A 57346-nucleotide genomic window follows, 5' to 3' on the forward strand; every position below is an offset into this window, starting at 1 on the left:
GCCCGCCTCACGCCGCGCCCCGCTGCCGAGGCGCTCGAAGGCGATGGCGGCGGCGCCGAGCACACCGGCCAGGTCGCCCGCCTCCGCGGGCACGATCCTGGCGGCGCGGCCGGCCGGGCCCATGGCCAGCCGCGCGACCTTCTCCCGCACGGGGACGAGGAGCTGCTCCCCGCAGCGGAGCACACCGCCGCCGAGCACCACGACCTCCGGCTCCCACAGGTTGATCACGGAGGCGAGCCCCCCGGCCAGCGCGTCCATGGTCTCGTCCCACACCCGCACGGCCAGCGCGTCGCCGTCGCGCGCCGCCCGTGCCACGTCGGCGGCGGTGAGCCGCGGGACCGACGCGAGCACGGTGGACTCGCCGCGCGGCGCCGCCTCACGCACCGCCTCGGCGGCGCGTTCCGCGATCGCCGTGCCGGACGCGTACGCCTCGAGACAGCCGGAGCGGCCGCAGCCGCGGCAGCGCCGCCCCTCGGAGCGCACGGTGACATGGCCGGGCTCGCCGCCGTTTCCCGCGGCCCCCCGGTACGTGCGGCCCTCGATGACCGCGCCGCCGCCGATGCCCGTCGACACCGTCAGGTAGACGAGGTGGCGGGTGCCGCGCCCGGCGCCGAAACGCCACTCGCCGGCGGCTCCCGCCGTGCCGTCGTTGTCGAGCACGGCGGGCAGCCCGAAGGCCTCCTCGGCCAGCGCGGTGACCGGGATGTCGAGCCAGCCCGGCAGGTGCGGCGGGCAGATGAGCAGCCCGGCCGCCGAGTCGAGCGGGCCGCCGCAGCCGATGCCGCAGCCCAGCAGCCGGCCGGGAGCGTGCGCCGGGTCGATGCCGGCGCCGTGCAGGGCGCTCGCGCCCAGGGAGAACAGGCGTTTGAGAACGGTGTCGGGGCCGTCCGCCACCTCGGTGGGGCAGGACACGGAGGACAGGACCGCGCCGTCCTCCCGCACCACACCGGCGGCGAGCTTCGTGCCACCGATGTCGAGGGCAAGCACGGCCCGGCCGGTCGTGTCTCCGTGTTCGTACGAGGTCATGTGGTGCTCTCAGCCCTTGTTTCCAGTGGTGGCGATGCCCTCGGTGAAGTGCCGCTGGCAGACGAAGAAGGCGATGATCATGGGCACCGTGACGATCACACTGGCGGCGCAGACGATCTCCCACCGCATCTCACCGCCGTCCCCGAACTGGTCGAGCACGGCCTTGAGCCCGCGGGGCACGGTGTACAGCTTCGGGTCACGCAGGTAGATCAACGGCTTGACCAGGTCGGTCCACGACGCCTGTACCTCGAAGATGAACGTCACGATCAGTGCGGGACGGCACAGGGGAGCGGCGATGCGCCAGAACATCTTCCAGTAGTTGGCGCCGTCGACGCGCGCCGCCTCGAACAGCTCCCTGGGCAGGCCGAGGAAGAACTGCCGCAGCAGGAAGATGTAGAAGGCGCTGCCGAACAGGTTGGGCGCCCACAGCGGCACCTGGCTGCTGGCCAGGTGCATCCAGTTCCAGATCAGGTACTGCGGCACCATCGTGACCACGGACGGCAGCATCATCGTGCCGATGACCAGTGCGAAGAGCACGTTGCGGCCGGGGAAGCGGAAGTACGCGAACCCGAACGCCACGATGGCGCTGCTCACCGTCACGGTGACCGCGGCGGCCAGGGTGACCACCACACTGTTGCCGACCCATGTCAGCAGCGGTACGGCCTTCCAGACCTCGACGTAGTTGTGCAGCTGCCAGACGTGCGGGATCAGCGCGTTGTCGAAGACGTCCTGCGTCGGCTTGAAGGACGCGCTGATCAGCCAGAGGAACGGGTAGAGGAAGATGACGGAGACGGCGATGAGGCCGATGATCCGTACGGTGCGGCCGACCGGACCCGCCGTACCGCGCGGGTCGGTCCTGCGGCGCCTGGGCGGCTGCCCGGGATCGTCCGAAGCGGGCAGCAGGCCGCCGCCGTCGGCCTGGGCTCCTTGGGCGGGGGGCACGGAGAGCTGGGTCATCGCTCGTCTCCCTCGTAGTAGACGAACCGCTTGCTTACCTTGGCCTGGATGACGGTGATGACGAGCACCACCAGGAACAGCAGCCAGGCCAGCGCGGAGGCGTACCCCATGTGCGTGTACTGGAAGGCCTGCTGGAAGAGGTAGACCACGTAGAACAGCGCCGCGTCGTTGCTGTACGTCTGCGAGTTCGAGCTGCCGAAGAAGGCGGTGTACGCCTCGGTGAACGTCTGCAGGGACGCGATGGTGTTGACGATCAGTGTGAAGAAGAGGGTTCCCGAGATCTGCGGGAACGTGACGTGCCGGAACGAGTTCCACCGGCCGACGCCGTCGAGCTCGGCCGCCTCGTACAGGTCCTTGGGCACGTTCTTCAGCGCGGCGAGGTAGATGATCACCGTAGAGCCGACGGACCAGAGGCTGGTGAGGACCAGGCCGGGCTTGATCCACGCGCTGTCCGTTGTCCACGCGGGCCCATGCAGGCCGACGAGTCCCAGCACGTGGTTGATCAGGCCGACGTTGCCGTTGAACAGCAGCAGGAAGAGGATGCCGACCGCCACCGACGGCGTCATCACCGGCAGGTAGAAGATCGTGCGGAAGAAGCCGGACGCCCGCCCCACGCGCAGCAGCAGCATGGCGAGCAGCAGCGCCACCGCCATCGAAAGCGGCACTCGCATCACGGCGAAGATCAGTGTGTTCATCAGCGACTTCGCTACGGCCGGATCCTGGAAGAGGTGCCGGTAGTTGGCGAATCCCACCGAGTGGGAGGCGCCGATGCCGTCGTAGTTCGTGAAGGACAGCACGAAGCTGGCGATCATCGGGCCCGCCGTGAAGACGAGGAAGCCGATGATCCACGGCGAGATGAAGCCGTAGGCGGCCCACGTGTCACGCCGGCGCCATCGGCTCCGCCCCCGCTCGGGGTGCTGGGCGGACCGTACCCGGCGCTTGGCCCCTGTGGCTGTGATGGTCATCGCACTCACCGCCTTCCCTGGTTCGCGAGGTCGAGGGCGCTCTGCGCCTCTTTCTGCGCCTGGTCGAGCGCCTGCTGCGAGGTCTGCTCACCGGACAGCACCCGGTTGATGGCGTTCTGCCAGGCGTTCTTGAACTCCGTGCCCGCCGCGTTGGACGGGACGATGAAGCCCTTCCTGGAGATGGAGTAGAGCGTCCGGGTGGCCTTGTCGTAGGCGGCGTTGCCGGTCGGCTTCCACACGTCCTTCTCGATGATGCGGTCGGCGACCGCGTTGCCGGTGACGTCCCCGGTGTATGGTGTTCCGCCCTTGCGCACCTGGGCCGCCTTGGCCCGTGCGGCGTGCACCCACGTCTTCGTGGCCGTCATCGTCTTGATGAAGGTGCAGGCCTGTGCGGCGTGCGGGGACCCCTTGGGGATCGCCCAGCCGTAGCCGGACGTCCAGTTGAGCGGCTTTCCGTCACGTGCCTTGAACGTCTGCGTCCCGAGGTCGAGGTGCGGGGAGAGGCCGGCCAGGGCGTTCACGTACCAGTCCTCCATGGGGTACATGCCCACCTGGCCGCGGGCGAACTGGTTTTTCGCGCCGAAGGTGTCGAACGAGTCCCGCAGGGACTTGAACTTGCCCCAGCCGCCCTGCACGTTGATCAGGCTCACCGCGTAGCGCAGCGCCTGGACGACGCGCGGGTCGTTCAGGTGGGCGGTGCGGCCGTCCGCGCTGATCAGGTCGGCGCCGTTGGCCTTGGCCCACAGGGGGAAGAACTCCGGGATCTTCGGGTCGAAGCCGATGCGGGTCAGCTTGCCGCCCTGCTGGTGCTGGAGCTTCTTCGTGAGGCTCTTCAGCCGGGACCAGTCGGACGTGGAGACCGTGGCGGGATCGATCCCGTCGCTCTTGAGGACCTTGTCGTTGACGAGCAGCAGCCTGCTGTCGAACGAGTCCGGCAGTGCGTAGACCTGCCCGTCGAGCGAGCCCTCGTCGATGGCGGTCCTGTAGTAGTCGCCCGTGTCGATGTGTTCGCGCTTGATGCAGTCGGTCAGCGGTATGAGGGCGCCCTGCGCGGCGTAGCCGCCGATGAGGCTGCGGTCCATGTGCACCACGTCCGGCGGGTCGCCGGCGGCCACCGCCGAGAGGAACTGCTGCTGGTCGAAGGCGCCCTCGTTGACCTTGATGTGCAACGAGGGGAGTGCGGCCCTTGCGGTGTCGATGCGGTCCGTGGCGAGCGCGTCGCCCATGCCGTACCCCATCGTCGTGAAGGTGGCCGGGTCGCCGCCGGTCAGACTCACACCGCCGCACCCGGCGAGTACCGGGAGCAGGGCGAAGGCCGACAAGAGGGCCGTGGTGCGCCGGCGTGTTCGCCGGGGTGGTGCCGCCATGATCTCTCCTTCGAGCAGCTGGCTACACGGGTGACCGACGCTGCGGAACATCCGGACGGGGCGTGGGCAGTTGCTCGCTCCCGTGTGTGGCATCGATCCCACATGAGAACGTAACCACGTTGGGCGCGGCCGTCAACGGGTTCGACGGGCCGTTATGGAACCTGTGCTTCCGCGGGCATGGAGCAGCGCACCCACCACGGGGGTACCGACGTGGCGGGGCCGGTGAAGGGCGGGTGAGGGATCAGTGCTTGGGCGCCGCGGTCGAGCCGCGGACCACCAACTCGGGCCTGAGCACTTCCGTGCTCCTGCGACGGCCGCCGTTCCCGACACGCTCAAGGAGCAACTCGGCCCCGCGGCTGCCCATTTCGAACACCGGCTGGCGCACGGCGGTGATCCCCGGCTCGACCATCCGCATCCAGCCGAGGTCGTCGAACGACACCACGGAGCAGCGCTCGGGCACACCGCTGCCCCGCCGCTTGAGCTCCTGCCAGACCAGCTCGGCGACCACGTTGTTGGCCGCGAAGACCGCCGTCACACCCGTGGCCCGGTCGAGGAAGCGCGCCAGCTCCTCCTGGTGATCGGACGGTGTGAGGCCCAGGTCGAGGACGTGCCGGCGCGACGCGGGAAGGCCGGCCGCGCGCAGGGCGGCACGGTAGCCGCGCACGCGCCCCTTGCCCGTCTCCCACTTCGTCTCGTCGATGACGACCGCGATCTCCCGGTGGCCGAGGGCGATCAGGTGCTCGACCGCTGCCCTGGCCCCGTGCTCGCTGTCGATCGCCACCGCGTCACAGCCGCGGACGCCCGATCTGCGGTCCACCTCCACGACGGGCGTTTCGTGCTCCACGAGGAGTTCGGTGGCGGCCCGCCCCACCGGTGCGAGCAGCACGCCGTCCGCACGCATCGCGAGGAACGCGCGCGCGCCGTTCTGGGCCATGTGCTCGTCGCCGTGGTCGTCCGCCAGCACCACCTGGTACCCGGCGGCCGACAGGGTGTGCTCCACACCGGCCGCCAGCTCCGCGTAGAACTGGTTGCGCAGGTCGGAGACGAGCAGCCCGACGAGACCACTCGAACTGCCCTTCAGCGTCCGGGCGGACGCGTCCGGCACGTAGCCGAGGCGGTCCGCCGCCTCGCGCACCCGCTTCTTGATGTGCTCGGCGACGTAGCCGTGGCCCCCGAGGGCGCGGGAGGCGGTGGAACGTGAGGTCCCCGCCGCCTCCGCCACGTCGCGCAGCGTCGCCCGTGCGCGTCTGGTCCTGGGAGCCCCGACTCCGGCCTCTTCCTTGCCCATTCAGGTATTCCCATCCCTGTCCCCGGTGCCCCCGCGCGCACGCCAACGGGACCACAGCCGCCGCAGCGAAGCGTAGTCGAACTCCTCCAGCGGTTCACCCGTGCGGTCCAGGTGAGTCGCCAGGTAGAGGGCGGGAACACCGAGTTCGTCCTTCATCGCCGTGTAGGCGCGCCACTGCTCGCGGTCGGGCGCGCACCAGTCGTCGGTGTCCACCGGCAGCGCGGGGCACGCGGCCGCGGCGACGGCCGCACGCAGGCGCATCTGCGGGACGATCGGGGCGTACGGATCCGGGTCGTCGAGGCGGAGCATGTCGTTGAGCCGGATCATGTCGGTGACGTCCGCGAACGCCGGGTGCGGGGTGTGCGTGACGACCAGTGCGTCCCCCTTCGCCTCCTTGGCGGCCCGGTGGACGACGTCCAGGTACTGGTGCAGCAGGGCGATGCCCCAGGCGCCGCCGTGCGAGACCAGTCCCTCCCCGGTGGGTGTGTCCGCCGTGAAGTCGATCTTCAGCCCGTCGGCGTCCAGGCCGTCGGGCGAGAGCATCGTGCGGATGTTCTCGGCCAGCAGCTCACGCGCCCCGGGGTGTCCGGGGTCCAGGGCGACGGGCCGGCCGGCCGCGGTCCTCACGCACAGCTCGTCCGGCACGCCCTCGGTCGACCACGCCTTCCACCACAGCAGGACGCGCTGCCCGCGGGCGTGCCGGCCGGCGATCCAGCCGGCCAGGCCGGGCCAGCGCTCCTCGTCCGGTGCCCAGTGCCCGTACCGCACCTGCCAGTTGTCGTCCACCACCACCGTGCCCGGCACGAGACCGTGCGACTCCAGGTGCGCGAGGTGGGCGTCGTACTCGGTGCGGCTGGACAGCTGGGGCGCCGGGAGGCCGGTGTCACGGGCGCGCCCCATCTGCGCGCCCCAGCCGCAGAACATCGGCTCGCTCCACCAGGCGGGGCGGCCTGCGGCGGCCGTACGGGGCGAGGCCGCCCAGCCACGCTGTGCCAGCCACTGGCGGTGGGCGCGCAGACCCGCGTACGGGTCCCGGTGTCCGGGCGAGAGCAGGACCGCGGGGCTGCGGTGCGTGCCGTCGACGCGGGTGTGGCCCTCGTACGCGAAGCGCAGGTGGAAGCCGCCGTCCGACGGCACGTACGCCATCTCCGTGAAGGTCAGGTCGCCGACGGGGGCGCCGGCGGACAGCGTCCACCAGCCGTGCGGGGCCGGGGCTTCGGCAGGCCCGGTGGTGTCGGGCGCCACGTCCTCGGTGAGGGCGAGGCACAGCGGCGCGGGGGTGAAGAACCAGTGCCCGCGGCCCGGCCTCGCGTCACCGCACACACCCACGACGGCGCTCTCCCCGGCGCCCCGGGTCAGGCCCCTGGGCGGCCCCGGGTTGGGGCTGAAGAGACGGTGCCAGTCATGGCCGCTCGGGCGCAGCCCGCCGCCGCGTCCGCCGAACGCCGCACGCACGGCGAGCCCGAGCGTCTGGCTCAGTGCTCCCTCGCCCGACACCTCCCAGCTGAACTCGGGCCCCTGCGGCGTGCACGCGATGCGGGTGAGCGCGCCGGTCCAGGCGCTGCTGCGCCGGTGGACGGTGACGACGGGGTTCTCGCCCGCGGCGTCGAGCAGCGGCGGATCGGTCTCGAGCGTCTCGTCGGTCCTGTCGGTCCGGTCGAGCGCGCCGGCCAGCTGGACGGTGACGGGGTGGTGGCCCGCGTCCTCGTGGTGCACCGCGGCGGTCACCCCGTCGGCGGCCACGGTCATCCGCCAGCCCTCCGCCAGGACTTCGATCGCGCCGTCGTCGCGCGCCGTGGCCTTCGGCCGGGTCATCGGACGCTCACCAGCGCCTCCGCCTGCTGGCCGAAGGCCATGCGTCCCACCGTCATCTCCACGGCCACCCGCTCCCTCTCGACCGGCGCGGCGCCCGCGGGTATCCGCACCACGAAATCCGTCTCGGCGCTGCGCCGCGCGCCGATGTCCACCTTGCGCACCAGCGGCTCGGCGCTCCAGCCCGTGGGCACCACGAGGCTGAGAAGCGCCTGCTCCTGCTCGGGGAGCGGATTGCGCACCTCCACGCTCATCCGCACGACGTCACCGGGCCGGGCCACGGAGCGGTAGGGCGTGATGCGCGCGCCGAACCCCTCCGCGTCGAAGTCGACATCCCGCGGCAGGACCTCGCGGTGCAGCCGGGCCAGCCGGGTGCCCTCCGCCAGCAGCATGTCCAGGTAGGCGTCCGTGACGTCGAGCGGCGGCCAGTGCCCGCTGACCATCATCTCGGGCCGCAGCGAGCGGTACAGCTCGGCGCTGCGCACGTAGTCGTCGATCCTGAACCGGTTGCGGTACTGGTAGTTGAGTATCTCGGGCTCGCCCGTCGCCGGATCCCACTTGGTGTTCTGCTGGTCGCCGGTGGCCACGACGCGGCGGCCGTCCACGGTGAACGAGTACGCGGCCGCGTACAGCGTGTGCCCGGGCAGGTGGTGCACGCCGATCTCGTACTCGTGCCAGCGGACCATGCCCTCCTTCGGCAGGACGCGGTCGACGGGGATCGGGTCGTACCACAGGCACGGCAGGTCGTGGCGGGTCGGCGCGTTGATGACGTCCGCTATGTGGTCGGGCGACCAGACCTGCGTGCCGTGGACCTCGCGCAGCAGGTTGAACCCGGCGACATGGTCGTCGTGGTAGTGCGTGGGCAGCGCCACCTCGACCCGGTCGACGCCGTGGTCGCGGCGCAGCGCCTCGATCGAGGCGAGCAGCGGGCGGCGCGACGAGCGGTCGTGGCCGCCTGCGAGACCGGTCGTCAGGTCGAAGCCGAAGTCGAACAGCAGGGCGGTGCCGGAGTCGGACAGCAGGGCGTACGAGTTGGCCATGCTGGTGGTGTTGCGCAGCAGGTGTTCGGTGACAGGCGCCCACGGCTCGCCCAGCAGGCGTTCCGGGTTCCACGGCGTCCGGCGGCGCGAGTCGAGCAGCTCCTGGAGGTGGACGCGCAGCCGGGCGACCGCGGCCGGGGGATCGGTGACCGCGGCGCCGTGCGAGGGGTGCAGCACGTCGGGCGCCAGGTCGAGCAGTTGCGCGCACGACAGGACGGTGGCGGCCACACCCTCCATCCCGGCGTTCTCGTGGAAGCCGGTGTACGCCCACTGGGTCGCGGCCAGCGACCACACACGGCCCTCGCCGTGGATGAGGTCGCCGGTGAAGGCGAGGCGGCGCCCGCCGAGGTCGACGAGGTAGCCGACGGAGCCGACGGTGTGTCCCGGCAGCGGGACGGTGCGTATGTCGAACGCCCCGTAGCGCGCCGTGCGGTACTCGGCGACGGTACCCGTGACGGGCACCTGGTGCAGGAGCGAGTAGCGGTCCTGGCGCACGTCGTAGTCGTTGTCGAACGGCCGGGTGCGCCAGTGCTCGTCCACGGCGTCGATCAGGTCCCGCTCGACCGGCGGCACCCAGATCCGGATGCCGGCCGCGTGCGCGCGTGCCAGGCCCTGGACCTGGTCCCTGTGGTGGTGCGTCACGAGGACATCGGTGACCCGTTCGACGCCGACCTCCGAGAGGTGGTCGAGGACACCGCCCGAGCCGAAGTCGATGAGTACGGCCTCGCTGCCGTGCCGCAGGACGTAGACGTGGCAGGTGTCCTCGTAGCGGAACGCGTCGTCCGCTATCGGCTCGCAGTACACGGATGTTCCTCACTGCACCGAGCGGCGCGCCGACGTGGCATCGATCCCATGTGGGAACGATGCCACGTGGCGGACCGGCACGTCAACGCCCTTGGACTGGGGGCACGAAGGCGACGTCGAAGGAGCGTACGGCGAGCAGCGCGTCCTGGTCGGCGGTGGCACGGGCGCGTACGTAGCGCGCCCTGGTGCCCGCCGGCGGCAGGAACGTCACGTCGGCGGTGTGGCTGAAGCCGGTCAGCCGTTTCCAGTGCCTGCCGTCCGAGGAGTACTCGAGCACGCCGCTGTCGATGATGTCGTCGGGAGCGCCCGGCTCGCCCATGGCGAGCGTGATGCGGCCGAGCGGGCGCTCCGTCCTCAGGTCGAGGCCGACCCAGTCGCCCTCGGTCACCGCCGACTTGTTCCAGTACCAGGTCTTGTCGTCGCCGTCCGTCATGCGCAGCGGCGTGTGGTCCTGGTGGGTGCGCATGTCGGTGGACGCCTTCGCGGGCAGCGGCAGCCCGAGCGCCGCGTCGTCCGCGGCCACCGCGTCGGCCACGAACTCGTCCAGCACCCCCTCGCCGACAACCGCCGGCACCCGGGCACCCGTCACGTCGGTGTAGTGGTAAGAACCCGCCCGGTCGACGAGGCCGGGCAGACTCGCGCGCAGCGTACGCGCCTTGTCCTTCCGTCCGTGCCGCTCGGCGATCACCATGTCGAGCGCGGCGGTGTCCGCCTTGGCCCAGTCGCGCGCCGAGTCCAGCCACGGCAGCGTCTCCGGAACGAAGTCACGGTCAGGCAGCCGGGAGCGCAGCACGCCGGGCGCCGTGCTGAGCGCGTGCAGCCGGGAACGCAGCGTCTTCGCGTCCCCGGTACGCCAGAAGGAGCGGACGGCCGACGTCAGGTCGGGCCCCTGCCCCGGGGAGATCGACGAGTCGTACGTGATGTCGCCGAAGGCGCGCAGCGCATGTGCCGCCGCCCTGTCGCCGCCCGCCAGTTGGCCGATGGCGGTGAGCCAGGAGGACCGCGGGTCGAAGGCGCGGTCGTTCCACGCGAAGTCGGCGACCGTGGCGAGCGCGGGCTCGGACGCGGACGGCTCGATCATCGGGTTGGCGAGAATGCCCGCGACGTGCGCGGGCAGCCCCCGCTGACGCCCGGTGTACGGGCCGAGCTGCAGCCTGTCCGCCGCGTAGTCGTTGGCCGGGTAGTTGTCCCACAGCAGCATCCGGTGGCCGTACACGCGGCGGGCCGCCTTCGCCGTGGCGACGGTGACGGTCCGCGACACCACGTCCGTGCCGGTCCACTGCACGACGACGTCGGCGCCGAGGTACGCCGCTATCGCCTTCTTGTAGGGAGTGGACGTCACGCTGCCGTACTCCGTCGGCACCATCTGCAGGGGCGCTGCCCCCGGATGACCGGCGATGAACCCCTTGTCGACACGGTTGAGCAGGGACGCCTGGGCCTTGCCCGCGGCCGCGGGCCCGCTGCCGAACTTCCGCGCGTCGTCGTCGCAGTTCCACTTGGTGTAGCTGACGTCGTCGAGCGGCACGGCGAAGTCCCGCACACCGATGTTCCACAGGGCGGTGAACTTGTCCGTGAGCGCCTTCAGGTCGGCGTCCGAGCTGTAGCAGACGGACAACCCGGGCGAGAGCGCGTAGACGAAGTCGACGTGGCGCTCGCGCGCACGGTCCACCAGCGCCTTGATCGTGGCGAGTTCCTTGTCGGGGTAGGGCTGACGCCACTTGTCGCGCAGGTACGGGTCGCTCTTGGACGCGTACGTGTACGTGTTCATCTTGTGCTCGCCGTAGAAGTCGAGCTGGGCCAGCCGCTCGCTCTGCGACCACGGCGTGCCGTAGAACCCCTCGACGACCCCGCGCGTGCGCGTGGCGGGCCAGTCCTGGATCGACAGGCCGCCCACGCGCGCGCCTGCGTGACCGCCGCGCGGCAGTATCTGGCGCAGCGACTGGGCCGCGTAGTACGTTCCCGCGCCGTCCGCGCCCGCGAGGACGATCTCGCCGGGCCCACGGCCGAGACCACCGCCCACCGCCAGCGTGTAGCCCTCCGCGTGGCCGGCGCCCGACCGGCCCACACCGAGGCCGCGCAGAGCCGACGCCACTCCGGGGCCGGAGGCACGCCCGAGCCACACGGTCAGCCGGCCGTCCCGGCCGTGGTACACGCCGGACCGCGTACGCACCACGCTCCGGACACCGGCAGCCCGCAGCGCCGCCTCCGCCGCACGCACCGCCGGGGCGTCGGCCGCGGGCCCTGCCACCAGGTCGACGGTCGGCGTGAGCACCGCGAAGTCGTCCCGCTGCCGCTCGTGTTGCGGCACCGGGGAGATGGCGGGCAGCCGGTGGGTCTCCTGCGCGCTCGCCTCCGGTGGCGGGGCGAGAGCCACCATCGCCCCGGCGGCCAGCGTCAGGACGAGGCAGCCGCCCGCGAATCGTCGTCGGCCCGCCTTCGAGCCGGCCCGGTCGTCCCTGGCCACACGTGCTCCCCTCAGTCGACACCGTCGAGCGGGAGCACGGCCGCGCCCCGCATGGGATCGATCCCATGCGGGAACGTAACCACACCGGGCGCGGACGTCAATGGAGAGGACACGGCGGATGGCGACGAGCCCGCCCCCGGCACCCTCGCGGTGCTCGTGGCGGGCTCGTCAGTGCCCCCGGGGGAGGGCTAGCGCCCGGCGCGCGAGCCGGCCCCGTGACCGTGACCGCCCCTGTGGCCGTGACCGTGGCCGTGACCGTGTCCGTGGGGTGCAGGCCGCGGTGTGAGCGTCAGCGTCTGCTCAGCCGCCGTGCGCGCGCCGCCGACGCTGCTGCCGCTCGTGTCGGTCCAGGAGCGTACGGGCGTCGTCTCGGCGAGCCGGCCGGCGTGCGACGACAGGCCGATCACCAGGCCGCTGTACCGGTTGACCAGCCGGTACGTCCTCGTGGCCCCCTTGCCCGCGGGCGTGCTTGGGATGACGAACCACTGCTGCCCGACGCTCGGGCCCCCGGGCGGAGCGGCGGTGACGGTGGGCCTCGCACCCCAGGCGCGACCGGCCGTGGTGGTCGCGTCGACGCCGAGCAGCCCGCCGGTGGCGGCGTTCGCTATGCGGTACGAACCGTCGCCGTCCGGCGTGAACGTCCACGCGTCGAGGCCGGAACCGGTGGCCCTGGCCCGTGACGTGGTGGCCGAGCCGTGGGCCGCCTGGGCCAGGGACCGGCCGTCCCCCGACGCGATGCGGTAGGTCCTGCCCGCCTTCACCGGCGCGGCGGGCGAGGAGGAACCGATCGTCACGTCGACGTACTCGCTGGACGAGCCCTCCGAGCAGCCGAACGAGCAGTACGAGCGGAACGTCTTGCCGACGATCGCGGAGCTGGTCCTGTTCGCGCCGTCGAGGAACCAGCGGTACCAGGACGCGGTGGTGTAACCGCTGCCGGTGTCACCGATCGGGAACCACTTCTGCGTCGACAGGTCGCGGGTGGCGTAGTAGTGCTGCGGTTCCGAGCCGTCCTGGTTGACGGCCTGCGGCTCGCCGATGTAGAGGCCGAGGTAGGCGTCGTAGGTGATGTCCATGACGAACAGCGGTGAGGTGGGCGGCATGGTGCCAGCGGCGACCTGCCGGCTCACCGTGCCGCTGTTCTTCGGGTCGTACTCCTTGGCCGGGGGCGTGTAGCCGGTGGTGCTGCCGGCACCGACCGGCACCATGTTGCTCTCCTTGCCGCCCACCCCCGGCTGCGACCACGAGCCGTCGTACCACTTGTGCCACGATCCGGGCGCCATCTTGGAAGAGATGGGCGCGCGGGCGACGTGGGCCTGGAAGGCCTTCCACGTGCCGCCCTTCTCCACGACCCGCGAGCCGTAGTAGACGTAGAAGTAGCCGGAGGCGGTGTCGACGAACAGCCGCGGGTCGCCGTCGCCGTAGTAGTACGTCTGCTGCGGGAAGGCGTTCTCGTCGCCCCGCACGGTGCTGTACGGCGACGTGATGACATGGTTCTTGATGGTCCAGGTCCTGCCCTGGTTCGTGGAGACGGCGAAGTCGATCGCGTCGTAGTGGATGCCGTCGCCGAACGGCTGCGGTGTGAACTCGTTGTGCACCAGGCCGTACCAGTCGCCGGTGTCCGGATCGACCCACACTCCGGCCAGGTCGCAGAAGTTGCGCTGCGAGTAGCCCGATCCCGCGGGCGGGAAGGTGGCCTCCTTGCCCGTCGGGCTGTTGTTGCACCGCTTGGTGGTGTCGTTGTTGCTGTCCTGCGGATCGGCCGGGTCGGCGGCGTCGCTGATCGCGCTGGAGCGGGTGGCGGTGTCGAAGTCGCCGCCGGTGAAGAAGTTCCACTGGCGGCTCGCGGTCGCGCCATAGAGGGAGTGCGACTGCTGGTAGTAGAAGGTGCCGTCCTTGTCGATGTAGGAGGCGGCCGGTGTGTCGTCGGGGTTGTTCCAGGTGCCCTTCGCGCCCACGGTGACGGTGTACGTGGGGGAGGCGCCGGGCGGGGCGGCCGACGCGGCCGGCGTGACCGCCACGCCGCCCACCACGGTCAGGGCCGTGGCGACGACGGTGCCGAGCAGTGTCTTGCGGTGAACTGCCACAGGTACTCCTTCTCCTTCGCCGGGGGGCCGTGCCGGCCCCTCGCTGTGCGGTGCCGCGCCCGGCGTCGGCCGGGCACGGGCGGTCTCCCGGGCAGGGTTCTCGTGCGTCCCCGCCGTCATCCGAACGTCTCGACGTACTCCTCGGCCGGGCCGAGCTCCGGGCCGTCGAGGAGCGCGAGGTGGTCGCCACTGCGTTCGAGCTCCAGCACGGTGAGCGTGTTGTGCCCGGCCCGCAGGAGCGGCCCGGGCAGGTAGAGCGCGGTCTGCGGCCCGACGTCCCAGTAGCGCCCGAGCAGGCCGCCGTTCACCCAGACGAAACCCTTGGTGAAGCCGGGCAGGGCAAGGAAGGTGTCGGCGACCTCCGTGACGTGCAGATCGGCGGTCGCGAACCCGGCCGCGCCGCCGGGTGGCGCGGAGGACACGGCGCGTGCCGTGTCGGCAGGCGTCCACTCGTCCAGAGGCAGCCCGTACATGGTCCAGCCGTGCACCAGCCGGCGCTCCACCCGCACGCCCCCGAGTATGCCCTTGCCCTGGCCGAGCAGCGGTCCGTAGTTGATCCGCCCCTGGTTCTCCACCAGCAACTCGAGCCGCACGCGCGTCCCGCTGCCCTTCAAAGTGAACACCGAGGTCTCGCGGTCGAGGACGGCGACGGGGCGGCCGTCCGCGAAGGCCTGCGCGCGGTCGTGCAGGCCCGCCACCGTGATCTCGTGCTCGCCCGGCGGCAGCAGCGGCCGCGCCGCATACAGCACCAGGCCCGCGGACTGGCCGAGTTCCTCGAAGCTGAGGGGCCCCGGCGCGTGCACCGGCTCCGACATGGCCCGCAGCGCATCGAGCAGCGCCGCGCCGCGCGTCACCGGCAGGGTCCGCGGTCCCAGCACCCGCGGATCGGCGGGCGGCGGTGGCGCGGGGACACCGCTCAGGGCGGTCAGCCTCTCGCGCAGGGCGAAGAACTTCGCCGTGAGCGCGCCGTGTTCGGCGATGGGCGCGTCGGAGTCGTAGCTGGTGACGGTGGGCTGGATGTCCGCGCCGTCATGGTTGGCGCCGGCCCACAGGCCGAAGTTCGTGCCGCCGTGCGCCATGTACAGGCTCACCGACCCGTCGGCCGACACGACGCCCTCCACGGCACGCGCCGCGCTTCCGGCCGACCTGACATGGTGCTTCTCGCCCCAGTGGTCGAACCAGCCGCTCCACAACTCGGCGCAGAGGAAGGGCTCTCCGGGGCGCCGCGAGCGCAGCAGCGCCGCCGCGTCCCCGGGCCGCGAGCCGAACGTCACGGCCGCCAGCTCGTCCGGGAGGGTGCCGCCGTCGAGCATCAGGGGCGTCGGGCCGTCGGCGGTGTAGAGCATTTCCGTGATGCCCCGGCCGGCCAGGGCGTCGCGCACCCAGCGGACGTACGCCTCGTCGTCGCCGTAGCTGCCGTACTCGTTCTCGATCTGTACCGCCACGACCGGTCCGCCCCGCACCGCCTGCAACGCTGCCAGGCGCGGGATGAGCTCGTCGAACCAGCGTCCCACCGCGTCGAGGAAGGGCGGGTACGAGGTGCGCGGCCGCATGCCGGGCCGTCCCGTCAGCCACACCGGCAGCCCGCCGTTGTCCCATTCGGCGCAGATGTACGGGCCGGGCCGCACGATGACGTCGAGCCCCTCCTCCTGCGACAGCCGGACGAACCGCGTCACGTCGCGGCTGCCGTCGAAGCGCGTCCTGCCGGGCGACGGCTCGTGGAAGTTCCACGGGACGTACGTGTCCACGGTGTTGAGCCCGAGCGCCGCCACCCGCCGCAGGCGGTCCGCCCACTGATCGGGGTGGACACGGAAGTAGTGCAGGGAGCCGGCGAGGATGCGGTGGGGCCGGCCGTCACGCAGGAACACACCGCCCGCGCGGGTGAGCGTGGCCGCCGGGTGCTCGGTGGGTGCGGCGGGTGCGGGGAGTGGGGCGGTCACTTGACGGCTCCGGCGGTCAGGCCCGCGCGCCAGAAGCGCTGCAGGGCGAGGAAGGCGATCACGAGGGGGACGACGGACACCAGCGACCCGATGACGACGAGCGGCGGGGGCACCGCGACGTGGCTGGCGTTCCAGCCGACGAGTCCCACGGTCACCGGCTGCAGCCGGTCGTCGCCGAGGACCATCGCGGGCAGCAGGTAGTTGTTCCACACCTCCACGAACTGGAAGAGGAAGATCGTGACCAGGGCGGGCAGCATCATCCGGACGCCGATGGCGCGGAAGATGCGGAACTCACCCGCGCCATCGATCCTGCCGGCCTCCAGCACCTCGTCGGGGATCGTCTGAGCGGCGAAGACACGAGAGAGATACACCCCGAACGGGCTCACCACGCTGGGCAGAAGGACCGCCAGCGGGTTGTTGATCAGGTGCACACCGGAGAACATCAGGTACAGCGGCAGGGTGAACAGCACCTTGGGCACCAGCACCGCGGCGAGCACCACGCCGAAGACGGCGCCGCGGCCGGGGAAGTCGAACTTGGCGAGCGCGTACCCTGCCAGCGCGGAGAAGGCGGTGCCGAGCAGGGCGCCGACGCCGCAGTACAGCACGCTGTTGGCCATCCAGCGCCAGAAGATGCCGCCGTCCTGGCTGGTCAGCCGTGCGATGTTGCCGAACAGGCCGAAACCGCCGAACCACAGCCCGCTTCCGCTGAACTGCTCCCCGAACGGCTTGGTCGCCGACACCAGCAGCCACCACAGCGGGAAGAGGAAGTAGACGGCCGACAGGCCGAGCAGCGCCGTGGTCACGGTGCGGCTGACCGGGCCCGTCCCACGCGGCGACCGCGCCGGCGACGTTCTCCATGCCGGAGCACTCATGCCTTCCCACCTCGTCCCGTCAGCTTGAGGAACACGAACGACACCACGCCGACCAGCACCGCGAGTACGACCGACTGGGCCGCGGCGTAAGGGTAGTTGCCCGCCGCGACCGCGCTCTGCGCCGACATGAGCGGTGTGAACGAGGAGGAGATGGCGCCGCCGGACACCGGCCGCAGCACGGTCGGCTCGTTGAACAGCTGCGCGGAGCCGATGATCGAGAAGACCGCGGTGAGGACGAGGGCGCCCCGGATCGCCGGGACCTTGATGCTCCACGCGACGCGCAACGCGGAAGCGCCGTCCATCCGGGCCGCCTCCAGCACCTCCGCCGGGATCGCCTGTAGCGCGGAGTAGATAATGATCATGTTGTAGCCGACCCAGCTCCAGGTCACGATGTTGGCCACCGACCACAGCACCAGGTGGCCGTCGAAGAAGGGCACGGACACACCGAGCGGCGCGAGCAGCCTGTTGATCGGACTCGACTGCGACGAGTACATGAAGGACCACACGAGCGCGGCGCTCACACCCGGGATCGCGTACGGCAGGAAGCCGGCCAGCCGGAAGAAGCCCTTGCCGCGGGCCGACTTGGCGTCGATCAGCAGGGCAAGCGCCAGGGCGAGGCACAGCATGAGGGGGACCTGCACCACTCCGAACAGGGCCACACGGCCGAGCGCCCCGGTGAACGCGCCGTCGTGCAGGGCGCGCGCGTAGTTGCCGAGCGGGTCGAACACCTTGGACGGCGCGGTCAGCCCGAGGCCCGAGCGGTGGACCGTGAACAGGCTGCTGACGGCCGCATAGACGATCGGCGCGACGTACATGGCCGCGAACAGTGCGAGGAACGGTGCACAGAACCACAGCGGCCTCAGCCGGCGGGCGCGCGGGCGCGGGGCACCGGGACGGGTGGTGGCCGGCGGGCGGATGCCCGGTGGACGCTTGCCGGTGCGCGCGTCCGCCGGAGCGGCGACATTGATCACGGAGCGGGTCCCTCACTGTGACTCGTACGGTCGGTGGTGCGTTGCCGGCGGGAGGCCAGCGGCCGGTGGCCGGATGCCGGCGCCTCACGGCGCCACGCGCAGCCCCTGCTTCTTCATCTCGGCGAGCGTCTTGTCCTGGGCGGTGCGCAGGGCGGCGTTGATGGTGCCCTTGCCGGACCATGCCTTGCCGAGACCGTCGTCGAGGTCGGCGACGGTCTTCGTCATCAGCGGCCCCCACGTCCAGTCGGCGTTCACGTGCGGCGCGGCGGCGGCGAACACCTTGTAGATGTTCTGGCCGCCGAAGTACGGGTCGGGGCCCAGCTGCTTCAGGTCGAGCAGCGAGGTGGCGGCGGGGTAGAGGGACGCCTTCTCCACGAGGCCGCCGAACGCCGTGCGGTCCGTGCTCAGCCAGTGGGCGAAGGTCCAGGCGGCCTTGGGGTCGGCGCAGCCCTTGAGCACCGCGGTGGCGGACCCGCCCGCGTTGCCGACCTGCGTGCCGCCCTTCTTCCACTGCGGCAGCGGCGCGACGGCCCATTGTCCCGCGCCGCTCTTCGCGCCGCCCTTGATGACCCCGGCCTGCCACACCGCGCCGACGACCGTCGCGATGTCACCGTCGCCGAGGCCCGTGTACCACGCCTGGTCGTACATGGGCGCGCTGCTGATCAGCCCGTCGTCCGCGAGCCCCTGCCAGTAGTCCGCCACCTTCCTGTTGGCGGCGGAGTCCATGGTCACCCGCCAGGCGTCGCCCTTGGTGGTGAACCACCCGGCGCCCGCCTGCCACGCGAGTCCCGCGTAGTCGTAGTCCATGTACGGCGACGAGATGTACCTGTGCGGGTCCGACGCGTGGATGCGCCGCGCGTCACTGCGGTACTCGGCCCAGGTGGTGGGCGCCTTGAGGTGCAGCGAGTCGAAGACCTTCTTGTTGTAGAACAGCGCCATCGGGCCCGTGTCGACCGGCGCGCCGTAGACGTTGCCGCCCAGGGTCACCGACCGCCACGCCGCCTTCTGGTAGTCGCCCTCGTCCGCGGAGGCGTACTTCGCCACGTTCTCCAGCGCGCCCTGCGCCGCGAAGCTGGGCAGCGTCTCGTAGCCGAGCTGGGCCAGACACGGCGCGTTGCCGGCCTGCACGGCGTTGAGCATCTTCTGGTAGCCGCCCTTGGCACCCGGCTGCACCGCCTGGTACGTGACATGGATGTCCGGGTGGCTCTTGTCGAAGGCCTTGACCGCGTCCGCGTACCCGGGGGCCCAGCCCCAGAATGTGATCGATGCCTTTCCTGACGGCGACGCCGTGCCGGCCGGCGAACCGGAGCAGCCGGCGGCGGCGACACTCAGGGCGAGAGCGCCCGCTACTCCGGCAAAACGGGCAATGAACCGCTTCACGGCTCCTCCTGGATGCTCCGGCACGGCGAAGAAGGCGCCTTCGCGGACCGTACGTTCGGGCAATGCGCTGATCTCCCGGCCTCGGGCCGGGGCGCTGACGGCTGAACTATGGCAGAGAATGTTATCGATGCCAATAGTGCGCGTCGATGGAGCGCTCAGTGCCTGAACGACGCTGTGGGAGCCACATGAGGGCGATATCATCGGGGCCTTGCACGTATCCCAATGACCGACGTATCCGACGAGTAAGGGACCCATGGCGAAGCGCAGTGACGGCGGCGAGCGGCCACCCGGAATGGCGGACGTCGCCAGGGTCGCCGGGGTGTCGGCGCAGACCGTGTCCCGAGTCCTCTCTGACCACCCCAACGTCCAGGACAAGACCCGCGCGAAGGTCCTCGCGGCGGTCGACCAGCTCGGCTACCGAAGGAACAACGCCGCCCGCATGCTGTCCTCCGGCCGCAGCCGCACCATCGGCGTGGTGACCCTCCAGACCGACTTCTACTCGCGCGCGGCCGTCACCTCGGGCATCGAGAACGCGGCCCGGGCCGCCGGGTACGCCGTCAGCACGGCGACGACCGCCTCCCTTGACACGTTCGCCATCGGCAGCGCGCTGTCCCGTCTCGCCGACCAGGGCGTGGACGGCGTCATCCTGTCGGTGCCGCTCATCCACAGCAGCGAGCGGATCGAGCAGCTCACCCGCTCCACACCCACCGTCGCCATCGACGGGTCGCGCACCGACGCCACCGAGGTCGTCGCCATCGACCAGACACTCGCCGCCCGCCTCGCGACGCGGCACCTGCTGGACCTCGGGCACGACACCGTCTGGCACATCGCGGGCCCGGGCCAGTGGCTGGAGGCCGCCAGCCGCCGCGACGGCTGGCGCGCGAGCCTGGAGGCCGCTGGACGCGCCGTCCCGCCCCCGCTGGAAGGCGACTGGTCCCCGGCCTCCGGCTACCGGAGCGGCCTCGTACTCGCGCGCATCCCGGACGCCACCGCGGTCTTCGTGGCCAGCGACGAGATGGCCTTCGGGGTGATCAGGGCACTGCGCGAAACGGGCAGGCGGGTGCCCGAGGACATCTCCGTCGTCGGCACCGACGACATCGAACTCGCGGAGTACTGCTCGCCGCCGCTGACCACCGTGGCCCAGCCCTTCGCCCAGATGGGAGCGCTCGCCGTCGCGCACCTGCTGCGCCACCTGGCGGATCCGGGCGCCCTGCCGGAACCGGCCTCGGTGGAGCCGCGGTTGGTGGTACGCGCGAGCACCGCGCCGCCCTCCCGGTCGTCCTCCGTCCCGCGCCAGTAGCGGACACGAACTGACCGCTAAGCCTGAGAGAGTGTGCGCCCACCGCAGCGCGGCCCCGCCCAACCAAGGCAGGTACACGATGACCGTTCTCAGCACGCGAGCCCTCGGCCGCGCCACGCTCGCCCGCCAGTTGCTGCTGGACCGCGCCGACCTACCCGTCCTCGACGCCGTCGCGCACCTCGGCGGCCTGCAGGCGCAGGAGCCGCAGGAACCCTTCACCGGACTCTGGTCGCGGCTGCGCGCGTTCGACCCGTCCGCGCTCTCGGACCTGCTGACCGGCAGGCGCGTGGTGCGTACCCACCTCATGCGGCGCACCGTCCACCTCGTCACCGCCGACGACGCCCTGGCCTGGCGGGCACGCCACGACACGATGCTGCGCCAGCGGGTGCTCGGGGTCTACCGCCGCGAGCTCGACGGGGTGGACCTCGACGAACTCGCCGCCGCCGGCCGGGCGGTCATGGCCGACGGCCAGGCCCGCTCGATGACGTCACTCGCACGCGAACTCGCCGGCCGCTGGCCGTCGCCGGGGCCGCGCGCACTGGGCGAGATGCTGGTCGCCGCGCTCATCCCGATGGCCCAGCAGCCGCCCCGCGGCCTGTGGCGCACGAAGGGGGCTGTGCGCAACGTCCCGCTCTCCTCATGGCTGGGACGCGAGGTCGATCCGCCCGCTCCCAGCGGCACCGACCCGGTCGGCAGGCAGCTGGTGCGGCGATACCTGGCGGCGTTCGGACCCGCCGCGTCGGCCGACCTGCGCGCGTGGTGCGGCCTGGCGGGACTGCCGGCCGCGGTCGCCGCGAGCCGCGAGGAACTGGTCGCCTTCCGCGACGAGCGCGGCCGTGAGCTGCTCGACCTGCCCGGCGCACCGCGGCCCGACCCCGAAACGCCTGCCCCGGTGCGGTTCCTGCCGGCGTTCGACAACGCGCTCCTCGGCTACCAGGGCCGCGGGCGGATCGTCGACGACGCACACCGCGGCCTGTCGGTCGCCGGCGCCCGCGTCGTCCTGGTCGACGGCAGAGTCGCCGCCACCTGGAGCGTCGAGTCGGGCACCGTCGCCGTCACACCGCTCGGCCGCCTGTCGCCGGCCGACCGCGACGCCGTGGCCGAGGAGGGCCAGGCGCTCGCGTCCTTCCTCTCCGACCACGAGAGCGACCGCGTGCAGATCACCGCCGCTACCCGCTGAACGGGCCCCGCGCAGAACACACGCGTAACACCCCGGCACAGCAGGAGCGCCGGTTACGCTCGGATCCGGCAGAGGGAGACACGATGGGCAGATCCACGGAGACGGCCACCGGCACGGAGACGGACACGGCCACCGGCACGGCGACGCGGCCGACCGCGCCGCCCGACGCCGACAGCCACGAGCTGATCCGCGTGCACGGCGCGCGGGAGAACAACCTCAAGGACGTCAGCATCGAGCTGCCGAAGCGCCGCCTCACCGTGGTCACCGGCGTCTCGGGCTCCGGCAAAAGCTCCCTGGTGTTCGGCACGATCGCCGCCGAGTCGCAGCGGCTGATCAACGAGACCTACAGCGCCTTCGTGCAGGGCTTCATGCCGGCACTGGCGCGCCCCGAGGTCGACGTGCTCGAAGGGCTGACGACCGCGATCATCGTCGACCAGCGGCCGATGGGCGGGGACACGCGCTCCACGGTCGGCACGGCCACCGACGTGGGCGCCATGCTGCGGATCCTCTTCAGCCGGCTCGGCAGGCCGCACGTCGGCTCGCCCAACGCGTTCTCCTTCAACGTCGCCTCCATCAGCGGGGCCGGCGCGGTCACCATGGAGCGCGGCGGGCGGACGGTCAAGGAGCGCCGCAGCTTCAGCGTCACCGGGGGGATGTGCCCGCGCTGCGAGGGCCGTGGCTCGGTCTCGGACATCGACCTCACCCAGCTCTTCGACGCCTCCAAGTCGCTGGCCGACGGCGCGCTCACCGTCCCCGGCTACAAGGCGGGCGGCTGGAACTACCGCCTCTACAGCGCGTCAGGCCTCCTCGACCCGGACAAGCCGATCCGCGACTACACGGACAAGGAGATGCGCGACTTCCTTCACCACGAACCGGTGAGGATGAAGATCGAGGGCATCAACATGACCTACGAGGGCCTGCTCCCGCGAGTGCGTAAGTCGATCCTCGCCAAGGACCGCGAGTCGATGCAGCCGCACATCAGGGAGTTCGTGGACCGGGCCGTCACCTTCACCGCGTGCCCCGAGTGCGGCGGCACCCGGCTCAGCGAGGCGGCCAGGTCGTCGAAGATCGAGGGCATCAGCATCGCCGACGCCTGCGCGATGCAGATCAGCGACCTCGCCGCCTGGGTGCGCGCCCTCGGTGAACCCTCGTCGACCTCGCGCGACGGAGAATACGCCGGCGTGGCGCCACTGCTGACCGCGCTGCGCGGGGCCCTCGACTCGTTCGTGGAGATCGGGCTCGGCTACCTCTCGCTCGACCGGGCCTCGGCCACGCTTTCCGGCGGCGAGGCGCAGCGCGTCAAGATGGTCCGCCACCTCGGCTCCTCGCTCACCGACGTCACGTACGTCTTCGACGAACCCACCATCGGCCTGCACCCGCACGACATCGGCCGGATGAACGGCCTGCTCCTGCGGCTGCGCGACAAGGGCAACACGGTCCTCGTCGTGGAGCACAAGCCGGAGGTCATCGCGATCGCCGACCATGTCGTCGACCTCGGCCCCGGCGCGGGTAGCGACGGCGGCACCGTCTGCTACGAGGGCACCGTCGACGGGCTGCGCGGCAGCGGTACGCTCACGGGCCGCCATCTCGACGACCGCGCCGCCCTCAAGAAGACGGTGCGCACGCCCACAGGCGCGCTCGAGATCCGCGGCGCGAGCGCGAACAACCTGCAAGGCATCGACGTCGACATCCCGCTCGGCGTGCTCACGGTCGTCACCGGGGTCGCCGGCTCCGGCAAGAGCTCCCTTGTGCACGAGTCCCTCGTCCGCCGGCAACCGGCCCACGGCATGACCGTGGTGCCGGTCGACCAGAGCGCCATCCGCGGCTCCAGGCGCAGCAACCCCGCCACGTACACCGGTCTGCTCGACCCGATCCGCAAGGCGTTCGCGAAGGCCAACGGCGTGAAGCCGGCGCTGTTCAGCGCCAACTCCGAGGGAGCATGCCCGAACTGCGACGGCGCCGGCGTCGTCTACACGGACCTGGCGATGATGGCCGGGGTCGCCACCGTCTGCGAGGAGTGCGAGGGGAAGCGCTTCCAGGCGTCCGTGCTCGAACACCGCCTCGGCGGCCGCGACATCAGCGAGGTGTTCGCGATGTCGGTGGCCGAGGCGGGGGAGTTCCTCGGCTCCGGGGAGGCGCGCACCCCCGCCGCCCAGAGGATCCTGCGGCAGATGACCGACGTGGGCCTCGGATACCTGACACTCGGACAGCCGCTCAGCACGCTGTCGGGCGGCGAGCGCCAGCGGCTCAAGCTCGCCACCCACCTGGGGGACAAGAGCGGCGACCGGCTCGTCCACGTACTCGACGAGCCGACCACCGGCCTGCACCTCGCCGACGTCGAGCAGTTGCTCGGGCTGCTCGACCGCCTCGTCGACTCGGGCAGGACCGTCATCGTCGTCGAGCACCACCAGGCGGTCATGGCCCACGCCGACTGGATCGTCGACCTCGGCCCCGGCGCGGGCCACGACGGCGGCCGCGTCGTCTTCGAGGGCACGCCCGCCGATCTCGTCGCCGCGCGCTCCACCCTCACCGGCGAGCACCTGGCGGCCTACGTCGGCGCCTGACCCGGGATCGGCGCCTGACCCGGGATCGACGCAGGCGCCGGGACGGCGAACGCCGTGTCAGCCGAGCGGCACGTCCTGGGAGCGCGACGGCACGGCGTCGAGCGCGGCGAGTGTCGCGTCGTCGAACGCGACCGCTCCGGCGGCGACGTTCGCCTCCAGGTGGCCGGCGTCCGCCGTGCCCGGGATCAGGAGCACGTTCGGGGAGTGGTGCAGCAGCCAGGCCAGGCCCACCTGCGAGGGGCTGAGGCCGAGCGACTGCGCCGCGGCGAGTACCGCCGGCTCGTCCGTCACCTTCGGGAACCCGGGGAACGCGCTGCCGAGCGGGAAGTACGGCACCCAGGCGACGCCCTGCTCCGCGCACAGGGCGAGGATCTCCTCGTCCTCGCGGGCCACGAGGCTGTAGCTGTTCTGCACGCACGCGATGCCCGCGGGCAGCGCACGGCGCAGCACCTCGGCCGACACACTGCTCAGGCCGATGGCGCCGATCTTGCCCTCGTCGCGCATCGCGGTCATCACCGCGAGCTGGTCGTCGAGGGCGACCACCTGGTCGCCCTCGGGCCGCAGCCCGGGCCCGGTGTCCATGCGCCGCAGGTTCACCACCGGGACGCAGTCGACGCCGAGGCTCTTCAGGTTGTCCTCGACGCTCGCCCGCAGCTCCTCGGGCCGCTGGGCGGAACGCATCGGGCGGGGTCCGCCCGGGTCCGGCGTGGCACCGACCTTGCTCACGACGACGACGCCGTCCTCGGGGCGCAGCGCCTCGCGCAGGACCTCGTTGGACAGGCTGTCGCCGTAGAACTGGGCCGTGTCGATGTGGTCGACGCCGAGTTCGACCGCGCGGCGCACCAGCGCGACGGCCGCCGCCCGGCCTTCCCGCACGCGTTCGAGCTGCATCGCGCCGTAGCCGACGCGCGAAACGGTCCGGTCGGCGAGCGGGCCGGGGCCGCCGGGGCGTGCGACGCCCGCGGCCGTGGTCGAGTGGGTGCCGGTGGTCATCACGGAACTCCTGACACATGAGATGATGAGGGAAGCGGAGGAACCTCCGTTAAATCGACTGTAGCACTACCGGAGGTGCCTCCGTTTTGATTCCATCGGAATCGACGCCCCCCGGCGTCTCCGCGGGACGCCCGCTCCGCAAGGACGCGCGGCGCAACCGGGAGAACCTCCTGTCCGCGGCGCGTGCCGCCTTCACCGCGGCGGACGACACCGTCCCGCTCGAGAACATCGCCCGCGACGCGGGGGTCGGCATCGGCACGCTCTACCGCCACTTCCCCACCCGTGAGGCACTCGTCGAGGCCGTCTACGCAGCCGAGCTCGACGACGTCACCACGAGCGCCGCCGCCCTGCTCGACGAGCACCCGCCCGAGGCCGCCCTGCGCGCGTGGACCGACCGCTACGCGCAGTTCGTCGCGAACAAACGCGGCATGGTCGACACGCTCCGGGCCGGCTGGGCCTCAGGACGGATCGCGACGCCGACCACGCGGGAGCGCGTCACCGCCGCGATCGGGACGATCCTCGCGGCCGGAGCGCGCGAGGGGACACTGCGCGCGGACGTCGACGCCGAGGACGTCACCACGATGCTCCTCGGGGTGTTCCTCTCGACAGGGACGGGCGACGACGCCGACCGCACGAAGCGGCTCCTCGATCTCGTCGTCGACGCGGTACGCCCGCGCCCCGGCCGATGACACCGCGTTTCGGCGCTCTGACGCTCAGCGTTCCGGGGCGGAGGCCGGGGCCGTGGTCGGCTCCGGGCCCGTGGTCATGGGGTGCAGCGGCGGGGGAGCGGGCGCGGGACCGAGGGTGACCGTACCGGGGCGCGACAGGCGGGCCAGGCCTCTGCGGTAGACGGCGATGGCTTCCCCGGTACGGCCCTGGGCGTGCAGGAGGTCGCCGAGGAGCCGGGAGGTGTCGGCGAGGTCGCCGGTGACCTGGGCCTCCTCCTGCAGGGGGATGGCTCGCATGTAGTGCGCTTCCGCCGCGCCGTTCTCGCCACGCTCCTGGTGGATGAGGCCGAGCAGCCGGTGGGCCGCGGCGGCGTGCACGGCGCCGTGCCCGGGCCCGAACCCTTCGAGCAGGGTGTTGAGGAGCTGTTCGGCGTCGCTGTCGTGGCCACGCCGGCGGCGGACGTCGGCGAGTTCGACCTCGACCTGTGCGGCGTAGAAGCTGCCGCCGGTGGTGCGCAGCATCTCGCGCGCGGTGCGCAGTTCGTCCTCGGCCTCGGCGAGCCTGCCGTGCTGGGTGTGCAGGTAGCCCCTCATCCAGTGGCACTGGGCGAGTTCGGAGTGGATCTCACGACGCTGGTACAACTCCTGCGCCTTGACCAGGTACGTTTCGGCGTCGTCGTAGCGGCCGCCGGCGATCAGGGTGCGGGCGACGGACCGGTGCAGACCCGCGACGGCGACCGGGTCACCGACCCGCGGTGCGAGATCGAGGGCCAGCACGGCTGCCCTGGAGGCCCGTTCGTGAGCACCCAGGTCCATGTACGGGGTGATGACGGTGGCGTACAGCAGCAGCAGCGCCTCGGGGTCGGGCAGCCCCTGGGCGTTCAGCTCGTCGATGGTCTTCTCCAGCAGGTAGCAGGCGAAGCGCACGTCGCCCTCCAGCTGGTGGGCCGTGGCCAGGCCGCGCACGGCCGGCACCTGCCGGGGCAGTGGCTCGTCGGCCACGAGGGCCTGTGCCTGCTCGAACTGCGCGCGCCCCTCGGCCAAAGCGCCGCGCCGCAGCAGGCAGTGGCCCAGCGCCACCCGCAGCTGTGACTCCAGGTCGGCCACGCCGTGGTGCCCGGCGCGCTCGATCAGGCCGGTCAGCAGCGGTTCGGCCTCGCCGCTGCCCCGGCCGGCCATCAGGTGGCTCGCCGATGCCAGCCCTTCGCGCAGCTCCGCGCGCAGCCCGGCGGGCACGCCGGTGGCCAGCTGGTCGTAGGTGGTGCCGAGTTTGCCCGCGAAGTAGCGCAGGGCGGTCTCCGAGGCGCGGGCCTTGCCGGCCTCCACGGTGGAGACGTACGCCGCGGTGTACTTCGGCTCGGCGAGCTGACGCTGCGTCAGCCCCCGCCCGGTTCGCAGCGTCTGGACGCGCTCCCCGATCCGGCGGGCCTCGCGGTGCGCACCCTCACCCGTACCACCGCCGGCCATGGCCGCCTTCCTTCCCCCGCCTCGCGCCCGATCGACGCCGCGCCCAGTCCTACCACAGGCCCCGCGGCCGAGACGACGTCAAGTCACCCGCCCCCAGGCCTTGCGGAGCTCGTACGCGAGGCCTAGTTTAACTCGCCATGTAAATCTAATTACCACTCAACTTATGTTCGTCCTCACGCAAAGTACGGAGCCGACCATGCGCAGATCCATGTCCCTCGCCGCAGCACTGACCGCGGCGGCCGGCGCCCTCGCGCTGTTCTCACCGTCCGCGCAGGCGGCGGGCGGCGCCGTGGCCCCCAGCGTGCCGCCCACCTCCGCCGCGGGAACGGCCGCGACCGGCCCCACCTGCTGGTTCGGCGCCTGCTTCGACTACGTCTACGGCCGTCAGCACACCGACACCGCCGGCGCCTCCATACGCATGGACGTCGCGGATCCGCAGGTCAACCCGGCCCAGACCGGCGAGCACTCCCTGCAGGAGCTCTCCCTCCAGGACACAGCCCAGCAGTCCACCGTGGAAGTCGGCTGGACCGTCGACCCCGAGCTCAACGGCGACAGCGCACCGCACCTGTTCGTCTACCACTGGGTCGACGGCCAGACGTCCTGCTACAACGGCTGCGGTTTCGTGCCCGTCTCCAAGACCATCACCGCCGGCATGCCCCTGAAGGCCGGCCGCAAGGCCGACTTCGCCATCCGCGACATCGGCGGCGACTGGTGGATCCTCTACAACCACACCAAGGTGGGCTACTTCCCCGGCTCCCTGTGGAGCGGCACCTACAAGCGCGCGCAGGTCGTCACCGCGTTCGGTGAGGTGGCCGAGAACGAGACCGACAGCCCCTCGTGCACCGACATGGGCAACGGACGGCAGGGCAGCGACCAGCACGCCTCGTCGATCCGCGACTTCCGCCTGTACGACGCCACCGACAAGCCTCTGCTGACCGTCACGGCCAGCAGCCCGCAGTACTACGGCTACGGCAAGGCCAAGAGGAACTCGTTCCGCCTCGGCGGGCCGGGCACCGGCGCCTGCTGACCCGGCACCGGGACCTGGCCCAGGAACCTGGCCCCGGGAGATCACCGCGCAGTCGCCGCCCGGACGGCGTCCGCCCGCGGGGTGAGGACCGTACGGTCGAACGGCCCGCCGTGGGCCGCGGCATACGCGACGGCGTCGTTGACGTCGTCCAGCCGGAAGGTCCTCACCCGCTCCGCGTCCAGGTCCAGCGCGCCCGACGCGGCGATCCGCAGGAGGCCGACGTTCGCCGCCCGCGGATACAGCCACTGCCCGCGCACGGTGACGGAGTTGCGCATGATCCACGGGTAGGGGAGCGCCAGGTCGTCTCCGCCGAGCATGCCGACGCCGCCCATGAGGACGACACGGCCGTACTCGCGCACGGTCATGGCGGCCGCGCGTGTGGCCGAGCTCGGCGCGCTCGGCGGGAGCAGGTCGAGCACCAGGTCGATCGGGCCGCCGGCGGCGGCCGACATCGCCGCACCGTCGGCCGCCTCGTCACCGGACAGTTCGACCGTGCGCACGCGCGGGCCGAACCGGTCGGCGAGCAGGTCGAGCACCGCCCGGTTGCGGCCCGGCGCGATGACGCGGCCCGCCCCCATGGCGAGCGCGGCCGCGACCGCGCTGCTGCCGAAGTTGCCGGTCGACCCGCTGACGAGCAGCGTCTCTCCCGCCTCCAGGCCACCGGCGAGAAGCCCGCCGTAGGGCACCCCGTACACGGCGAGCGCGGCCCAGCGCGCCGGGTCGTCCCCGGCCGAGGCCGGCAGGGGGAAGACGTTCTCCGTGGGGACGCGCATCGACTCGGCGAACGAGCCGTCGTGCAGGTGCCGGGCGAGCCTCGCACCGCCCTCGCCGCGTGAACTCCAGCCCTGGAGCGTGATGTCGGGCGTCAGGGCGTCGTCCCTCGAGCGCACCGTCGCATCGCACCACACCAGGTCGCCGGGGCGCAGCCGGGTGGCGTCGGGGCCTGCGCCGACGACCCGGCACACCCCGCCCATGCCGGGCACGACGGGAGGCACGAGGGGATAGTTCCGCTCGCCGCCGAAGATCTCGGCCGCGTACGGGAGCACGCAGGTGGCGAGCACCTCGACGAGCACCTCGCCGCCTCCCGCCTCGGGTGTCGGCACATCGAGCACCTCGAGCGGTGCACCGAACTTCGTCAGAACTGCTGCGCGCACGTGGAGACCTCCGTCGCGTTCCGTGTTGCCGAGGTCAACGCTAGGCGCGTGGCAGCCATGCGGGAAGCGAGCATCCAGCATCCCCGGTATGCTCAGGACGCATGGACATCTCCAGCGAGGGGCTGCGTGCACTGCGGCAGATCGCCGAGTCCGGCAGCTTCACCGCGGCCGCCGCCCGGCTCGGCTACACCCAGTCGGCGATCTCGCGCCAGGCCGCCGCTCTCGAACGCAGCGCGGGCACCGTCCTGTTCGAACGCCGCCCCGACGGGGTGCGGCTCACCCCCGCGGGCCTCGTGCTGCTGCGGCACGCCTGCACGATCCTGGACTCGGTCGCGGCCGCCGAGCGCGACCTTTCCGGCACCGCCCCGCGAAGCGAACTGGTGCGGCTCGGCATGTTCCTGAGCGCGGGCGCCGTGCTCCTGCCCGCCGCGCTGGGACGCCTCGCACAGGCGTCCCCCGAGGTCGCGGTCGAGACGACCGAGGGCACCACGCCCCGCCTCATCCGCGCCCTGCGCGCCGGCTCGATCGATCTCGCCGTGCTGACGTCGAGGCCGCCCCACCGGCCGTCCGACGGCGAGTCGCCCCGCCTGCACATGGAGACGATCGAGGACACCGAACTGGTCGTGGCGGCGCCCGCTGCCGGTGTGTTCGCGGGCCGCACCTCGGTGCACGTCGACGAACTGGCCGACGCCGCCTGGATCGCCACCGCGTCGTCGGGTTCCGAGCCGCTGCTCGGCGTCTGGCCGGGCCTGCCGGGGCGGCCGCACATCGTCCACTCGGCCCGTGACTGGCTGACGAAATTGCGGCTGGTCGCAGGGGGCTTCGGTGTGACGACGGTGCCGTCCCGGATGTCGTCGGTACTGCCTTCCGGGGTGACCCTGCTGCATGTCGAGGGAGCGCCTCGCGAGATCCGCCGCGTCCTCGTCGCACGCTTTCCCGGCCGCCCCACGCCCGCGATCACGGCGGTCACGCGGGCGATCACCTCACACGCGTGAGGCTACGCCGACAGGGCCCCGGCGAACTGCGCGGTGATCCACTGGGGTGCGGTGATGGCGGTGCCCACGACGACGGCCCAGGCACCGGCGTCGAGGGCCGCACGGGCCTGCGCCGGGCTGTGGATGCGGCCCTCGGCGAAGACGGGGACGGTGAGGCGTCCGGCGAGGCGGGCGACCAGGCCGATGTCGGGATCCAACGGGGGAGTGCCACCGTCCGTGTACCCGGACAGGGTGGTGGAGACCATGTCTGCCCCGGCCTCCTGCGCGGCGAGCCCCTCCTCCACGGTGGCGACGTCGGCCATGACGAGCCGGCCCAGACGGTGCACGGCGGCCACGGTCCCGGCGAAGTCGCCACCGTCGGGGCGGGGGCGTGCGGTGGCGTCGGCGGCGACGATGTCGGCCCCCGCCTCGGCGACCGCGATCGCGTGAGCGGGGGTGGGAGTAATGAACACGCCCGGGTCGTCGGTCTTCCACAGCCCGATCACGGGCAGCTCCACCGCTGTCCGGATCGCGCGCACGTCGTCCGTGCCCTCCGCGCGGATGCCGACGGCCCCGCCGTCGACCGCCGCGCGCGCCATGGCGGTCATGTGGTGCGGTCCGTGCAGGGGTAGCCCCGCACGCGCCTGGCAGGAGACGACGAGCCCGCCGCGCAGTCCGAGCAGCCGCGAGTCGGACGAGGCGGGGGCGGGTCGGGGGGTGCCGGTCATGAGTGTTCCTTCGAGGACGTGCGGTGGGCGGTCTCGCGCTGTGCCGCGGTGTTCGCGTCGCTGCCGGTCTCGGCGGCGGACCCCGTGTCCGCCACGAGAGTGGCAGCGCCGACGATGGCCGCGGTGGGGCCGAGCAGGGCAGGCAGGACGGGGACGTCTGCCAGGGGCGGGAGTGTGCCGGCCCGGAAGCCGGTCTCGAGCGGGGGCCACAGGATCGGGCCCAGCTGGGCGACGCCGCCGCCGATGACGACCGCCTCGGGGTCGACGGTGTTCGCGAGCCCCGCGACCACCTTGCCGAGGATCGTGGCCGCCTCCTCGATCGCCCCGGCGGCCTGGCCGTCACCCGCGGCCGCCCTCGCGGCGACGACGCGAAGATCCGTGACCTGGGTGTCGCCGCTGCGCTCCCGGTAGGCGGCGGTGATCGAGGGCCCGGAGGCGGCCGCCTCGATGTGTCCCCGACCGCCGCAGCTGCACGGGCGCCCCTCCGCGCCGGGTGCGGGCTGGTGGCCGAGTTCGCCCGCGCTGTGGTGGGCGCCGCGCCGCAGCTCGCCACCGAGCACGAGGGCGCCGCCGATGCCCGTGCCCACCGCCACGTACAGGACGTCCTGGTGGCCGCGGCCGGCGCCGAACCGGTGCTCGCCCAGGGCGAGGGCGTTGCCGTCGTTGTCGATCGCGACAGGAAGGCCGAGCCGGGCGTGCAGCTCATCGGCGACGCGCGTACCGGCCCAGCCGTGCAGCAGCCCGGTGGCGGAGACGATGACACCCCTTGCGTGGTCGACGACGCCACCGGTGCCGATGCCCACGCCCGTGACGACGTCCCCCGGCGGCAGCGACGCCCGCAGCGTCTCCACCGCGCGCTGGACGGTGCCCAGGATGGCGGACGCCCCCTCGGTGGCGGGGGTGGGCAGGACCAGCCGCTCGTCGAGCAGCCCGGTCGTGGAGACCAGACCGGCGGCGATCTTCGTCCCCCCTACGTCGACGCCGATGCGCCAGCGGTTCATGATGTCTCCCGGCGGATGGTGAAGGCGATGTCGTAGTGGTCGGCGCGGTACACGCTGGTGGTGCGCTCGACGGGCCGGCCGCGCTCGTCGCGGCCGATGCGGTGGATGCGCAGGGCCGGGCTGCCGGGCGCGAGGGCGAGGAGCGCGGCGTCGGCCCCGTCCACGGTGACGGCTTTGACCACCTGGTCGGCCAGGACCAGCCGGACGCCGTGCTCCTCCTCGAGCAGCGCGTACAGCGAACCCGTGAGATCCGCTCCGAGCAGTCCGGGCACCCGGCCGCTGGGGAAGTAGACGGTCTCCAGGCACATGGGGGCGTTGTCGGCGAGACGCAGCCGCACCAGCCGTACCACGGGTTCGTCCGGGGAGAGCTGCAGGTCCTCGGCGACCGCCGAGCCCGCCGGCACCTCGTCGGCCACCAGTACCCGTGACCCCGGGCGCAGGCCGCGCGCGTCCATGTCCTCGCTGAACGAGGTCAGCGACAGGGACTTGGAGATGGTCGTGTCGGCCACGAACGTGCCCGCCCCCTGGACCCGGTAGACGGCACCGGACTCCTCCAGGGCGCGCAGCGCCTGGCGGACCGTCGCCCGGCTCACCCCGTGCTGGACGGCAAGCTCGCGCTCGGTGGGCAGGGCGGTGCGCGGGCTCAGCTCCGCCACCTCCGCCCGCAGCCGCTCCCGCAGCCACTCGTGTTTCGGCACCGCCCCGGCCTTCTCCTCAGCCACCACACCACGCCTCTCGTCGTCCACCGCCTCGAAGCCCCCTCAAGGGTACGTACCAATCGTAACCAATCTGACCGCATAATGCACGTCCCTCGCGCGATTCACAGCAGTCTTGCAGGGAAAATGCAGCCACCTCTTGCAAACTGCGACCGATGGTACTCACTATTGGTTCGATCCAATTTTCTCCCTCACTCCGGAAGAAGGCACAGGGCGATGCCTGCTCGACACAACACTCCGACCCCACCGGGTCCCGTCGCCGCACCGCCCCGTGCGGGAGGATCCACCGGTGTGATCCTCGGTATCACCCTGGTCGTCGGCCTGGGTGGCTTCCTGTTCGGCTACGACAGCGGCGTCATCTCGGGCGCCCTGTCGTTCGTCACCGACGACTTCCACCTCTCGGCCGGGGAGTCCGGCCTGGTGGTCAGCTCCATCCTGGTCGGCGCGATGGCCGGGGCACTCGGCTCCGGACGGCTCGCCGACCGGTTCGGCCGCCGCAGCGTCATCATCGGGGCCGCCGCGGTCTTCACGGTGGGAGCCGTGCTGGCAGCCCTTTCCCCCTCGGTGGCCGTGCTGATCGCGGCCCGCGTGGTCCTGGGCCTTGGCATCGGCATCGCCTCCGCGCTGGTCCCGGTCTTCATCGCGGAGGTCGCGCCGCCGGCGGCACGCGGCAGGCTGGTGGCCGTCAACCAGCTGCTGATCACGATCGGGATCGTGGCGGCCTACGCCGTCGGCTACGCCTTCACCAACTCGCACAACTGGCGGGCCATGTTCGCCATCGGCGTCGTGCCCGCGGTCGCCCTGGGCGTCGGCATGCTCTTCCTGCCCGAGAGCCCCCGCTGGCTCATCTCCCGCGGCCGGGAGGCGGAGGCACGCCGCGTCCTGACCCGCATCCGGCACGCGGGCGACGTCGACGAGGAGCTGACCGCCATCCGCCAGGTGCGGCCCGATGGCGGCGTGCGCCTGCGCGAACTGGGCAAGCGCTGGATGGTGCCCGCCCTCCTGGCCGGCATCGGCCTGCAGGTACTCGGCCAGGCGACCGGCGTGAACACCGTCATCTACTACGCGCCCACCATCTTCAAGCACGCGGGTCTCGGCGCCTCTGCCGCCATCCTCGCCACCGTGGGCATCGGCATCGTCAACATGGTCATGACCGCCGTCGGCATGTCCCTGGTGGACCGCATCGGGCGCAGGCGGCTGCTGATGACCGGCGTGAGTGTAATGACGCTCGCGCTCGTCGCCCTGGCCCTGACTCTCACCCTGAGCAGCCTGTCCGCCGGCACCGGCGTGGTGGCGTTCGTCTGCGTGGCGATCTACATCGCCGCGGTGGCCGCGAGCCTCGACGTCGTGGTCTTCATCATCCCCTCGGAGATCTACCCGCTCAGGGTGCGCGGCACCGCCATGAGCGTCACCCTCTTCTCCAACTGGGGCATGAACTTCCTGGTCTCGCTCACCTTCCTGACCCTGCTGCAGGCGCTCGGCACCGCCGGAACCTTCTGGCTCTACGCGGCACTGTGCGCGGTCCTGGTCGTCTTCACCGCCAAGTTCATCCCGGAGACCAAGGGACGCACCCTCGAACAGATCGAGGCGGAACTGCACCAGCGGACGGCCGCCTGATCGGTGTGCCGCTCAATCGGTGGACAGCGCAAACGCCGAAGGGCGAGCGTGGGCGGAATGCAGCAGGAGAGACTCTGGGACACCGACGCCGCCCGCCGCTACGACACGCCGGGTACCGGCATGTTCGCCCCGGAGGTCGTCGGGCCGACCGCAGACCGGCTCGCCCGGCTGGCGGAAGGCGGGCCGGCGCTCGAATTCGCCATCGGGACAGGCCGGGTGGCCGTTCCGCTGGCCGAGCGAGGCGTCCAAGTCACCGGCATCGAGCTGTCATCGCCGATGGTGGAGCGACTGCGCACCAAGGTGGACGAGGCCACGATCCCCGTGGTCATGGGCGATATGGCCACGACCGCCGCACCCGGCACGTACACGCTCGTCTACCTCGTCTTCAACACGATCTCCAACCTGCTCACCCAGGACGAGCAGGTCGAGTGCTTCAGGAACGCGGCCCGGCACCTGGAGCCCGGCGGGCGGTTCGTGATCGAGCTCTGGGTGCCCGAACTCCGCACGCTCCCACCGGGCAGGGCCGCCACGGTCTGGAGTTGCGATCCGGGCTACATCGGCCTCGACACCTACGACGTCCTGAACCAGCACGTCGTCTCGCACCACTTCCACTTCGACGAGACGGCGCGGGCGCAGCTCTTCCGCAGCCCGCACCGCTACATCTGGCCCGCCGAACTCGACCTCATGGCCCGGCTGGCCGGGTTCGAGCTGGAGAGCAGGCACGCGGACTGGAGCGGCGCCGCGTTCACGGCGGACTCGCGCTCACACGTCTCCGTCTACCGGATCCCCGGCACGCGCTGACCACGAGACGGACGGCTCGCGCCCCGTGACGGCCGGTGGACTCCCACCGCCGCCACGAGGCGCGCACCCTTTCAGGCCGTCAGTTCCGCCCGCGCGCCCAGGGGACCCCCTCCTTCTTCGCCGGGTCGGGCACCAGCGACCAGACCGCCGCGCCGGCGTATCCGCGTCCCGCGCCGCCACCACCGGACGCGAACGGCCGGTGGCCCGGGTGCGAACGCTGGAACCCGACCGTGTACGTCCGCACGACCGAACCGTTGGCCGAGGTCACCCTGATGGTGCGGGTGGTGAACCGGTGCGCGGACGACGTGAGCACGGAGCTGCCGTCCGTGACCCTCACCCGGGCGCCGGGCTCGGCGGCCACCGCGGAGACGGCCGGGATCTTCCGGTTGTTCGGCCAGTCGACCACGTACGTGGACACGTCCGGATCGAACCCGTCGATCGCTACGCCTCCCACGGTGATCGCGCGGGCATCCGCGACACTGGCCTTGGTGGCGTCGGCGAAGTTCGTCACCGTGACCGATCCGTCGGCGCCCAAGGTCACATGTGCCGCCATCGCGGCCGCCAGGTTGATCCGCTGCCAGCTCGCTCCGCCGTCGGCCGTCGCGTCGAGCGGGTAACCGGAGTCCGTCGCGGTCTGCCGGAGGATCTCGGTGCGCTGCTCGTCGGTGAGGTCGGGGAAGGCCGTGACCAGCAGCGCCGCCGCGTCGGACGGCGCCTTGAGAGCCTGCCCCGCCTTCCCCACCTGGGAGAAGCCGTACGTCAGGCGCCGCGTGTACAGATCGACGTCCTGGGCGGTGCTCAGGCCGTCGTACGAGTCCCCCTCGCAGGCCGCCAGTGTGTCGCCGTACCCCTCCTTCTCGCACTGCGCGAGCAGCACGTTCTCCATCTCGGTGTGCGCCTGCGTCAGCAGCTTCCCGAAGTCCGGGTCCGCCCACCGGTGCGCCACGGTGGCCTGTGCGGTGATGCGCCCGCCCATGACGTCGATCGGGTAGTGGAAACCGAGGACGATGCGGTTGTTCCCGTACTCCGAGGTGCGCGCGAGGATCGAGGGCGCCAGCTCCGGCAGGAGCGTGGCCATGACGGTTCCGGCTTCGTACCCGCTGTAGGTGTGGCCGCTCGGGTACGAGCCACTGCCGGCGAGGGAGGCGTACGAGCCGTCCTGCGACTCGTAGATGTCGCCGCCGTCGCCGGCGAACCCGAGCCGCACGTACGGGCGCAGGTAGTCGTAGTGGTCCTTCGCCGCGTCGTGCGTGTCGAGGTTCTTGGTGACGCGGGAGAACAGCGCGCTGGTCTTCGGCAGATCGCCGCCGTTCAGGGCGTCCTGGTAGATCTTGCCGAGCCGGGACCCGAGGCCGTCGGCCATCGTGACGGTGGCGCTGTGCGTGGCGTCCGTCTCGGCCCTGTCCACCTCCTTCTGCGTCGCCGCGTTGTTGATGCGCACGGCGATCTCGTCGTTCTCGGCGGTGAGCGGGGTGCCTGCGGGCACCTTGGTGTTGGCGCCCAGGATGTCGGTGTGGAGGTCGTCGATACCGCTGAGCAGGTTGTCGAAGTAGTCCGTGCCGTCACCTGTCGCCGGCCATGCGTCCGACGCGTACTTCGCGTTCAGCGTGTCGTCGGGGAACGGGGACGGCACGTACGACGACGGGTCGGTGGTGCCGGACGACGAGGCCGACGCGGTGGCGGCGCCGTCCGAGGTTCCTGCCAGGGTGAGAGCGGTCACGGTCGCCGTGTGGGTCCTCGCCCTGCCGATGGTGGTCAGCAGTGCCGTGTGCGCCGTGGCGGGCACGTGTGCGGTGGTTCCGTCGTCGAGGGCCACGGTGTACCCGATGACCGGGAACCCGCCGTCGCCGCACGCCCGCCAGTCCACCCGGACCTGCTTGCCGTCGGTGATCACGCCCGTCACGTCCGGCCTCTGCGGCCTGCCGCCGCCGCTCACCACGGGCGCCGTGGCGGCGGTCGGGCTCGACGCGCCGACGCTGTTCACCGCCTGGACGCGCGCCGTGTACGACCTGCCGGCCGGTAGCCCGGTGAACGTCGCGCTCCGGCCGGTGGGATCGGCGATCCCGATCCGGTGCCCGTCGTCGAGGGCGACCCTGTACCCGGTGACGGCGGAGCCTCCGGTGTCCTCGGGCGCGGACCAGGCGACGGTCACGCTCGTACCGGACGCGGTCGCCGACACGGCACCGGGCGCGGCAGGCACCGCCTTGGGCTTCGTGGTGAGCGCGGACACGGCGTGGCCGAGTGACTCGTAGCGCGCGGTGAGGGTCTCGTCCGTCGCCGAGTCGTCCGCGATCGCGGCCTTCGCCGACGCGAGCGCGCCGGTGAACGCCTTCCACGAGGCGTCCGTATAGCGGTCGTCGTCGAGGGCCGACGCCGTCGCGACCAGGTCCTCCAGCTTCAGCCTCGGCAGGGGCACCAGCTGGCCGGCGGCGAGGGCGAGGGCCCGGGTCCGGGTGTCGACCTCCAGCTGTGTCGCGTCGTCGGCGTCGGCGAGGGCACGCGCGGCGGCCAGTTCGCGCTGGTACACACCGAAGTCGATCGTGTCGTAACGCTCCTTGTCGCCGGAGAGCCCCTCGTACTGGGCGATCGCCTTCCGCAGGGCCGTCTTGTCCGTGGCGGCGGGCGCCACGACGTGACTGAAGGTGATACGGCCAAGGTTCGCGACGTACGGGTGCGAGGAGTCCGCGTTCGTCGTCAGCCGCAGGTGGACGGTGTGCGTGCCCGTGATCGTCCTGGGCAGTGTGAGGCTCGTCGTGCCCCCGGACGACCACGCGCTTCCCGTCACCGGCAGCGGCACGGTCGCGTCGGGCGTACCCGGGTCGGCCGCGTCGAAGGAGTCCAGGTAGATCTGGACAGCCGAACCGGTGCCGCAGCGGGCGGAGTTGTTGACATAGGTGAGTGTGACGGTGTTCTTCGGCACGTCACCGAAGCCGATGTCCCCGTAGTCGATCCAGGCCCCGTCGTACGTGCCGCCGAGGTCGGTGGCGGAACCCGCGTCGCTCCAGCCGGCCGGCTCGCTCTTGAGGCCGCCGCCGCTGTTCGAGCGGAAAGCCGTGGCGTCGAACACCGTCGGGGCGTCGGCGCTCTTCGTCAGCTTCAGCGAGTACACGTTGCCCACGTAGGGCTGGGAGGACGTCTGGGTGGACGAGACGAAGTCCGCGTAGACGTCCTGGACACCGGCGAAGACGCCGCTGTCGAGGTCCACCGTCGCGGTGGCGACGGTGCCCCAGCCGGAACCGGTGTAGTCGAGCGGGATGTCGACGCTCTTCGTGCCGTCCCTCGACCCGAGGTGCAGTTCGATGTGCGAGTCCGACGCAGCCCGCGACTGCGGCTTGTCGTAGCTGACGGTCACGGTGTCGGCGCCGTCACCGAGGTCGGTGCCGTGCCACTCGGCCCACGCGCCGTTCGTCGTGTTCTCGAAGATGCCGTTCGACAGGTTGAGCGGGAGCGAGCCGCCCCCGGTGGTCGTGGCGTTCGCCGCGGTCAGGGTGGCGAGCGTGGTCGTGGGGGAGGAGGAGACGTCGTCCGGCGAGAACTGGTACCAGTCGAAGTTCGACACCCACTGCTGTCCGGACGGGGCGTGGAAGACGAAGGCCGCGCCCGAAGCGTCCAGCAGGGCCTGCGGATCGGTCACCGTCGCCTGCACCGTGGCGTAGTACTGCCAGCCTCCGGTGCCGGGCAGTGAGACGGTCGCGACGACGGGGCCGTCGGCGCCGCCCGCGTGAACGTCGACACTGCTCGGCTTCGCCGTCGCCGCCTGCGAGTTGGCGTAACGGACCGAGATGCTGTGCGGGGCCACGCCGCCGAAGTCCAGCTTGGCGAACTGCTCCCACGCGCCCTCGGTGACGCCGCCGAGGTCGCCGTCCGACTGGTACGCCTCATGCACGAGGCTGGGGCCGTGCTCCTGGTCGGGGCTCTCCGCCTGCAGGACGGCGTAGCCGCCCTCGGCGATGGTGAGCGTGTCGATGGCGGACCGCAGCGCGTCGTGCGCGGCCATGATCGTGCCGGTCGCGGAGCCGGTGTCAGCGAGGACGGTCCGCCCGCGCTCGAGCGCCGAACGGAACAGGCTGAAGGAGCCGTCGGAGTAGTTGCCGCCGCGTACCAGGGACGCCTGGTCGACGAGCGTCTTGAGAGCCCCCCGCTGTGCGGCGGCGGCGGAGATGACGAGCGGGTCGGTCACGGATATGCCGGTGCCGTGCACCGACGAGGCCGGTACTCCGTGGGCGAAGGCCTTGTCGCTGAACGTGATGCCGAACCGCGCGTCGACCTTCGTGGTGCCGGTGAGCGACAGCGTCGCCGTGCGCGAGCCGGTGACGCGGAGGTCGGCGGTGACGCCGTCCGGCAGCCCGGTCACGGCAGCCGCGCCCGTCCCGGTGAGGCTGGTCCTCCTGTGCGCGGCGAACCGCGCCCGTCCGGACAGGGTGAGCTTCACACTGCCGTGGACGGTGCCGTCCGCGGCGGTGTCGACGGTCGCCGGGCGCGCCGACAGGACGGTGCCGCCCTGACCGGATCCCGCGCCGCCGCCTCCCGTGTCACCCCCGTCGGTGTTGAGCGAGTACGCGGGCTTGGTGCGGTCGCCCCACCCGGAGGGCTTGGAGCCCATGGTGAACTTCAGGGTCCCGCCGGAGATGATCTGCGAGTAGTCCAGCCATGTGTTGGTGAACCGCGAGCCGTTGAGCGTCGCGCTCTGCACGTAGTAGTCGTCCGCCGACACACCGTCAGCCTTCACCGTGAACTTCGTGCCGTTCGCGTACGCGATCGTCGTGGAGTCGAAGAACGGGCTGCCGATCTGGAACTGGCTGGATCCGGCCGTCACGGGGAACAGCCCGAGGGCGGCCGCGACGAACATCGTCGACATGGTTCCCGCGTCGTTGTCCATCGTCGGCAGGAAACCGTGCGGCGAGAGCTTGTACGCACGCGTCTTCACCGGCGGGGTGAACTCACCGTGGCCGCTTGGTGCTTCGTTCGTGGAACCGGTCGCGATGTAGCGGTTCCAGGTCGTGCCGGTGTAAATGGCGCGCACCCACTTCTGCGTCAGGCTCGGCTCGCCGACGTAGTTGAAGAGGTAGGGCGCCTGCAGGTCGATCTCGTTGGCGTTGGAGTGCAGCATGGTCGAGCCGTCGTCGGCACTCGAATCCTCGCCGAACATGTGCTCGACCGCGGCCCTGCCGGCCTTCTCGCCGCCCATGGCCTGGACGAGGCCGCCCATGTCGTAGGCGTCGTACCAGTTGTACTGCCACAGTGTGCCCTGGTAGAGCCCGGCCGCCTCGAACTGCTCGTAGTCGGCGCTCTGCCAGTCGCCGCCCGCGGCGCGCGGGGTGAGCACGCCGACCTTGGTGCCGTCCGGCGCGGTCCACGCGCCGGACTTGACGAGGTTGTCGATGGCCATCGTCGACTGGGTGCGCAGCTTCTTGGCGTCCGCGTCCTTGCCGAGCGCGTCGGCGATGACGGACAGCGCCCACTGGTCGTAGCCGCGCTGCACGGTCGTGCCGGGGTCACCCGCGACATATCCCTGCCGCAGCTGCGTACCCGTGTAGTAGCCGACGTACGACTTCAGCGCCGGGTAGGCCTCGTCGAGCCGGTCGAACTTCTTGTAGCCCTTGGACAGCGCGTCGGCGATCACCACGGCCGAGCGCTCCCAGCGCACGGTCGGCACCGAGTGGGTGAGGCTGCCGAGGCTTTTGCCCGAGGTGTGGGCGTCGGCGAAGAGGATGACGGCCGACTGCACCATGTCCCGGTAGGTGGCCGGGTCGATGTACGCCTCGACGGAATACTTGCGGAAGTCGTCCCAGGTGGACCAGCCGTCGTAGTAGGTGAAGCCGTTCGCCGTGTGCACCGCTCCGTCCACACCGCGGTACGTTCCGCTGGTGCTGGTGGCGTTCACCGGCAGGCCGTACATGCGGTACAGATGCGTGTAGAACTCCTTGGTGAGCGTCGAGCCGGGGTCGGACTTCGCGGAGGACTTGACGGCCACGGCGCCGAGCGTCCGGTTCCAGTCGGCCTTCGCCTGCGCGCGCGCCTCGTCGAAGGTGAGGTCGCCGACCTCGCTGCGCTGGTCCTTCACGGCCTGCTCGGCGCTGATCGGCGACAGCGTGACACGCAGCTCGATGTCGTCCCCGGCGGCCTTGCCGAAGCCCAGGACGGCGCCGTTGTCCCTGCCGTCCTGCGCGGTGGCGTCGCTCAGCTTGCCGTCGTCGCCCCAGCTGCGCAGGGAGGTGACCGGGGCGTTGGTCGTGGCGGCGTAGTACAGCCGGTACGAGGCGCCGTTGAACGATCCCGCGACGAGCCCGGTGATCGACGTGGTCCCGTCGGGGAGCGTCGTCGCCTTCATGGTCGAGCGGGTGCGGCCCGTGTAGTTGTTGGCGAGGTCGAGGACGAGCTCGGGGTCCGACCCGGAGGGAAAGCTGTACCGTTCGAGCGCCGTACGCGTCGTCGCCGTCATCTCGGCGTCGATGGTTCCCGAAGCCGGCTTCACCGACGATCCGGAGCCGGCGAGCGCCCCGAGGCCCACCTGGTAGTAGCCGGGCGTCGCGGTCTCGTCGTCATGGCTGTACGGATGCGCGTAACTGCCGGTCGCGGGGCGGCTGTCGTACTGGACGGACGTCGGCACGACCAGCAGGTCGCCGCCGCCCCCCGAGCCGCCGACACCGCCGAGGTCCGTGGCGGTGAACCCGGCGATGTGGTCCTCGTCGTAGTCGTACCCGGAGTGGTTGCGGCCAGGCGTGGTCATCGGGTTGACCTTGGCGAGACTGTGCGGTGCCTCGGCGCCCGGCAGGTCGTTGCCGTCATCACCGGCCGTCGACACGAACGGGTCGACGAGCTTCGTGTAGTCCGTGCCACCCGAAGTCCCCGAGGACCCCGATGCCGTGGCCGCGACGGGCGCTGCCACGGCGGTGCCGCCCCCCGCCAGCGCGGCAAGACCGAGCGTCCCGGCCAGGAGAGCGGCGACGAGTGCGCGCGGTGACCGGCGGCGCCGGCGGGCGGGTCTCGCGAAATACGGACGGGGGAAGGGAGCTTGGGGTCTTCTGGGCACGGCACCTCTCCAGCGTTCGCGGTACACGCACGCGTTCGGGCCGCCAGGGAGACAACGTTGTCAGCAACGGAAGATCCGGAACGCACGCACTCGGGGAAGACGGTAGCGGACACGCCCGGAAATGCGCACCCGTGAGACCACAACTGACCGCCCACCAGCCACGCTCAGGGCCGCGGGTGAGGAGCCCCTGAACGCGGCGCGGCCCGCGCGTGGCCGTCGGGGAACGAACCGGTCACCTGGCGCCGGGCCCGGCGGTCGTCCGGCTGCGCACGCGCACGAAGGCGGGCCCCCGGCAGGGCCTGGACTCACGACGCCCAGTGGAAGCGGGCACGCGTCATGTCCACGCGCGTCCCGCGCAGCGGCGTTCCCTCGCCGCGAAGCAGCGCCGGCGCCTGCCCGTCGTGGCAGGTGGCGGGCGTCCCGTCCGCGTACACGACGCGCCACCACGGCACGTCATCGCCGAGCAGACCCATGGCCCGGCCTGCCTGGCGTGCGCCGACACCGGCCTGTCGGCCGACGTCGCCGTAAGAGGCCACGGCGCCGGCCGGTATCGCGCACGCCGCCTCCCGGACGTCGTCGACGAAGCTCATGGGGCAACTCCCGGAGAACAGAACCGAACCGACGACCTAGGCCTTCGCGAGGGCGCTCCCCTTGTGCATGGCGATGTGGTCGGTCTTGTCGCTCTTGATCTCGTACTGCGGATCGTCCGGTGAGCAGTGGCGCGTGCGGCCCTTGAACGTCACATCGCTCGTATGCTTCTTCACGATGACGCCTTCCACGTGACCGGCCTCGGAATTCCAGCGCACGTGGTCTCCCACGGAAAACTCCTTCGCCATTACGGTTCCTCCGTTCTGTTCCTTCTGTCGCAACGGGCAGCGGGCATCGGGCAGCCCCACGAACAGCCGGGTACCCGGCGCAGCGGCCAGTGCTTCACTCCGGTATCGGGGTGATCTCCACGAAGGGGATGTGGTCGCGGCCGATGGCGTAGTAGTCCTCGGTGCTGCCGTCGGTCTCTATCCCGCAGATGGCCATGAGCCGGCGGGCGGTCCTGGGGTGGAGGGGTGCGTACTCGGCCATGGCGCGACCGGATTCCTCGGGCGTCATGGGCCGGGCGACGGCCTTGGTGCGGTGCCGTCCGACCTGGATCGTGACGTCCGGGGTGTGCTGGATGTTGCGGTACCACTGCGAGGTGGGGCCGAAACCGGAGGCCAGGTGGTAGGCGCCCGTGCCCGGGTCACGCCCGGTGATCTCCACGACGACCTGGCGGGGCAGCCCACTGCTGCGGCCGGTGTGCGTGAGCAACATGATGCGACTGCCGGTGAAGGCGCCCAGGTGCCAGCGGTACAGATGGATCGGGGCACGCGCGACCAGGCGGCGCCAGCCGGTCGGTGACGGGGTGGCTTTTACCTTGCGCGGCATGTCGGACCCTTCTGCGCCTGGAGTGCGTTCTCGCGATGACGCTCCGGCAGCGCATGCCGCTGAATGCCCATCGCCACCATGGACGGTCCACTCATCCTTGCACAAGGCAAAGGAATGCGGAGGTGTTTCATTGGATGGGCGGCTCGGCGCCGGCGAGGCGTGCCGACAGCCGGTGTGCGGCGCCGACGACCATCTCCGCGGCCCCCGGCACTGCCTGTGGCGGGAGACGGAAAACGGGCGCGGACACGTTCATCGCGGCCGCCACGCGGCCCCGGTGGTCGTACACGGGTGCGGCGACCGCGATCAGCCCCGGCTCCATCTCCTCGACGGCTACCGCATGACCGCGTTCGCGCTCGCGGCGCAGCCGTTCCAGCACGGCCACCACCTCGCGAGGAGCCGCGTTGGTGCCCGGCATCGGCGCGTCGCCCTCGGTGGCCAGGAGCGCCGCCACCTCCTCGTCCGGCCGGTCGAACAGCAGGGCCCGGCCGGCAGAGGTGCAGTTCAGAGGGGAGGTGCGGCCGATCCACTCGTGCGCCTGGAGCGTGCGCGAGGTGCGCTCGGTCAGCACCGTCACCACGCTGTGGCCGGACAGCACCGTCAGATACGCCGGTTCGCCGACCCGGTGCACCAGTTCCCGCAGCACCGCGGGGGCCTCACGGTGCAGCGTGCTCTCGCCGGCCGACGCGGCCAGCGCCGGCAACTGAGGGCCGATGCGGTAGCGCAGGCTGCTCGGATCCCGCTCGACGAACCCTTCCTGCGCCAGGACCTTCAACGTCCGTGACACCTGCGACTTCTCCCTGCCCACCGCCTGGGCCACATCCTGGACACCCATCGGCTGCTGCCCGAGGGCGCGCAGGATGTCCAGTGCCCGGTGCACGCTGCTGAGGCCGTCGCTTCCCATGCCACCACCCTGCCCGTCGCGTGCGTATGCGGCAACTCGCGATGTGCCATCCGCACCCGCCTGCCTATCGTCGTCCCCCATGTGCGGTATAGCGGCGATCCACAGCTTCGACGGAAACATCGACACCGTGTGCGCCACGGCGGACGCGGAGGGCATGCTCGCCCGGCTCGCCCATCGCGGACCGGACGACGAGGGCACACGCACACTCGGCGAGCACAGCTGGCTGGGCCACCGCAGGCTGTCCATCGTCGACCTGGAGGGCGGTCACCAGCCCCTGGGCGGCGCCGGCGGCGTCGACTGGTCCCTCGTGTGCAACGGCGAGATCTACAACCACCGGGAACTGCGCGACCAGCTGCCCACCGGCGCGTTCGGCTCCTGCTCCGACTGCGCGGCCGCCCTCGCGCTGCTGCGCGACGAAGGCGCCGAGGGCCTGCGCCGGCTTCGGGGCATGTGGGCGCTGTGCGCCGCCACACACGACGGCCGCTTCGTCGCCGCCCGCGACCCGGTCGGCATCAAGCCCTTGTACTGGGCGCGCACAGGCACCGCCGTGTACTTCGCCTCCGAGCTGCGTGCCTTCCCCGTCGGTGTGCAGGGCCGCGCCGAGATCTTCCCACCCGGCTGCTGGTGGACGCCGGACGGGGGCCTGCGCCGCTTCGCCGGCGCGATCCCCGCACCGTCGCCGTCACAGGGCTGGAACGGCGCATCGCGGCAGGACGTCGAGAAGGCCACCTTCGACTGCGTCGCGGACTCGGTCCGGCGGCACCTGATGGCGGACGTCGAGGTCGGCGTGTTCCTCTCCGGCGGTCTCGACTCCGGCATCGTCGCCGCCGTCGCCGCGAAGGAGTACGCCCGCCGGGGGCGCCGGCTGCGGACCTTCGCGGTGGGAACACCGGGCTCCCCGGACCTGCTGGCCGCGCGGGAGACCGCCGCGTTCCTCGGCACCGAGCACCGCGAGGCGCTGCTGGACGCCCGCGCGGCGCGCGAGGCACTCGGTGAGGTGGTCGCCTGCGTGGAGTCCTTCGACGCCGGCCTGATCCGCAGCGCGGTGCCCAACTGGTTCCTGTCCGAGCTCGCCGCACAGCACGTGAAGGCGGTACTCACCGGCGAGGGCGCCGACGAGCTGTTCGCCGGCTACGGCTACTACCACGAGCAGCACGCCGCCCCCAGGGACCTGGACGCGGAACTGCGCCGGACCATCACATCGCTGCACGGCCTCAACCTGCAGCGCTGCGACCGCGTCACCATGGCCCACGGCCTGGAGGCCCGCGTCCCCTTCCTCGACCGTGAGGTCATCGGCCACGCGATGTCGCTGCCCGCGGACATGAAGACCCTGGAGGCTGACGGCATGGAGAAGGGCCACTTGCGCCGCGCCTTCGCGGGCCGGCTGCCGCACCACCTGCTGTGGCGGCGCAAGGAGCAGTTCGGCACGGGCAGCGGTGCACAGAGCGTGCTGAGCCCCGTCTGGGACAGCCGCATCACCCAGGACGAGTACGCGGCGGCGCTCGCCCAGGACGGTGTCCCGCAGCTGCGCAGCAAGGAGGAACTCGGCTACTACCGCGCCTTTCGCACCGCGCTGCCGGGTGTGCGCCCCGCCGCGGTCCTCACCCGCTTCGCGACGGGATGAGGCCCCCACGCAGAGCGCCCCACGGGAGGCGCCCTCGTGGCGTTCAGGCGATGATCGGGGCCGGGGCGCCCGGCGGCGGCCCTGCGCCGCGTACTGCCTTGCGCGCTTCGACGGCGTGCGGGGCCGGGACTGAAGGGTGAATCTGTGCACTGGCTTTTCGGAGACCAGCTCGGGCCCCATTTCCTGCGGCCCTCCCAGGACAGCGGTCTCACCCGTGATACGCCACTGCTGATGATCGAGGCCCGTTCGGTGTTCCGGCGGCGCCGCTTCCACCGGGCCAAGGCCCACTTGGTGCTCTCCGCCATGCGCCACCGGGCGGCGGAACTCGGTGACCGGGTCACCTACGTGCAGGCCGTCACCTACCGGGAGGGGCTGGAGACAGCGGCGGGCGACAGCCCGGTGACCGTCCACCACCCGACCTCCCGCGCGGCGGTGCGGTTGGTCCGGTCCCTGCCACAGGTCACCATGGGACCCGCCCGCGGGTTCCTCGTACCGATGGACGACTTCGCGGCATGGGCGGACGGCCACGGCGGGCGGAGGCTGCGGCAGGAGGACTTCTACCGCTGGGTCCGGCAGGGCCACGACCTGCTGATGGACGGTGACGGCCCGGCCGGCGGACGGTGGAACTACGACCACGACAACCGGCAGCCCCCGCCGCGCGACGCGTCGGTCCTCCCGGTCCCCGGGCCCTACCGGCCACGCGAGGACGAGATCGACGAACGGGTCCGTCACGACCTCGACCGCTGGGAGAAGGACGGGGACGTGTCCTTCGTCGGACGCGACGGACCCCGCCTCTTCCCCGCGAGCCGCGCCGAGGCGCGAGCGGCGTTGCGCCGATTCGTCGAGCACCGTCTCGGCGCCTTCGGCCCGTACGAGGACGCCATGCTCGCCGGGGACCCGGTCATGAGTCACAGTCTGCTGTCGTCCTCGCTCAACCTCGGCCTGCTCGACCCCGCGGAGTGCGTCGAGCGGGCCGAGGCGGCGTGGCGCGCCGGTGATGCGCCGCTCAGCAGCGTCGAGGGCTTCGTCCGGCAGATCGCGGGCTGGCGTGAGTACGTGTGGCAGCTCTACTGGTACTTCGGCGAGGAGTACCGGCACTCCAACGTCCTGCGCCACACCACCTCGCTGCCGCGGTGGTGGAACGACCTGGACGCGGACGACGTACGGGCGCGCTGCCTGCGTACGGTCCTGGCCCGGGTGCGCGACACGGGCTGGACGCACCACATCCCCCGGCTGATGGTCCTCGGCAGCCACGCCCTCCAGCGCGGCTGGGATCCCGCCGAGGTGACGGACTGGTTCCACCGCTGCTTCGTGGACGGCTACGACTGGGTGATGGTGCCGAACGTCGTCGGCATGTCCCAGTACGCGGACGGCGGCCGGATGACGACCAAGCCCTACACGTCCGGCGGTGCCTACATCAACCGGATGAGCGACCTGTGCGGGCCCTGCGCGTACCGCCCCGGCGAGCGCAGCGGCGAGCACGCTTGCCCGTACACGGCCGGCTACTGGAACTTCCTCGACCGCAACCGTGCCCGGCTGGAGCGCAATCACCGCACCGCGCGGGCGGTGCGCGGACTCGACCGGCTCGCCGACCTCGCCGAACTGCGGCGGCAGGAGCGGGCGCGCGGCGACGCGCCGCCGTGACGTGTCGTCGTGCCGCACCGCCGTGATGCGGCGAACACGCCGGACGGGAGCAGCCCACGCCTCCCTACGGGACGGTCAGTGTTCGCACGGCGTCGGCCAGGCTGGTGAGCGTGCGTGGCAGGCGTGCGTCATCGTCGGGCCAGCCCGGGCCAGCCGGATGGACGGGAGCAGCCGTGCAGGCGCGGGCCAGATCGAGCAGCCCGGCGTCGGCTGTCTCGCGAGCGTGTGCCCACACCACGGTGGCGCACGGCTGGGTGCGCCGGATGGCCGCGGCGAGGTGCGGTCCCGGGAGGCTGCCGACCAGGAGGCTGCGCCGGCCCCGGTCGGCGAGGGCGGCCGACAGGGCGGTCAGAGGGAGGGTGTGCGCTTCCTCGGTGGCAGCCGCGAGAAGGACGGGCGGGCACCGCTCCTGCACGGTGACGCCCGCACCCGCGTACTGCCGCAGCGCGGCCTCGAGGATGCCACTGGTCACGTGTTCGCACTCCACGCCGCAGCCTGTCGCTTCCCAGCGCTGCCCGATGTCCATGAGGGCGGGCGTGAAGACGCCCGTCCACGCGCACTGGGCACCCCGCTGGTAGAGAGCGGCCGCTGCGAGGCGAGTGACGGCTTGCGGGTCGAGTGCGTTCATCGCGGCGATCAAGTCCCGTGCGTCCACCTGCTCAAGCGGCCGTCTCGCGGGTGAGGCCGACACCGCGTGTGCTGCCTGCGCGGCCGCGACGCCGCGGTCGACCAGTGCGATCATGTGCTGCAGGCGCTGTAGATCCTCGGTGGAATAGCGGCGGTGACCCCCGGGGGTACGGCCGGAGGGACCGAGGCCGTAACGGCTCTCCCAAGCACGCAGGGTGGCGGCCTTGGTGTGCAGAAGACGAGCGGCGACCCCGACAGGGAAGAGGCTCTGGCCGGGCTTCGTCGTCACCGGCGCCGGCAGCCGAGGGGGAGTCGCATCCACGTCCATGAGGGTCATGGTCCAGTTTTGGACGTGGCCATCGCAACGTCGGGTGGCGTAACCGGGTGCATAAGTTGCGTAGAGGTTTGTATCGCATGACGGTGGGTTACTCGTCGTCACGTCCGATCGCTTCGGCGAGTTCGTGCAGGAGGGGCCGTCCGAAGTGCACGGGACGCCACCCGGCTCCGCCACGGTCGGCCCCTGCCAGTTCCCGTCGTGCCTCGACACAGGGATCGGCGCTGTGGAGGAGAAGGGTTGTGACCCTCGTCGAAGGGAACTGCTGTGAGGCGCCAGAGCACCACGACTCCCGACCCGTCGCGAAGCGGCGAAGGACCACCATCACGCCTGCCGCCCGACGCCTTTGACGGGATCGAGGCACCCATCGCCTCGCAGGGCGAGGTGCCGGGCCGGGTGGAACTGGTGCTGCGGCACTACCTGGACGAGCGCAGGGCTGAGACCGCCTCGCTGGCCGCCCCGTGTGCTGACGACCTGGTCGACCGGCTCTCCGCTCTGGTCCTCACCGGCGGCAAACGCCTGCGGCCCGCCTTCCTGTGGTGCGGCTGGCGGGCCTCGGGCGGTACCGGTGCCGGACAGCGGGCGCTACTGCGCGTGGGGGCCGCGCTGGAGCTCTTGCAGGGCTGCGCTCTGGTCCACGACGACCTGATGGACGCGTCTGCCGTGCGCAGGGGACGGCCCTCGCTGCATCGGGCATTCACTGAGCACCACCTGGCCAACGGGCTGGGCGGCTCTCCCGCTCAGTTCGGCGCGTCAGCCGCCCTGCTGGCGGGCGATCTCGCGCTGCTGTGGGCGCAGGACCTCATGGAAGAGGCGGACTTGCCGGCAGCCGCCCGACAGCGCTGTGCGCGGTTGTGGCGGGCCATGCGGACGGAGATGGTCACCGGCCAGTATCTGGAGTTGTCCGCTCAAGCAGCACGATCGTGCACGCCTGACGAAGCGTTGCGCATCGCCCATCTGAAGGCCGGCCTCTACACGGTGCAGCGCCCGCTGGCGATGGGCGCCGTGATCGCCGGAGCCGGCGAGGAGATCCGTGAGCCGCTGGAGCGGGCGGGGGAGCGGGCGGGCCTGGCCTTCCAGTTGCGGGACGATCTCCTGGACCTGTTCGGTGACTCGTCGCGCACGGGCAGGCCCAAAGGTGAGGACGTGCGTCAGGGCAAGCCGACCTACGTGATGACGGTAGGGCTGCACAACGCACGCAGTGGCGGCCACGAGGCGGCCGCACGAGTCCTCGACGCGGCGCAGGGGGACCAGGGCCTCACGGAGCAGGGCCTCGCGAGGGTGCGAGGGGCACTGATCGACGTGGGGGCACGGGCGCACGTCGAGCGGCTGATCAGCGAACTGGAACAAGAGGCGCTGAAGGCGGTGGCGGCCCTGCGGCTGGACCCGGCCACCGCGGGCGATCTGCAAGGACTGATCAGCCGCGCTGCCGGCGTAGCGGCGCCGCCGGCGGCGCCGGGCACGTGCGGCGAGGAGGGCGCATGAAGACGGTCCAGGGCCCCAGCGACCACGTCGTGGTCGTCGGCGCGGGCCTGTCGGGGCTTGCGACGGCTCTGCACCTGCTGGGGGCGGGCCGGTCGGTGACGGTCGTGGAGGGCGAGCCCGGCCCCGGCGGCCGGGCCGGGCTGCTGCGACGCGGAGGCTATCGGATCGATACCGGTCCGACGGTGCTGACCATGCCGCACCTGATCGAAGAGGCACTGGCCGCCGTGGGCGCGCGCCTGGACGACCACCTGCGCCTGCGGCGTCTGGACCCGGCCTATCGAGCGCTGTTCGCGGACGGGACGAGCATCGATGTGCACACCGACGAAGAGGCCATGGCAGCCGAGATCGAACGGGTGGCAGGCCGGCCCGACGCCATCGGGTACCGGCGCATGCGTGCCTGGCTGAAAGACCTGTATCGCGTGCAGATGCGGTCCTTCATCGACGCGAACTTCGATTCGCCGCTTGACCTGGTCACCCCGGACCTCGCCCGGCTGGCCGCCATGGGCGGATTCGGGTCCTGGCACGGCCGTATCGCCCGCCACCTGAAGGACGAACGGCTGCAGCGGCTGTTCTCCTTCCAGTCCCTGTACGTGGGAGTACCGCCCACCCGGGCGCTGGCCGCCTACGCGGTGATCGCCTACATGGACACCGTTGGCGGCGTGTGGTTCCCCCGGGGCGGCATGCACGCGGTGCCGCGTGCGATGGCCGAGGTCGCCGCCCGGGCAGGGGCCCGCTTCCTGTACGGGGACCGTGTCGAGTCCCTGGAGCGCGCAGGCGGCCGCGCGGTGGCCGTGCACACCCGGGGCGGCGAACGCATCGCGTGCGACGCGGTGGTCCTCACCTGCGATCTGCCCGCGGCCCACCGGCTCCTGGGCGGGGCGCCGAAACGTCCGGTCGCGCTGCGCTACGCGCCCTCGGCGCTGCTGCTGCACACGGGCGGCATCCGCACATGGCCGCAACTGGCGCACCACACGCTGTCCTTCGGCGCGGCATGGCACGACACCTTCCGGCAGTTGACCCGCTCGGGCGAGCTGATGTCGGACCCCTCCCTCCTGATCACGCGAGCCACCGCGAGCGACGCGACACTGGCACCCGACGGCCGGCACCTGCACTCGGTGCTGGCGCCCTGCCCCAACCTGCGGCGCGGCAAGCAGGACTGGGACCGCATCGCTCCCCACTACCGGCAGCGGCTCATCGCCACGTTGGAGCAGCGCGGACTCGACGGCTTCGCCGCGAACACGGAAGTGGAGGAGCTGGTGACACCGGCCGACTGGGCCCGGCGGGGCCTGGCCGCGGGCACGCCCTTCTCCGCAGCCCACACCTTCGCCCAGACCGGTCCCTTCCGCCCCCGAAACCTGCCCTCGGGATGGGACAACGTCGTACTGGCCGGCTGCGGCACCACCCCGGGCGTCGGCGTGCCGACCGTACTCATCTCAGGAAAGCTGGCCGCCGCCCGCATCACCGGCCATTCCCCCCGGGCCACGCGGCCCGCACGCCACCGCGTGCACGAAGAACCACCGCAGCGGCGCAGCAGCGCTGTGGCGGCCACCGCGGAGGGAGACGGCCGATGACCAGCCGCGAACTGGACGCCGCCGGAGTCGACGACCCACGCCTCCGGGACGCGTACACACGCTGCCGACGCATCAACGCCCGGGGAGGCGCCACCTACTTCCTGGCCACCCGCCTCCTCAGCCCAGCCCAACGACCTGCCGTCCACGCCCTGTACGGATTCGCACGCTACGCCGACGACATCGTCGACGACCTCGACCCCAGCAAGACCGTCCGCCGGCGGACTCGTGACCTCCACGATCTCGACACCACGGTCCGGGAGGCCCTGGCCACCGGGCGCAGCGACCACCCGGTGCTGGCGGCACTGGCCGACACGGCTGCCCGCTATCGCATCGACCCCACCCACTTCAGCGCGTTCATGGCATCGATGCGCATGGACCTGACCACCACCGACTACCCCACATGGAGCGACCTTCGCTCCTACATGCACGGCTCCGCCGCCGTCATCGGCCTCGAACTGCTGCCCATCCTCGGCACCGTCGTACCCACCGCCCAAGCAGCCCCGCACGCCGCATCACTCGGCATCGCCTTCCAACTCACCAACTTCCTGCGCGACATCGGCGAAGACCTCGACCGCGGCCGCATCTACCTGCCCGCCGACCTGCTCACCACCCACGGCGTCGACCGGGAACTGCTCCAGTGGTGCCGGCGCACCGGCCACACCGACGCGCGGGTGCGTGACGCTCTGCGCGAGATGATCGGCCTCACACGCGGCATCTACCGCCACGCCGCCCAGGGCATTCCACTGCTGGACCAGCGCTCCCGGCCGTGCGTGCACACCGCGTTCATCCTCTACAGCGCCATCCTGCAGCACATCGAAGCCGCGAACTGCGCCATCATCGGCCACCGCACCGTCGTGCCCCGCCCGCACAAGGCCGCGATCGCCCTGGCCGGGCTGGCCCGCAGCACCGCCTGCCGTGCACGGCACGCCGGCATGTCCGGCCCGCGGCCGAAGGCCCCGACAACGGTGGAAGGAGTTCTGCGTGAAGATCGCCCACTCGTGGCACAGCCCTCTGCGTCCGCTGCCGCGCCAGGTATGGAGTGAACAGCCCGCCACCTGGCAAGCGGCCAAGCCCCACCTGATCCACTCCGCCCTCAAACGGGCCACCGCCCGGCCGTCGGGTAACTGGTTCGTACTGGCAGCCGGCCGCCATCTCCCGCCCGGCCGCCCCCTCGGCCGCACCGTGGCCGGCGAGGAGATCGTCGCCTGGCGCACCCCGACCGGACAAGTCGTCGCCGGGCCCGGCGCCTGCCCCCATCTTGGAGCACCCCTGGGCAAGTCCAGGGTCGTGGGCGGAGAGCTGGTGTGCCACTGGCACGGACTGCGCCTCGCCCCGAACGGAGGGCCCGGATGGTCGCCGCTGCCGGTCCACGACGACGGCGTACTCGTCTGGGTGCGCCTCGACCAGGAGGACGCGGAACCCGGCACGCCGCTCCCCGCGGTGCCTCAGCGGCCCCCGCGCGCCCAGGCGGTGGAAGCGGTCACCGTGCTGGAGGGCGCCTGCGAGGCGGAGGACATCATCGCCAACCGCCTCGACCCCTGGCACGGCAGCTGGTTCCACCCGTACGCCTTCACCCACCTCACCGTCCTGGAAGAACCCGACCCCGCCTCCGGCGACCGCTTCCTGGTGCGGGTTGCCTACCGCTTGGGCGGACGCGCGGCCGTGCCGGTCGTGGCGGAGTTCACCGCGCCCGGGCCGCGCACGGTCGTGATGCGCATCCTCCAGGGCGAAGGCGCCGGCTCTTCCGTCGAAACCCACGCCACACCCATCACCGCACCGAACGACCAGCGGCCGCGCACGGCCGTCATCGAAGCGGTCATCGCCACCTCCGCCCGGACCGGCTTCGGCGCCGCCCGCGCAGCCGCCCCACTGCTACGCCCGTTCATGCGGCGTGCCGCGACGCGACTGTGGCGCGACGACATGGCCTACGCCGAACGCCGCTGGCAACTGCGCAGCAACGGCCGCCTCCCGGGTATGTGACGACCACTCCGCACGCGGGATCAGGACCAGCGAAGGGAGGACATGCGTGAGGGACGCGGACGTCATCATCGTCGGAGCCGGGGCAGCGGGCCTGTCCCTTGCCAGATACCTGACCGCCTCAGCGGGCCCGGGCCGCCGCGTACCCTCGGTCACCGTCGTCGAGCCGCCACCGGGACCGTCCCGCAGCCGGCCGCGAACCTGGTGCTTCTGGGAGGAAGGCGAGGGACGGAACGACGAGTTCGTCTCCGCCTCCTGGCAGCACACACGCATCCGGGATGCGGACGGCCGGCCGATCACCGGCACGAGTCCCTACCGGTACAAGATGATCCGTTCCGAGCACTATCTACCAGCCCTCACAGAGCAGTTGACGGCCCACGACGGCTTCCAGCACGTCTCGGCCACGGTGACCGCGATCACCGACGGCCCGCACGGCGCACGCGTCATCGGCGTCGACGCACAAGGCCGCACTGTGGACCTCGTCGGCCGATGGGCCTTCGACTCCCGCCCGCCACGCCCACTGCCGGCGGCCCGCACCACACTCTTCCAGCACTTCCTCGGCCACTTCGTCGAAACCAGCACCGACCGCTTCGACGCCTCGGTGGCCGACCTGATGGACTTTCGCACCCCCCAACCCGCCGGCGGCCTCTCGTTCGCCTACGTCCTGCCCTTCTCCCCGCGCCACGCCCTGGTGGAGTACACCGAATTCTCCCCACGCCCACTGACCAAGGCCGCGTACGAAGCAGCCCTCGACCACTACACCCGGCGCATCCGCCCACTGGGGCCCTACACCGTCACCGGCACCGAACACGGCGTGATTCCGATGACCGACGCATCGTTCGCACGCCGGCACGGCAGGTCCGTCTTCGCCATCGGCACGGCCGGCGGCGCCACCCGCCCCGCCACCGGCTACACCTTCGCCACCATCCAGCGCCAGAGCGCCGCCATCGCCGAGGCCTGCCGCTCAGGCCGCCGCCCCCTGCCACCCAGAGCGCACAAACGCCGCCACCTGACCATGGACGCGGCCTGGCTGCGTGCCCTCGCGAGCGGCCGTATCGACGGACCCGCCTTCTTCACCCGCCTGTTCGCCGACAACCCGCTGCCGCACGTCCTGAGCTTCCTCCAGGGCACCTCCACCCCGCTCCAGGACATGCGCCTCGGCCTGCACTGCCCCGTCGCCGCCATGACCCACTCGCTCGCCGAGCTCCCGCTCCTGCCGCGCCGCGCGGCGCCCGCACACCACACCGGCACTCCCAGCACTCTTCCTGGAAAGAGCCCGCACTGATGCTCCAGCGCCCCGCCGTCCCGCACCGCCTGGCGCGCGACCCCAAGGCCGTCCACTGGCCCGCACCGCCCGGCAGCCCCCGTATGGGCGAGCCGGCGCGCACCGCCGTCGTCGGCGCGGGCATCGCAGGACTGGCCGCCGCCACCGCCCTGGCCGAACGCGGCATGCGCGTCGACCTCATCGAGCGGGAACCCGTACTCGGCGGCCGCGTAGGCGGCTGGCCCACCCAGCTGGCCGACGGCACCACACAGACGATGAGCCGCGGCTTCCACGCCTTCTTCCGCCAGTACTACAACCTGCGCAACCTCCTGCGCCGCACCGACCCAGCGCTCGCGATGCTCACCCCGGTCGGGGACTACCCCCTGCAGCACGTCAGCGGTGCCCGCGACACCTTCACCCGCATCCCGCGCACCCCTCCCTGGAACGTCGTCGGCTTCGCCGCCACCAGCCCCACTTTCACCGCCGGCGGCCTGGCACGCATGCACCCGCGTGCCGCACTTCCGCTGCTGAACGTGGACCCCACCGGCGTCTACCGGCAGCTCGACCACATCAGTGCCGCCGACTTCCTGACTGCGATCCGCTTCCCGCCCGCCGCACGCCATCTCGCTTTTGAAGTCTTCTCCCGCAGCTTCTTCGCCGACCCGCACGATCTGTCCGCCGCCGAACTGGCGCTGATGTTCCACATCTACTTCCTCGGCTCCGCCGAAGGACTGCTCTTCGACGTCGCCGCCGAGCCCTTCCCCACCGCCCTGTGGGACCCACTCGCCACCCACCTGGACCGCCACTGCGTACACATCCGCACCGGCACCACCGTCCACCGCGTCACCGAACGGGGCGACGGCTTCACCCTCACCACCCAGGACGCGCACGCGCCTGCAACACCCCACGACGAGCGCTACGACGCCGTGGTCCTCGCCCTGGACACCGGCGGCCTGAAAACCCTCACCGCCGCCTCACCCCGGCTCGCAACCTCCCACTGGCGCGAGCGGATCGCCCAACTCCGGCAGGCTCCTCCCTTCCTCGTCTCCCGCTACTGGCTCGACCGGCCAGTCCGCCCCGACCGGCCCGCGTTCCTCGGCACCAGCGGCTACGGCCCCCTGGACAACATCAGCGTCCTCAACCACTTCGAGGGCCAAGCCGCCCGCTGGTCCGCACAGTCGGGCGGCAGCGTGATCGAACTGCACGCCTACGCCGCGGACCCGCAGGAGGACCACACCATCCTCGCCCAGCGCCTGCTCCACGAACTCGCCCGCATCTACCCGGAAACCAGCGACGCCATAGTCATCGATCAGCGCCACGAGTGGCGTGCCGACTGCCCCCTGTTCACCCCCGGCAGCCACCACCGACGCCCCACGATCACCACACCCCACCCCCGACTCGCCCTCGCCGGCGACCTCGTCGCCTCGGCCACCCCCACCGCCCTCATGGAACGCGCAGCCACCAGCGGCTTCCAAGCCGCCAACACACTCCTGGCCACCTGGCACGTACGCGGCCACCCCCTCCTGACCGTCCCCACCCGCGGCCGCTCACCGCTCCTGCGCCTGCTCAGCAAGCACTTGGCCGCCACTACCCCCACAGGAAAGGGCTGAGCAGGCCGCTCCCCATAGGGCGGCCCGGACAGTGTGAGGGTCTCCGTGTGCCTCGACGTAGGGCTCGAAGGGCGGTTTGACCGCGCAGTCCCGGTTACGGAGTACCCCACGGTGCGGGCCGACGACGACGAGCCAGCCGGTCATCCCCCAACCGTTGTCGCTGATGAGGATCGCACCCCGCCCACACTCCACGAAAAACAGGTCGTCCTCGTCACGCGCGGTGGGTGCGTACCCGGCAGCGCAAGGGTCGTGATCTGCCGGTCGGCCCACCCTTCCGTCTCGACGAACGGCCCCTCCCGTCAATGCGGTGCAACGACGTGAGATCGAAGGCCGGCCCGGGGCCACCGGCTCCAACCTTCGCCAGAAACGTACGGTACTCATCGGGCAACTGGACACCGAACTGCGCCTCGGGCACGGCGATCGCGGCGGGAGGCAGGACGGGCGCGAACGTCGGGTATCGAGACGGCCCCTGGCCACGGGCTCGACGCTCGGCCTCCTCGACTGCGATGACTCGTTCCGCAACTCCCGACCAGTGCGCCTGGGCTGCTGGCGTTCTACGAACGCGGACAATGAACCGTACCGGGTTCGGTAGAGACTTCAGTTATTGTTTGTGACCTGGGGTTTCGTGGTCGTGAGGTAGTGGTTGTTCTCGTATTCGACCGGTGGAATGTGGCCTATTTCACCGTGGAGCCGGCGG

The 57346-nt window shown here is 71.7% G+C and carries 41 protein-coding genes; 16 read left to right on the forward strand and 25 right to left on the reverse strand.

Features of this window, described 5'->3' with window-relative positions; all coding sequences use genetic code 11:
- From JFN87_RS08900 to JFN87_RS08960, 13 genes are all read right to left on the reverse strand, one after another.
- Window positions 1-1026, reverse strand: a 1026-nt coding sequence (locus tag JFN87_RS08900) for an ROK family protein (RefSeq protein ID WP_209339386.1), incomplete at its 3' end; no start/stop codon positions are given.
- Between the two features lie 9 nt (window positions 1027-1035).
- The gene (locus JFN87_RS08905) at window positions 1036-1983 is read right to left on the reverse strand and encodes a carbohydrate ABC transporter permease (RefSeq protein WP_209339387.1); all 948 of its coding nucleotides are present in this window, start codon (window positions 1981-1983) and stop codon (window positions 1036-1038) included.
- Window positions 1980-2948, reverse strand: coding sequence for a carbohydrate ABC transporter permease (locus tag JFN87_RS08910; RefSeq protein WP_209339388.1), 969 nt, complete (start codon window positions 2946-2948; stop codon window positions 1980-1982). Before JFN87_RS08910 ends, JFN87_RS08905 begins: the two co-directional genes overlap by 4 nt.
- 5 nt (window positions 2949-2953) lie before the next feature.
- Complete coding sequence (locus tag JFN87_RS08915; RefSeq protein ID WP_209339389.1) at window positions 2954-4315, reverse strand: extracellular solute-binding protein; 1362 nt, start codon at window positions 4313-4315, stop codon at window positions 2954-2956.
- 241 nt (window positions 4316-4556) lie between these two features.
- Window positions 4557-5603 (reverse strand): LacI family DNA-binding transcriptional regulator, encoded by a 1047-nt coding sequence (locus tag JFN87_RS08920; protein ID WP_209339390.1) that lies wholly within the window; start codon window positions 5601-5603, stop codon window positions 4557-4559.
- Window positions 5604-7418 (reverse strand): alpha-galactosidase, encoded by a 1815-nt coding sequence (locus JFN87_RS08925; RefSeq protein WP_209339391.1) that lies wholly within the window; start codon window positions 7416-7418, stop codon window positions 5604-5606.
- A complete protein-coding gene (locus tag JFN87_RS34310; RefSeq protein WP_307865372.1) occupies window positions 7415-9259 on the reverse strand; it encodes an MBL fold metallo-hydrolase in 1845 nt (614 codons plus the stop codon). Before JFN87_RS34310 ends, JFN87_RS08925 begins: the two co-directional genes overlap by 4 nt.
- An 82-nt stretch (window positions 9260-9341) precedes the next feature.
- Complete coding sequence (locus JFN87_RS08935; RefSeq protein WP_209339392.1) at window positions 9342-11723, reverse strand: glycoside hydrolase family 84 protein; 2382 nt, start codon at window positions 11721-11723, stop codon at window positions 9342-9344.
- Window positions 11724-11911: 188 nt separating this feature from the next.
- Entirely contained in the window at window positions 11912-13807 is a 1896-nt protein-coding gene (locus tag JFN87_RS08940; protein WP_307865373.1) for an RICIN domain-containing protein, read from the reverse strand.
- Between the two features lie 116 nt (window positions 13808-13923).
- Window positions 13924-15747 (reverse strand): glycoside hydrolase family 35 protein, encoded by a 1824-nt coding sequence (locus tag JFN87_RS08945; protein ID WP_209339394.1) that lies wholly within the window; start codon window positions 15745-15747, stop codon window positions 13924-13926.
- Window positions 15744-16619 (reverse strand): carbohydrate ABC transporter permease, encoded by an 876-nt coding sequence (locus JFN87_RS08950; protein ID WP_209339395.1) that lies wholly within the window; start codon window positions 16617-16619, stop codon window positions 15744-15746. Before JFN87_RS08950 ends, JFN87_RS08945 begins: the two co-directional genes overlap by 4 nt.
- Window positions 16616-17590, reverse strand: a complete 975-nt coding sequence (locus JFN87_RS08955; RefSeq protein WP_372449206.1) for a carbohydrate ABC transporter permease — start codon at window positions 17588-17590, stop codon at window positions 16616-16618. Before JFN87_RS08955 ends, JFN87_RS08950 begins: the two co-directional genes overlap by 4 nt.
- Before the next feature lie 84 nt (window positions 17591-17674).
- Window positions 17675-18970, reverse strand: a complete 1296-nt coding sequence (locus JFN87_RS08960) for an ABC transporter substrate-binding protein (protein WP_209339396.1) — start codon at window positions 18968-18970, stop codon at window positions 17675-17677.
- 253 nt (window positions 18971-19223) lie between these two features.
- Here JFN87_RS08960 and JFN87_RS08965 point away from each other — a divergent pair, with 253 nt between their 5' ends.
- The 3 genes from JFN87_RS08965 to JFN87_RS08975 all read left to right on the forward strand — a co-directional run bounded on the left by JFN87_RS08965 (window position 19224) and on the right by JFN87_RS08975 (window position 24014).
- Window positions 19224-20270 carry a LacI family DNA-binding transcriptional regulator gene (locus JFN87_RS08965; protein WP_209339397.1) on the forward strand — a complete coding sequence of 349 codons (1047 nt, stop codon included), beginning with the start codon at window positions 19224-19226 and terminating at the stop codon, window positions 20268-20270.
- A gap of 79 nt (window positions 20271-20349) precedes the next feature.
- Entirely contained in the window at window positions 20350-21450 is a 1101-nt protein-coding gene (locus tag JFN87_RS08970) for a winged helix DNA-binding domain-containing protein (RefSeq protein ID WP_209339398.1), read from the forward strand.
- A gap of 83 nt (window positions 21451-21533) precedes the next feature.
- Window positions 21534-24014 carry an excinuclease ABC subunit UvrA gene (locus JFN87_RS08975; RefSeq protein ID WP_209339399.1) on the forward strand — a complete coding sequence of 827 codons (2481 nt, stop codon included), beginning with the start codon at window positions 21534-21536 and terminating at the stop codon, window positions 24012-24014.
- Between the two features lie 57 nt (window positions 24015-24071).
- Here the strand turns inward: JFN87_RS08975 and JFN87_RS08980 are convergent, their stop codons facing one another.
- The gene (locus tag JFN87_RS08980; protein WP_209339400.1) at window positions 24072-25007 is read right to left on the reverse strand and encodes an aldo/keto reductase; all 936 of its coding nucleotides are present in this window, start codon (window positions 25005-25007) and stop codon (window positions 24072-24074) included.
- A gap of 86 nt (window positions 25008-25093) precedes the next feature.
- Here JFN87_RS08980 and JFN87_RS08985 point away from each other — a divergent pair, with 86 nt between their 5' ends.
- Complete coding sequence (locus JFN87_RS08985; protein WP_209339401.1) at window positions 25094-25696, forward strand: TetR/AcrR family transcriptional regulator; 603 nt, start codon at window positions 25094-25096, stop codon at window positions 25694-25696.
- Window positions 25697-25720: 24 nt separating this feature from the next.
- On the opposite strand, the gene JFN87_RS08990 is transcribed toward JFN87_RS08985, so the two are convergent.
- Entirely contained in the window at window positions 25721-27142 is a 1422-nt protein-coding gene (locus tag JFN87_RS08990; protein WP_209339402.1) for a helix-turn-helix domain-containing protein, read from the reverse strand.
- A 196-nt stretch (window positions 27143-27338) separates the two neighbouring features.
- Here JFN87_RS08990 and JFN87_RS08995 point away from each other — a divergent pair, with 196 nt between their 5' ends.
- On the forward strand, window positions 27339-28169 hold the full coding sequence (locus tag JFN87_RS08995) for a neprosin family prolyl endopeptidase (RefSeq protein ID WP_209339403.1): 831 nt from the start codon (window positions 27339-27341) through the stop codon (window positions 28167-28169).
- 41 nt (window positions 28170-28210) lie between these two features.
- Here the strand turns inward: JFN87_RS08995 and JFN87_RS09000 are convergent, their stop codons facing one another.
- Entirely contained in the window at window positions 28211-29323 is a 1113-nt protein-coding gene (locus tag JFN87_RS09000; protein ID WP_209339404.1) for an alcohol dehydrogenase catalytic domain-containing protein, read from the reverse strand.
- 101 nt (window positions 29324-29424) lie between these two features.
- Here JFN87_RS09000 and JFN87_RS09005 point away from each other — a divergent pair, with 101 nt between their 5' ends.
- Window positions 29425-30318, forward strand: a complete 894-nt coding sequence (locus JFN87_RS09005) for a LysR family transcriptional regulator (RefSeq protein ID WP_209339405.1) — start codon at window positions 29425-29427, stop codon at window positions 30316-30318.
- Window positions 30319-30320: 2 nt separating this feature from the next.
- Here the strand turns inward: JFN87_RS09005 and JFN87_RS09010 are convergent, their stop codons facing one another.
- The 3 genes from JFN87_RS09010 to JFN87_RS09020 are packed head-to-tail and all read right to left on the reverse strand — an operon-like array spanning window position 30321 to window position 32748.
- The gene (locus tag JFN87_RS09010; RefSeq protein WP_209339406.1) at window positions 30321-31025 is read right to left on the reverse strand and encodes an N-acetylmannosamine-6-phosphate 2-epimerase; all 705 of its coding nucleotides are present in this window, start codon (window positions 31023-31025) and stop codon (window positions 30321-30323) included.
- Window positions 31022-32026, reverse strand: a complete 1005-nt coding sequence (locus JFN87_RS09015) for an ROK family protein (protein WP_209339407.1) — start codon at window positions 32024-32026, stop codon at window positions 31022-31024. Before JFN87_RS09015 ends, JFN87_RS09010 begins: the two co-directional genes overlap by 4 nt.
- On the reverse strand, window positions 32023-32748 hold the full coding sequence (locus tag JFN87_RS09020; protein WP_307865374.1) for a GntR family transcriptional regulator: 726 nt from the start codon (window positions 32746-32748) through the stop codon (window positions 32023-32025). Before JFN87_RS09020 ends, JFN87_RS09015 begins: the two co-directional genes overlap by 4 nt.
- 210 nt (window positions 32749-32958) lie before the next feature.
- On the opposite strand from JFN87_RS09020, the gene JFN87_RS09025 reads away from it, so the two are divergent.
- Window positions 32959-34359 (forward strand): sugar porter family MFS transporter, encoded by a 1401-nt coding sequence (locus tag JFN87_RS09025; protein ID WP_209339408.1) that lies wholly within the window; start codon window positions 32959-32961, stop codon window positions 34357-34359.
- Window positions 34360-34416: 57 nt separating this feature from the next.
- Window positions 34417-35160, forward strand: coding sequence for a class I SAM-dependent methyltransferase (locus JFN87_RS09030; RefSeq protein ID WP_209339409.1), 744 nt, complete (start codon window positions 34417-34419; stop codon window positions 35158-35160).
- Between the two features lie 79 nt (window positions 35161-35239).
- Here JFN87_RS09030 and JFN87_RS09035 read toward each other — a convergent pair whose 3' ends face one another.
- The 5 genes from JFN87_RS09035 to JFN87_RS09055 form a co-directional block, all read right to left on the reverse strand.
- Window positions 35240-42049, reverse strand: coding sequence for a glycoside hydrolase domain-containing protein (locus JFN87_RS09035; RefSeq protein WP_307865375.1), 6810 nt, complete (start codon window positions 42047-42049; stop codon window positions 35240-35242).
- A 449-nt stretch (window positions 42050-42498) separates the two neighbouring features.
- Window positions 42499-42783, reverse strand: a complete 285-nt coding sequence (locus tag JFN87_RS09040; protein ID WP_209339411.1) for an MGMT family protein — start codon at window positions 42781-42783, stop codon at window positions 42499-42501.
- Between the two features lie 36 nt (window positions 42784-42819).
- On the reverse strand, window positions 42820-43029 hold the full coding sequence (locus JFN87_RS09045; RefSeq protein ID WP_209339412.1) for a hypervirulence associated TUDOR domain-containing protein: 210 nt from the start codon (window positions 43027-43029) through the stop codon (window positions 42820-42822).
- 94 nt (window positions 43030-43123) lie between these two features.
- Window positions 43124-43612 carry a nitroreductase family deazaflavin-dependent oxidoreductase gene (locus tag JFN87_RS09050; protein WP_209339413.1) on the reverse strand — a complete coding sequence of 163 codons (489 nt, stop codon included), beginning with the start codon at window positions 43610-43612 and terminating at the stop codon, window positions 43124-43126.
- A 127-nt stretch (window positions 43613-43739) separates the two neighbouring features.
- The gene (locus tag JFN87_RS09055; RefSeq protein WP_209339414.1) at window positions 43740-44513 is read right to left on the reverse strand and encodes an IclR family transcriptional regulator; all 774 of its coding nucleotides are present in this window, start codon (window positions 44511-44513) and stop codon (window positions 43740-43742) included.
- A 79-nt stretch (window positions 44514-44592) separates the two neighbouring features.
- Here JFN87_RS09055 and JFN87_RS09060 point away from each other — a divergent pair, with 79 nt between their 5' ends.
- Together JFN87_RS09060 and JFN87_RS09065 are read left to right on the forward strand one after the other, a co-directional pair.
- On the forward strand, window positions 44593-46137 hold the full coding sequence (locus tag JFN87_RS09060) for an asparagine synthase-related protein (RefSeq protein WP_245179001.1): 1545 nt from the start codon (window positions 44593-44595) through the stop codon (window positions 46135-46137).
- Window positions 46138-46281: 144 nt separating this feature from the next.
- Window positions 46282-47781, forward strand: a complete 1500-nt coding sequence (locus tag JFN87_RS09065) for a cryptochrome/photolyase family protein (RefSeq protein ID WP_209339415.1) — start codon at window positions 46282-46284, stop codon at window positions 47779-47781.
- 64 nt (window positions 47782-47845) lie between these two features.
- On the opposite strand, the gene JFN87_RS09070 is transcribed toward JFN87_RS09065, so the two are convergent.
- Window positions 47846-48736 carry a MerR family transcriptional regulator gene (locus JFN87_RS09070; protein WP_209339416.1) on the reverse strand — a complete coding sequence of 297 codons (891 nt, stop codon included), beginning with the start codon at window positions 48734-48736 and terminating at the stop codon, window positions 47846-47848.
- Window positions 48737-49009: 273 nt separating this feature from the next.
- On the opposite strand from JFN87_RS09070, the gene JFN87_RS09075 reads away from it, so the two are divergent.
- The 6 genes from JFN87_RS09075 to JFN87_RS09100 are packed head-to-tail and all read left to right on the forward strand — an operon-like array spanning window position 49010 to window position 56649.
- Complete coding sequence (locus JFN87_RS09075) at window positions 49010-50227, forward strand: polyprenyl synthetase family protein (protein ID WP_209339417.1); 1218 nt, start codon at window positions 49010-49012, stop codon at window positions 50225-50227.
- Window positions 50224-51798 (forward strand): phytoene desaturase family protein, encoded by a 1575-nt coding sequence (gene crtI, locus JFN87_RS09080; RefSeq protein ID WP_209339418.1) that lies wholly within the window; start codon window positions 50224-50226, stop codon window positions 51796-51798. The genes JFN87_RS09075 and crtI overlap by 4 nt, the downstream gene beginning before the upstream one ends.
- Window positions 51795-52841 carry a phytoene/squalene synthase family protein gene (locus JFN87_RS09085; protein ID WP_245179002.1) on the forward strand — a complete coding sequence of 349 codons (1047 nt, stop codon included), beginning with the start codon at window positions 51795-51797 and terminating at the stop codon, window positions 52839-52841. Before crtI ends, JFN87_RS09085 begins: the two co-directional genes overlap by 4 nt.
- Window positions 52780-53778 (forward strand): DUF5914 domain-containing Rieske (2Fe-2S) protein, encoded by a 999-nt coding sequence (locus JFN87_RS09090; protein WP_372449207.1) that lies wholly within the window; start codon window positions 52780-52782, stop codon window positions 53776-53778. Before JFN87_RS09085 ends, JFN87_RS09090 begins: the two co-directional genes overlap by 62 nt.
- 46 nt (window positions 53779-53824) lie before the next feature.
- Window positions 53825-55060, forward strand: a complete 1236-nt coding sequence (locus tag JFN87_RS09095) for a lycopene cyclase family protein (RefSeq protein ID WP_209339420.1) — start codon at window positions 53825-53827, stop codon at window positions 55058-55060.
- On the forward strand, window positions 55060-56649 hold the full coding sequence (locus tag JFN87_RS09100; RefSeq protein ID WP_209339421.1) for an FAD-dependent oxidoreductase: 1590 nt from the start codon (window positions 55060-55062) through the stop codon (window positions 56647-56649). Before JFN87_RS09095 ends, JFN87_RS09100 begins: the two co-directional genes overlap by 1 nt.
- Window positions 56650-57346 lie beyond the last annotated feature (697 nt).

The sequence above is a fragment of the Streptomyces montanisoli genome (assembly GCF_017813245.1).
GTDB lineage: Bacteria > Actinomycetota > Actinomycetes > Streptomycetales > Streptomycetaceae > Streptomyces > Streptomyces montanisoli.

What these genes read in the sequence shown, in the direction of transcription:
- JFN87_RS08905 (WP_209339387.1), bottom strand. Translation starts at nt 1,983, where the DNA reads ATGACCCAGCTCTCCGTGCCCCCCGCCCAAGGAGCCCAGGCCGACGGC.
- JFN87_RS08910 (WP_209339388.1), bottom strand. Translation starts at nt 2,948, where the DNA reads ATGACCATCACAGCCACAGGGGCCAAGCGCCGGGTACGGTCCGCCCAG.
- JFN87_RS08915 (WP_209339389.1), bottom strand. Translation starts at nt 4,315, where the DNA reads ATGGCGGCACCACCCCGGCGAACACGCCGGCGCACCACGGCCCTCTTG.
- JFN87_RS08920 (WP_209339390.1), bottom strand. Translation starts at nt 5,603, where the DNA reads ATGGGCAAGGAAGAGGCCGGAGTCGGGGCTCCCAGGACCAGACGCGCA.
- JFN87_RS08925 (WP_209339391.1), bottom strand. Translation starts at nt 7,418, where the DNA reads ATGACCCGGCCGAAGGCCACGGCGCGCGACGACGGCGCGATCGAAGTC.
- JFN87_RS08950 (WP_209339395.1), bottom strand. Translation starts at nt 16,619, where the DNA reads ATGAGTGCTCCGGCATGGAGAACGTCGCCGGCGCGGTCGCCGCGTGGG.
- JFN87_RS08965 (WP_209339397.1), top strand. Translation starts at nt 19,224, where the DNA reads ATGGCGAAGCGCAGTGACGGCGGCGAGCGGCCACCCGGAATGGCGGAC.
- JFN87_RS08970 (WP_209339398.1), top strand. Translation starts at nt 20,350, where the DNA reads ATGACCGTTCTCAGCACGCGAGCCCTCGGCCGCGCCACGCTCGCCCGC.
- JFN87_RS08975 (WP_209339399.1), top strand. Translation starts at nt 21,534, where the DNA reads ATGGGCAGATCCACGGAGACGGCCACCGGCACGGAGACGGACACGGCC.
- JFN87_RS08980 (WP_209339400.1), bottom strand. Translation starts at nt 25,007, where the DNA reads ATGACCACCGGCACCCACTCGACCACGGCCGCGGGCGTCGCACGCCCC.
- JFN87_RS08990 (WP_209339402.1), bottom strand. Translation starts at nt 27,142, where the DNA reads ATGGCCGGCGGTGGTACGGGTGAGGGTGCGCACCGCGAGGCCCGCCGG.
- JFN87_RS08995 (WP_209339403.1), top strand. Translation starts at nt 27,339, where the DNA reads ATGCGCAGATCCATGTCCCTCGCCGCAGCACTGACCGCGGCGGCCGGC.
- JFN87_RS09005 (WP_209339405.1), top strand. Translation starts at nt 29,425, where the DNA reads ATGGACATCTCCAGCGAGGGGCTGCGTGCACTGCGGCAGATCGCCGAG.
- JFN87_RS09010 (WP_209339406.1), bottom strand. Translation starts at nt 31,025, where the DNA reads ATGACCGGCACCCCCCGACCCGCCCCCGCCTCGTCCGACTCGCGGCTG.
- JFN87_RS09015 (WP_209339407.1), bottom strand. Translation starts at nt 32,026, where the DNA reads ATGAACCGCTGGCGCATCGGCGTCGACGTAGGGGGGACGAAGATCGCC.
- JFN87_RS09025 (WP_209339408.1), top strand. Translation starts at nt 32,959, where the DNA reads ATGCCTGCTCGACACAACACTCCGACCCCACCGGGTCCCGTCGCCGCA.
- JFN87_RS09030 (WP_209339409.1), top strand. Translation starts at nt 34,417, where the DNA reads ATGCAGCAGGAGAGACTCTGGGACACCGACGCCGCCCGCCGCTACGAC.
- JFN87_RS09040 (WP_209339411.1), bottom strand. Translation starts at nt 42,783, where the DNA reads ATGAGCTTCGTCGACGACGTCCGGGAGGCGGCGTGCGCGATACCGGCC.
- JFN87_RS09045 (WP_209339412.1), bottom strand. Translation starts at nt 43,029, where the DNA reads ATGGCGAAGGAGTTTTCCGTGGGAGACCACGTGCGCTGGAATTCCGAG.
- JFN87_RS09050 (WP_209339413.1), bottom strand. Translation starts at nt 43,612, where the DNA reads ATGCCGCGCAAGGTAAAAGCCACCCCGTCACCGACCGGCTGGCGCCGC.
- JFN87_RS09055 (WP_209339414.1), bottom strand. Translation starts at nt 44,513, where the DNA reads ATGGGAAGCGACGGCCTCAGCAGCGTGCACCGGGCACTGGACATCCTG.
- JFN87_RS09060 (WP_245179001.1), top strand. Translation starts at nt 44,593, where the DNA reads ATGTGCGGTATAGCGGCGATCCACAGCTTCGACGGAAACATCGACACC.
- JFN87_RS09070 (WP_209339416.1), bottom strand. Translation starts at nt 48,736, where the DNA reads ATGGACGTGGATGCGACTCCCCCTCGGCTGCCGGCGCCGGTGACGACG.
- crtI (WP_209339418.1), top strand. Translation starts at nt 50,224, where the DNA reads ATGAAGACGGTCCAGGGCCCCAGCGACCACGTCGTGGTCGTCGGCGCG.
- JFN87_RS09085 (WP_245179002.1), top strand. Translation starts at nt 51,795, where the DNA reads ATGACCAGCCGCGAACTGGACGCCGCCGGAGTCGACGACCCACGCCTC.
- JFN87_RS09100 (WP_209339421.1), top strand. Translation starts at nt 55,060, where the DNA reads ATGCTCCAGCGCCCCGCCGTCCCGCACCGCCTGGCGCGCGACCCCAAG.